Annotated in this window: 57 protein-coding genes, 2 tRNA genes and 3 pseudogenes (2 of these 62 running past the window's edge); 36 read left to right on the top strand and 26 right to left on the bottom strand. The window is 59.9% G+C overall.

The annotated features are described in order from the left end of the window. Position 1, top strand: partial view of a tRNA (uridine(34)/cytosine(34)/5-carboxymethylaminomethyluridine(34)-2'-O)-methyltransferase TrmL gene (gene trmL, locus AD662_RS01830; RefSeq protein ID WP_003196848.1) — a 1-nt sliver only. 455 nt of this gene lie to the left of the window's left edge; a 1-nt sliver of its 456-nt coding sequence is all that appears in the window; the start codon falls outside the window, past its left edge; the stop codon is cut by the window's left edge — 1 of its three bases falls inside, at position 1. Positions 2 to 172: 171 nt separating this feature from the next. Here trmL and secB read toward each other — a convergent pair whose 3' ends face one another. From secB to AD662_RS01815, 3 genes are read right to left on the bottom strand one after another with little or no spacing between them, the layout of a single operon-like run. Continuing rightward, complete coding sequence (secB, locus tag AD662_RS01825) at positions 173 to 655, bottom strand: protein-export chaperone SecB (protein WP_018606305.1); 483 nt, start codon at positions 653 to 655, stop codon at positions 173 to 175. 40 nt (positions 656 to 695) lie between these two features. Then, the gene (grxC, locus tag AD662_RS01820; protein ID WP_014336106.1) at positions 696 to 950 is read right to left on the bottom strand and encodes a glutaredoxin 3; all 255 of its coding nucleotides are present in this window, start codon (positions 948 to 950) and stop codon (positions 696 to 698) included. A gap of 1 nt (position 951) precedes the next feature. Continuing rightward, a complete protein-coding gene (locus tag AD662_RS01815) occupies positions 952 to 1,365 on the bottom strand; it encodes a rhodanese-like domain-containing protein (RefSeq protein WP_003196840.1) in 414 nt (137 codons plus the stop codon). 152 nt (positions 1,366 to 1,517) lie between these two features. On the opposite strand from AD662_RS01815, the gene gpmI reads away from it, so the two are divergent. The 4 genes from gpmI (at position 1,518) to AD662_RS01795 (ending at position 6,711) form a co-directional block, all read left to right on the top strand. After that, entirely contained in the window at positions 1,518 to 3,047 is a 1,530-nt protein-coding gene (gene gpmI, locus AD662_RS01810; RefSeq protein WP_053177678.1) for a 2,3-bisphosphoglycerate-independent phosphoglycerate mutase, read from the top strand. 241 nt (positions 3,048 to 3,288) lie between these two features. Beyond that, positions 3,289 to 4,581: a murein hydrolase activator EnvC family protein gene (locus AD662_RS01805; protein WP_018606310.1), complete on the top strand. Its 1,293-nt coding sequence runs from the start codon at positions 3,289 to 3,291 to the stop codon at positions 4,579 to 4,581. A gap of 32 nt (positions 4,582 to 4,613) precedes the next feature. Further along, positions 4,614 to 5,930, top strand: a complete 1,317-nt coding sequence (locus tag AD662_RS01800; RefSeq protein WP_018606312.1) for a S41 family peptidase — start codon at positions 4,614 to 4,616, stop codon at positions 5,928 to 5,930. Between the two features lies 1 nt (position 5,931). Next, on the top strand, positions 5,932 to 6,711 hold the full coding sequence (locus AD662_RS01795; RefSeq protein WP_053185160.1) for a divergent polysaccharide deacetylase family protein: 780 nt from the start codon (positions 5,932 to 5,934) through the stop codon (positions 6,709 to 6,711). A 300-nt stretch (positions 6,712 to 7,011) separates the two neighbouring features. On the opposite strand, the gene AD662_RS01790 is transcribed toward AD662_RS01795, so the two are convergent. The 7 genes from AD662_RS01790 to AD662_RS01760 form a co-directional block, all read right to left on the bottom strand. Continuing rightward, positions 7,012 to 7,758, bottom strand: a complete 747-nt coding sequence (locus AD662_RS01790; RefSeq protein ID WP_018606316.1) for a substrate-binding periplasmic protein — start codon at positions 7,756 to 7,758, stop codon at positions 7,012 to 7,014. Between the two features lie 63 nt (positions 7,759 to 7,821). Beyond that, entirely contained in the window at positions 7,822 to 8,592 is a 771-nt protein-coding gene (hisF, locus tag AD662_RS01785) for an imidazole glycerol phosphate synthase subunit HisF (RefSeq protein ID WP_003196830.1), read from the bottom strand. Between the two features lie 9 nt (positions 8,593 to 8,601). Continuing rightward, a complete protein-coding gene (hisA, locus tag AD662_RS01780; RefSeq protein WP_003196828.1) occupies positions 8,602 to 9,339 on the bottom strand; it encodes a 1-(5-phosphoribosyl)-5-[(5-phosphoribosylamino)methylideneamino]imidazole-4-carboxamide isomerase in 738 nt (245 codons plus the stop codon). 42 nt (positions 9,340 to 9,381) lie between these two features. Continuing rightward, entirely contained in the window at positions 9,382 to 9,636 is a 255-nt protein-coding gene (locus AD662_RS01775) for a DUF2164 domain-containing protein (RefSeq protein WP_018606317.1), read from the bottom strand. Then, entirely contained in the window at positions 9,636 to 10,274 is a 639-nt protein-coding gene (hisH, locus tag AD662_RS01770; protein WP_018606318.1) for an imidazole glycerol phosphate synthase subunit HisH, read from the bottom strand. Before hisH ends, AD662_RS01775 begins: the two co-directional genes overlap by 1 nt. Beyond that, a complete protein-coding gene (gene hisB, locus AD662_RS01765; RefSeq protein ID WP_003186751.1) occupies positions 10,274 to 10,867 on the bottom strand; it encodes an imidazoleglycerol-phosphate dehydratase HisB in 594 nt (197 codons plus the stop codon). Before hisB ends, hisH begins: the two co-directional genes overlap by 1 nt. Positions 10,868 to 11,151: 284 nt before the next feature. After that, entirely contained in the window at positions 11,152 to 12,813 is a 1,662-nt protein-coding gene (locus tag AD662_RS01760) for an OFA family MFS transporter (RefSeq protein WP_018606324.1), read from the bottom strand. Between the two features lie 261 nt (positions 12,814 to 13,074). Here AD662_RS01760 and panM point away from each other — a divergent pair, with 261 nt between their 5' ends. The 9 genes from panM (at position 13,075) to AD662_RS01715 (ending at position 20,150) form a co-directional block, all read left to right on the top strand. Beyond that, positions 13,075 to 13,473 carry an aspartate 1-decarboxylase autocleavage activator PanM gene (gene panM / locus AD662_RS01755; RefSeq protein ID WP_053185157.1) on the top strand — a complete coding sequence of 133 codons (399 nt, stop codon included), beginning with the start codon at positions 13,075 to 13,077 and terminating at the stop codon, positions 13,471 to 13,473. A 182-nt stretch (positions 13,474 to 13,655) separates the two neighbouring features. Beyond that, on the top strand, positions 13,656 to 15,881 hold the full coding sequence (locus AD662_RS01750; protein WP_053185154.1) for an AsmA family protein: 2,226 nt from the start codon (positions 13,656 to 13,658) through the stop codon (positions 15,879 to 15,881). Next, positions 15,878 to 16,945, top strand: coding sequence for an A/G-specific adenine glycosylase (gene mutY, locus AD662_RS01745; protein ID WP_003196816.1), 1,068 nt, complete (start codon positions 15,878 to 15,880; stop codon positions 16,943 to 16,945). Before AD662_RS01750 ends, mutY begins: the two co-directional genes overlap by 4 nt. Next, a complete protein-coding gene (locus tag AD662_RS01740) occupies positions 16,942 to 17,214 on the top strand; it encodes an oxidative damage protection protein (protein WP_003196814.1) in 273 nt (90 codons plus the stop codon). Before mutY ends, AD662_RS01740 begins: the two co-directional genes overlap by 4 nt. A gap of 102 nt (positions 17,215 to 17,316) precedes the next feature. Further along, a tRNA-Phe gene (locus AD662_RS01735) sits at positions 17,317 to 17,392 on the top strand. Positions 17,393 to 17,508: 116 nt separating this feature from the next. Beyond that, a complete protein-coding gene (locus tag AD662_RS01730) occupies positions 17,509 to 17,838 on the top strand; it encodes a DHCW motif cupin fold protein (protein ID WP_014336091.1) in 330 nt (109 codons plus the stop codon). Positions 17,839 to 17,899: 61 nt separating this feature from the next. After that, positions 17,900 to 18,307, top strand: a complete 408-nt coding sequence (locus AD662_RS01725) for a hypothetical protein (RefSeq protein ID WP_014336090.1) — start codon at positions 17,900 to 17,902, stop codon at positions 18,305 to 18,307. 220 nt (positions 18,308 to 18,527) lie between these two features. Then, positions 18,528 to 19,574 (top strand): PDDEXK nuclease domain-containing protein, encoded by a 1,047-nt coding sequence (locus AD662_RS01720; RefSeq protein ID WP_053185151.1) that lies wholly within the window; start codon positions 18,528 to 18,530, stop codon positions 19,572 to 19,574. Positions 19,575 to 19,703: 129 nt separating this feature from the next. Continuing rightward, positions 19,704 to 20,150 (top strand): hypothetical protein, encoded by a 447-nt coding sequence (locus tag AD662_RS01715; RefSeq protein WP_018606342.1) that lies wholly within the window; start codon positions 19,704 to 19,706, stop codon positions 20,148 to 20,150. A gap of 9 nt (positions 20,151 to 20,159) precedes the next feature. Here the strand turns inward: AD662_RS01715 and AD662_RS01710 are convergent, their stop codons facing one another. After that, positions 20,160 to 20,609, bottom strand: coding sequence for a carboxypeptidase-like regulatory domain-containing protein (locus AD662_RS01710; RefSeq protein WP_018606344.1), 450 nt, complete (start codon positions 20,607 to 20,609; stop codon positions 20,160 to 20,162). 436 nt (positions 20,610 to 21,045) lie between these two features. On the opposite strand from AD662_RS01710, the gene AD662_RS01705 reads away from it, so the two are divergent. The 10 genes and pseudogenes from AD662_RS01705 (at position 21,046) to AD662_RS01660 (ending at position 29,412) form a co-directional block, all read left to right on the top strand. Beyond that, complete coding sequence (locus AD662_RS01705) at positions 21,046 to 21,819, top strand: ABC transporter ATP-binding protein (RefSeq protein ID WP_018606345.1); 774 nt, start codon at positions 21,046 to 21,048, stop codon at positions 21,817 to 21,819. Positions 21,820 to 21,832: 13 nt separating this feature from the next. Beyond that, positions 21,833 to 22,582, top strand: coding sequence for an ABC transporter substrate-binding protein (locus AD662_RS01700; RefSeq protein WP_018606347.1), 750 nt, complete (start codon positions 21,833 to 21,835; stop codon positions 22,580 to 22,582). Positions 22,583 to 22,661: 79 nt separating this feature from the next. After that, entirely contained in the window at positions 22,662 to 23,357 is a 696-nt protein-coding gene (locus AD662_RS01695; protein ID WP_053185148.1) for an ABC transporter permease, read from the top strand. Continuing rightward, entirely contained in the window at positions 23,354 to 24,043 is a 690-nt protein-coding gene (locus tag AD662_RS01690; RefSeq protein ID WP_018606351.1) for an ABC transporter permease, read from the top strand. The genes AD662_RS01695 and AD662_RS01690 overlap by 4 nt, the downstream gene beginning before the upstream one ends. Next, complete coding sequence (locus tag AD662_RS01685; RefSeq protein ID WP_053185145.1) at positions 24,024 to 25,256, top strand: methyltransferase; 1,233 nt, start codon at positions 24,024 to 24,026, stop codon at positions 25,254 to 25,256. Before AD662_RS01690 ends, AD662_RS01685 begins: the two co-directional genes overlap by 20 nt. Positions 25,257 to 25,638: 382 nt before the next feature. Continuing rightward, a pseudogene (locus AD662_RS29690) lies at positions 25,639 to 25,850 on the top strand (FkbM family methyltransferase); the annotation flags it as partial. A gap of 117 nt (positions 25,851 to 25,967) precedes the next feature. Continuing rightward, a tRNA-Thr gene (locus tag AD662_RS01675) sits at positions 25,968 to 26,043 on the top strand. 172 nt (positions 26,044 to 26,215) lie between these two features. Then, positions 26,216 to 27,100, top strand: coding sequence for a hypothetical protein (locus AD662_RS29150; RefSeq protein WP_139212979.1), 885 nt, complete (start codon positions 26,216 to 26,218; stop codon positions 27,098 to 27,100). A 787-nt stretch (positions 27,101 to 27,887) separates the two neighbouring features. Then, positions 27,888 to 28,790: pseudogene (locus AD662_RS01665) on the top strand (DUF4747 family protein). After that, positions 28,783 to 29,412 (top strand): hypothetical protein, encoded by a 630-nt coding sequence (locus tag AD662_RS01660; protein WP_053185133.1) that lies wholly within the window; start codon positions 28,783 to 28,785, stop codon positions 29,410 to 29,412. Before AD662_RS01665 ends, AD662_RS01660 begins: the two are co-directional and overlap by 8 nt. Here AD662_RS01660 and AD662_RS01655 read toward each other — a convergent pair. Then, a complete protein-coding gene (locus AD662_RS01655) occupies positions 29,409 to 29,678 on the bottom strand; it encodes a hypothetical protein (protein ID WP_082308726.1) in 270 nt (89 codons plus the stop codon). The genes AD662_RS01660 and AD662_RS01655 overlap by 4 nt on opposite strands. A gap of 274 nt (positions 29,679 to 29,952) precedes the next feature. Between AD662_RS01655 and AD662_RS01650 the strand changes: the two genes are divergently transcribed. Then, positions 29,953 to 30,864 carry an Abi family protein gene (locus AD662_RS01650; protein ID WP_053185130.1) on the top strand — a complete coding sequence of 304 codons (912 nt, stop codon included), beginning with the start codon at positions 29,953 to 29,955 and terminating at the stop codon, positions 30,862 to 30,864. Between the two features lie 127 nt (positions 30,865 to 30,991). Here the strand turns inward: AD662_RS01650 and AD662_RS30010 are convergent. Further along, positions 30,992 to 31,117, bottom strand: a pseudogene (locus AD662_RS30010) (type II toxin-antitoxin system RelB/DinJ family antitoxin); the annotation flags it as partial. Positions 31,118 to 31,577: 460 nt separating this feature from the next. Here AD662_RS30010 and AD662_RS01640 point away from each other — a divergent pair. Next, on the top strand, positions 31,578 to 31,856 hold the full coding sequence (locus AD662_RS01640) for a DUF3077 domain-containing protein (RefSeq protein ID WP_024619250.1): 279 nt from the start codon (positions 31,578 to 31,580) through the stop codon (positions 31,854 to 31,856). 268 nt (positions 31,857 to 32,124) lie between these two features. Then, positions 32,125 to 33,732, top strand: a complete 1,608-nt coding sequence (locus AD662_RS01635; RefSeq protein ID WP_053185124.1) for a methyl-accepting chemotaxis protein — start codon at positions 32,125 to 32,127, stop codon at positions 33,730 to 33,732. Between the two features lie 139 nt (positions 33,733 to 33,871). On the opposite strand, the gene AD662_RS01630 is transcribed toward AD662_RS01635, so the two are convergent. Both AD662_RS01630 and AD662_RS01625 read right to left on the bottom strand, forming a co-directional pair. Then, positions 33,872 to 34,549, bottom strand: a complete 678-nt coding sequence (locus AD662_RS01630) for an RES family NAD+ phosphorylase (RefSeq protein ID WP_053185121.1) — start codon at positions 34,547 to 34,549, stop codon at positions 33,872 to 33,874. Next, positions 34,549 to 34,959, bottom strand: a complete 411-nt coding sequence (locus tag AD662_RS01625) for an MbcA/ParS/Xre antitoxin family protein (protein ID WP_003196771.1) — start codon at positions 34,957 to 34,959, stop codon at positions 34,549 to 34,551. Before AD662_RS01625 ends, AD662_RS01630 begins: the two co-directional genes overlap by 1 nt. Before the next feature lie 395 nt (positions 34,960 to 35,354). Between AD662_RS01625 and AD662_RS01620 the strand changes: the two genes are divergently transcribed. After that, positions 35,355 to 36,281, top strand: a complete 927-nt coding sequence (locus tag AD662_RS01620) for a LysR family transcriptional regulator (RefSeq protein ID WP_033062614.1) — start codon at positions 35,355 to 35,357, stop codon at positions 36,279 to 36,281. Here AD662_RS01620 and AD662_RS01615 read toward each other — a convergent pair. From AD662_RS01615 to AD662_RS01575, 9 genes are all read right to left on the bottom strand, one after another. Continuing rightward, complete coding sequence (locus AD662_RS01615; protein WP_018606370.1) at positions 36,198 to 36,515, bottom strand: AzlD domain-containing protein; 318 nt, start codon at positions 36,513 to 36,515, stop codon at positions 36,198 to 36,200. The genes AD662_RS01620 and AD662_RS01615 overlap by 84 nt on opposite strands. Then, positions 36,494 to 37,207, bottom strand: a complete 714-nt coding sequence (locus AD662_RS01610; RefSeq protein WP_024619247.1) for an AzlC family ABC transporter permease — start codon at positions 37,205 to 37,207, stop codon at positions 36,494 to 36,496. The genes AD662_RS01615 and AD662_RS01610 overlap by 22 nt, the downstream gene beginning before the upstream one ends. Further along, a complete protein-coding gene (locus AD662_RS01605) occupies positions 37,204 to 37,641 on the bottom strand; it encodes a GNAT family N-acetyltransferase (RefSeq protein WP_174553527.1) in 438 nt (145 codons plus the stop codon). Before AD662_RS01605 ends, AD662_RS01610 begins: the two co-directional genes overlap by 4 nt. A 13-nt stretch (positions 37,642 to 37,654) precedes the next feature. Beyond that, the gene (locus AD662_RS01600; protein WP_018606376.1) at positions 37,655 to 38,401 is read right to left on the bottom strand and encodes a 2OG-Fe dioxygenase family protein; all 747 of its coding nucleotides are present in this window, start codon (positions 38,399 to 38,401) and stop codon (positions 37,655 to 37,657) included. A gap of 426 nt (positions 38,402 to 38,827) precedes the next feature. Further along, entirely contained in the window at positions 38,828 to 40,114 is a 1,287-nt protein-coding gene (locus AD662_RS01595; protein ID WP_018606378.1) for an OprD family porin, read from the bottom strand. 249 nt (positions 40,115 to 40,363) lie between these two features. After that, positions 40,364 to 41,035 (bottom strand): DsbA family protein, encoded by a 672-nt coding sequence (locus AD662_RS01590; RefSeq protein ID WP_053185117.1) that lies wholly within the window; start codon positions 41,033 to 41,035, stop codon positions 40,364 to 40,366. A gap of 298 nt (positions 41,036 to 41,333) precedes the next feature. Then, the gene (locus tag AD662_RS01585; protein ID WP_018606381.1) at positions 41,334 to 41,534 is read right to left on the bottom strand and encodes a hypothetical protein; all 201 of its coding nucleotides are present in this window, start codon (positions 41,532 to 41,534) and stop codon (positions 41,334 to 41,336) included. Between the two features lie 242 nt (positions 41,535 to 41,776). Beyond that, positions 41,777 to 42,883 (bottom strand): agmatine deiminase, encoded by a 1,107-nt coding sequence (gene aguA, locus AD662_RS01580; protein WP_053185114.1) that lies wholly within the window; start codon positions 42,881 to 42,883, stop codon positions 41,777 to 41,779. A gap of 260 nt (positions 42,884 to 43,143) precedes the next feature. Continuing rightward, the gene (locus AD662_RS01575; RefSeq protein ID WP_053185111.1) at positions 43,144 to 46,056 is read right to left on the bottom strand and encodes an aminotransferase; all 2,913 of its coding nucleotides are present in this window, start codon (positions 46,054 to 46,056) and stop codon (positions 43,144 to 43,146) included. Between the two features lie 209 nt (positions 46,057 to 46,265). Between AD662_RS01575 and rfbB the strand changes: the two genes are divergently transcribed. From rfbB to AD662_RS01540, 7 genes are all read left to right on the top strand, one after another. After that, a complete protein-coding gene (gene rfbB / locus AD662_RS01570) occupies positions 46,266 to 47,348 on the top strand; it encodes a dTDP-glucose 4,6-dehydratase (protein WP_053185108.1) in 1,083 nt (360 codons plus the stop codon). Beyond that, positions 47,345 to 48,220, top strand: coding sequence for a glucose-1-phosphate thymidylyltransferase RfbA (gene rfbA / locus AD662_RS01565; protein WP_018606390.1), 876 nt, complete (start codon positions 47,345 to 47,347; stop codon positions 48,218 to 48,220). Before rfbB ends, rfbA begins: the two co-directional genes overlap by 4 nt. After that, a complete protein-coding gene (rfbC, locus tag AD662_RS01560; protein WP_053185105.1) occupies positions 48,217 to 48,762 on the top strand; it encodes a dTDP-4-dehydrorhamnose 3,5-epimerase in 546 nt (181 codons plus the stop codon). Before rfbA ends, rfbC begins: the two co-directional genes overlap by 4 nt. Next, complete coding sequence (rfbD, locus tag AD662_RS01555) at positions 48,759 to 49,640, top strand: dTDP-4-dehydrorhamnose reductase (protein ID WP_053185102.1); 882 nt, start codon at positions 48,759 to 48,761, stop codon at positions 49,638 to 49,640. Before rfbC ends, rfbD begins: the two co-directional genes overlap by 4 nt. 71 nt (positions 49,641 to 49,711) lie before the next feature. Next, entirely contained in the window at positions 49,712 to 51,520 is a 1,809-nt protein-coding gene (locus tag AD662_RS01550) for a sensor histidine kinase (RefSeq protein ID WP_018606396.1), read from the top strand. Further along, on the top strand, positions 51,517 to 52,908 hold the full coding sequence (locus tag AD662_RS01545; RefSeq protein ID WP_053185099.1) for a sigma-54-dependent transcriptional regulator: 1,392 nt from the start codon (positions 51,517 to 51,519) through the stop codon (positions 52,906 to 52,908). The genes AD662_RS01550 and AD662_RS01545 overlap by 4 nt, the downstream gene beginning before the upstream one ends. A 37-nt stretch (positions 52,909 to 52,945) precedes the next feature. Continuing rightward, positions 52,946 to 53,401 (top strand): YiiD C-terminal domain-containing protein, encoded by a 456-nt coding sequence (locus tag AD662_RS01540; protein ID WP_053177644.1) that lies wholly within the window; start codon positions 52,946 to 52,948, stop codon positions 53,399 to 53,401. Between the two features lie 150 nt (positions 53,402 to 53,551). Here AD662_RS01540 and cysQ read toward each other — a convergent pair whose 3' ends face one another. Next, positions 53,552 to 54,379 carry a 3'(2'),5'-bisphosphate nucleotidase CysQ gene (gene cysQ / locus AD662_RS01535; RefSeq protein WP_053185096.1) on the bottom strand — a complete coding sequence of 276 codons (828 nt, stop codon included), beginning with the start codon at positions 54,377 to 54,379 and terminating at the stop codon, positions 53,552 to 53,554. Beyond that, positions 54,376 to 54,942, bottom strand: a complete 567-nt coding sequence (nudE, locus tag AD662_RS01530; protein ID WP_053185093.1) for an ADP compounds hydrolase NudE — start codon at positions 54,940 to 54,942, stop codon at positions 54,376 to 54,378. The genes cysQ and nudE overlap by 4 nt, the downstream gene beginning before the upstream one ends. Before the next feature lie 88 nt (positions 54,943 to 55,030). Here nudE and yrfG point away from each other — a divergent pair, with 88 nt between their 5' ends. Then, on the top strand, positions 55,031 to 55,036 hold the 5' end (the start) of the coding sequence (gene yrfG, locus AD662_RS01525) for a GMP/IMP nucleotidase (protein ID WP_014336052.1). It continues 657 nt past the right edge of the window; 6 of the gene's 663 nt are visible here — the first part of the coding sequence; the start codon lies at positions 55,031 to 55,033; its stop codon lies off the right edge, out of view.

Below are 55,036 nucleotides of genomic sequence, written 5' to 3'. Positions count from 1 at the left end.
AGCCCTTCCTGTCAGCCAGAAACACCTGTGGGAGCAAGCCTGTGGGAGCAAAGCTTGCTCGCGATGAGGTCGACACGGTTCAACTGCAAAACCGCGTCATCGTTCATCGCGAGCAAGCTTTGCTCCCACAGAGCTCGCTCCCACAGGGTTTGTGCCGGGCTGGCAGCGCCGTTTACTGAACGGTCACGCCGCCTTCTTGCTGCATGCGCTGCAGTTCTTGCGCATACAGGGCATCGAAGTTCACCGGGGCCAGCATCAGGGCCGGGAACGAGCCGCGGGTCACCAGGCTGTCCAGGGTTTCGCGGGCGTACGGGAACAGGATGTTCGGGCAGAACGCACCGAGGGTGTGGCTCATCGAGGCCGCATCCAGGTTCTTGATCAGGAAGATCCCGGCCTGCTGCACTTCGGCGATGAACGCCACTTCGTCACCGTTTTTCACGGTGACCGACAGGGTCAGCACCACTTCGTGGAAGTCATCTTCCAGGGCTTTCTGGCGAGTGTTCAGGTCCAGGCCTACACTCGGCTCCCACTGCTGGCGAAAGATCGCCGGGCTTTTCGGGGCTTCGAAGGACAGGTCACGTACATAAATGCGCTGCAAGGAGAATTGCGGTGCGGCTTCTTCTTCGCTGGCAGCTGTGTTCTGTTGGTCAGTCATCGCAGATCCTTCTTACTTTCAGGTTCTTTCAGTGGGAAATTCAGGCCTTGAGCAGTGCGTCGAGCTTACCGGCACGCTCCAGGGCGAACAGATCATCGCAACCGCCCACGTGGGTGCTGCCGATCCAGATCTGCGGCACGGACGTGCGCCCGGCCTTCTGGGTCATTTCGGCGCGCAGTTGCGGCTTGCCGTCGACCTTGATCTCTTCGAAGGCCACGCCTTTGTTCTGGAGCAGGAACTTGGCTCTGGAGCAATAGGGGCAGTAATCGCTGGAATAGACAACAACGTGGGGCATTTCACTTCACCAGGGGCAGATTGTCGGCTTTCCAGCTCGCCACACCACCGGACAGCTTGGCGGCGGTGAAACCAGATTTCATCAGCTCGCGGGCGTGGGTGCCGGCGTGCTGGCCTTGGGCATCTACCAGGATCAGCGTCTTGGCCTTGTGTTTTTCCAGCTCGCCGATACGGGCGATCAGTTTGTCCTGGGGAATATTCACCGCACCGACAATGTGGCCGGCGGCGTAGTCCTTGCTCGGGCGGATGTCCACCACCACGCCGGCATCCTTGTTGACCAGCGCCGTCAGCTCGGCGGTACTGAGGCTGCGGCCGCCGCCCTGCATCGTATGGGCTACCAGCAACGCCAGCAGTACGACGAAGATACCGACGAGAATGTAGTGGTTAGTGGCAAATTCAATCAGGTGAGCAACCATCGAAGGAGGTTCCAGGGCGTTAAAATGTCGGCCAGTATACACAGCACACAAGGCCGGCCAAACCCCGCCCGGCGGTGACGCCGTCGGAACTTACCTTTAAACTGCCCGTCCCTTTTCCATCGTCTTCTTTTAACCCGCCACGAGTGGATTCCATGACTACCACGCCTAAACCTTTGGTCCTGATGATTCTCGACGGCTTCGGTCACAGTGACAGCCACGAATCCAACGCCGTGTATTCGGCCAACAAGCCTGTGCTGGACCGTTTGTGGGCCACCGTGCCCAACGGCCTGATCTCCGGCAGCGGCATGGACGTCGGCCTGCCGGACGGGCAGATGGGCAACTCCGAAGTCGGCCACATGAACCTCGGCGCAGGCCGCGTGGTGTATCAGGACTTCACCCGCGTGACCAAATCGATCCGCGACGGTGAATTCTTCGAAAACCCGACCATCTGCGCCGCCGTGGATAAAGCCGTGGCCGCCGGCAAGGCCGTGCACTTCATGGGCCTGCTGTCCGACGGTGGCGTGCACAGCCACCAGGACCACCTGATTGCCATGGCCGAACTGGCCTTCAAGCGCGGCGCCGAGCAGATCTACCTGCACGCGTTCCTCGATGGCCGCGACACCCCGCCGAAAAGCGCCACGTCGTCGATCGAACTGCTGGACGCAGCGTTCCAGGCACTCGGCAAGGGTCGCATCGCCAGCCTCATTGGCCGCTACTACGCCATGGACCGTGACAACCGTTGGGACCGCGTGTCCCAGGCCTACAACCTGATCGTCGACGGCAGCGCCGATTTCAACGCCGCCACCGCCCAGGAAGGCTTGCAAGCCGCCTACGAGCGCGGCGAAAGCGACGAATTCGTCAAGGCCACCACCATCGGTGAGCCGGTCAAGGTTGAAGACGGCGACGCCGTGGTGTTCATGAACTTCCGCGCCGACCGCGCTCGCGAACTGACCCGCGTGTTTGTCGAGGACGACTTCAAGGCGTTCGAACGCGCTCGCCAGCCGAAACTGGCCGGTTTCGTGATGCTGACCCAATACGCCGCCAGCATCCCCGCGCCATCGGCCTTCGCCGCCGGCAGCCTGGAAAACGTGCTGGGCGACTACCTGGCGAAGAACGGCAAGACCCAACTGCGCATCGCCGAGACCGAAAAATACGCCCACGTGACGTTCTTTTTCTCCGGCGGCCGTGAAGAACCCTTCCCGGGCGAAGAACGCATCCTGATCCCCTCGCCAAAAGTCGCCACCTACGACCTGCAACCGGAGATGAGCGCGCCGGAAGTGACCGACCGCATCGTCGAGGCCATTGAAAACCAGCGTTACGACGTGATCGTGGTCAACTACGCCAACGGCGACATGGTGGGCCACAGCGGCGTGTTCGACGCGGCGGTCAAGGCCGTGGAATGCCTGGACACCTGCGTTGGCCGCATCGTCGAAGCCCTGGAAAAGGTCGGCGGCGAAGCACTGATCACGGCCGACCACGGCAACGTCGAGCAGATGTCCGATGAATCCACCGGCCAGGCCCACACCGCCCACACCACCGAGCCGGTGCCGTTTATCTATGTCGGCAAGCGTGATTTCAAGGTCCGCGACGGCGGCGTGCTGGCCGACGTGGCACCGACCATGCTGATGCTGCTGGGCATGGAGCAGCCGGCGGAGATGACCGGGACGTCGATCCTGGTCTGATTGATCCATCAATCACCGTAAACCCTGTGGGAGCAAAGCTTGCTCGCGATAGCAATCTGACAATCTACATTTTCGTTGGATGTGCCGACGTCATCGCGAGCAAGCTTTGCTCCCACAGGGGTTTGGCGGGAAATAAGTGCCCTGCACCACTCCAGTTATCACACAGCCCCAAATGGGCGTTTTTTTTGCAGCGTGGGGCGGGCATACTAGGCCGTCCCTTTCCCTGGTGTCGCCCGCCTCTATGCTTCGCGTCCTGATAGCCCTCGCTCTGACCTGCCTGCTCCAACCGGCCTTTGCCGACGAGCGCGCGCAAACCCAACAACAGTTGGAAGCCACGCGCCAGGACATTGCCGAGCTGAAAAAGCTGCTGGGCAAGTTGCAGGAAGAGAAATCCGGCGTGCAGAAAGACCTGCGCGGCACCGAGACCGAGATGGGCAATCTGGAGAAGCAGGTCGAAGCCCTGCAAAAAGAGCTGAAGAAAAGCGAATCCGAGCTGCAACGACTCGATGGAGAGAAAAAAAAACTCCAGAGCGCGCGCACTGAACAGCAAAAGCTGATCGCCATCCAGGCCCGGGCCGCCTACCAGAACGGTCGCCAGGAATACCTCAAGCTGCTGCTCAACCAGCAGAACCCCGAGAAATTCGCCCGCACCCTCACTTATTACGATTACCTGAGCCAGGCACGCCTGGAACAGCTCAAGAGCTTCAACGAAACCCTGCGCCAACTGGCCAATGTCGAAAAAGACATCGAGCTGCAGCAAGCCCAATTGCTGGTGCAGAAAAGCAGCCTCGACACCCAGCGCGAAGAGCTCGAGAAGGTCCGCAAGGAACGCCAGGTGGCCCTGGCCAAGCTCAATGACGATGTGAAGGCTCGCGACAGCAAGCTCAAGGCCCGCGAGCAGGACCAGGCCGAACTGGCCAATGTGTTGAAAACCATCGAAGAAACCCTGGCCCGCCAGGCCCGAGAGGCGGAAGAAGCGCGCCAGAAAGCGCTGATCGCCCAGCAGGAAGCCGAAAAAAAGCGTTTGCGTGAAGCCCAGGCCGACGCAGACGCCGGCGACGCACCGCGCAAACCGGCAAAATCCAGCCCCGGCGCACTGGTTTCCAGTGACGGAGAAACCTTCGGCGGCGCTTTTGGTTCGGCACGAGGCAAACTTCCATGGCCGGTCAATGGTCGACTGCTTGCGCGCTTTGGTGAAACCCGCGGCGACGACACCCGCACCAAGTGGGACGGCGTGATGATCAGCGCCTCCGCCGGTAGCCAGGTGCATGCCGTGCATGGCGGGCGCGTGGTCTTCGCCGACTGGCTGCGCGGCGCCGGCCTGCTGGTGATCCTGGATCACGGCAACGGTTATTTGAGCCTGTACGGCCACAACCAGACGCTGCTCAAGTCCGCGGGGGATGTGGTCAAGGCCGGTGAGTCCATCTCCACGGTCGGTAACAGTGGCGGGCAGGATACGCCAGCACTGTATTTCGCTATTCGTCAGCAGGGTCGCCCCAGTGACCCGACCCAATGGTGTCGTGCGCAAGGATAAGCGCGCCCATCCTATTAAGGAGTTCGTTCGACATGCTGCATTTGTCCCGCCTTACCTCGCTGGCCCTGACGATCGCCCTCGTGATCGCTGCGCCCCTGGCTTTCGCCGCCGAACCGGCCCCGTCGGCACCCGCCGCCACAGCCGCGACCACCAAGGCCCCGCTGCCGCTGGACGAACTGCGCACCTTTGCCGAGGTCATGGACCGGATCAAGGCCGCCTATGTCGAACCGGTGGACGACAAAGTACTGCTGGAGAACGCCATCAAAGGCATGCTCAGCAACCTTGACCCGCATTCGGCCTACCTGGGGCCGGAGGATTTTGCCGAGCTGCAGGAAAGCACCAGCGGCGAATTCGGCGGCCTGGGCATCGAGGTCGGCAGCGAAGACGGTTTTGTCAAAGTGGTTTCGCCGATCGACGACACACCCGCTTCCAAGGCCGGCATCCAGGCCGGTGACTTCATCGTCAAGATCAACGGCCAGCCGACCCGCGGCCAAAGCATGACCGAAGCCGTGGACAAGATGCGCGGCAAGATCGGCCAGAAGATCACCCTGACCCTGGTGCGCGACGGCGGCACGCCGTTCGACGTGACCCTCACGCGAGCGGTCATCCAGGTCAAGAGCGTGAAGAGCCAGTTGCTGGAATCGGGCTACGGCTACATCCGCATCACTCAGTTCCAGGTCAAGACCGGCGAAGAAGTCGCCAAGGCCCTGGCCAAGATGCGCAAGGACAACGGCAAGAAGCTCAACGGCCTGGTCCTGGACCTGCGCAACAACCCCGGCGGCGTGCTGCAATCGGCAGTGGAAGTGGTGGATCACTTCATCACCAAGGGCCTGATCGTCTACACCAAGGGGCGCATCGCCAATTCCGAGCTGCGCTTCTCGGCCACCGGCAACGACCTGAGCGAAGCCGTGCCATTGGTAGTGCTGATCAACGGCGGCAGCGCCTCGGCATCGGAAATCGTCGCCGGCGCCCTGCAAGACCAGAAGCGTGGCGTGGTCATGGGCACCACCAGTTTCGGCAAGGGCTCGGTACAGACCGTCTTGCCACTGAACAACGACCGCGCCCTGAAGATCACCACCGCGCTGTACTTCACGCCCAACGGCCGCTCCATCCAGGCCCAGGGCATCGTCCCGGACATCGAGGTGCGCAAGGCCAAGATCACCAACGAGCAGGACAGCGAATACTTCAAGGAAGCCGACCTGCAAGGTCACCTGGGCAATGGCAACGGCGGTGCCGACAAGCCGACCGGCTCAGGCGCCAAGGCCAAGCCAATGCCGCAGGATGACGACTATCAGTTGGCCCAGGCCCTGAGCCTGCTCAAAGGGTTGAACATCACGTCCGGCCGCTGAGATGGGCCTGCGTTTTACCTTCGTCCTGCTGTGCCTGCTGGCGGGGGCCGTTAACGCGGCGCCCGCCACACCCTCTTCGCCGCACAAGGCGTACCTGAGCCTGATCATCGATGACCTGGGGCAAAACCTGCCTAGGGATCGCCGGGTACTGGCCCTCCCCGGCCCGGTCACCGCCGCGATCATGCCGGACACACCCCACGCCGCCGAATTCGCCCGCGAGGCCCATCGCGCCGGCAAACTGGTCATGCTGCACATGCCCATGGACCCGGCCTCCGGGCCGTTCGCCTGGCATCCTGAGCTGCCCGTCGAAGAACTGGGCAAGCGCCTCGACGCCGCCTTCGCGGCAGTGCCCTACACCAGCGGGATCAACAACCACATGGGCAGCCGCATGACCGCCCAGCCCCAGGCCATGGCGTGGCTGATGGCGAATTTGCAGCAGCGCCACAAGTTTTTCGTCGACAGCCGCACCAGCGCCCAGACAGTCGCCGCCGCCGAGGCGCAGAAGATCGGCCTCGCCAGCGTGTCGCGGGACGTGTTCCTGGACGACGAGCGCACCGAAGCCGCCATCGCCCAGCAACTCCAGAGCGCCATCGACCTGGCCCGCCGGCAGGGCTCGGCCGTGATGATCGGCCACCCCTACCCGCAGACCCTGGCCGTGCTCGAACGCGAGCTACCCAAGCTCAAGGCCCAGGGCATCGAATGGATCGACATCAAGTCGATGATCAGCCTGCGCAGCAATCGGGCAATGGTCGGGCATGGGAAGGATGGGGTTTATCGGTAGCGGCGACCGCGTTGCCTTCATCGTCGGATCGCCGCCCGGAGCAAGCTCGCTCCCACAGTGGTTCTGCATCGGGCACAAGATTTGTATTCACAGCAGATCCCTTGTGGGAGCGAGCCTGCTCGCGATGAAGGCTGCACATTCAACATCTCTGCAAGCTGATCCACCGCATTCGCGAGCAGGCTCGCTCCCACATTTTGATCTGTGGTGAAGGCAGTATTTATGAACACCCGGATACCTGTGGGAGCGAGCTTGCTCCGGGCGGCGATCCGACGATGGCGGCGGCACAGTCCTGCACAGCGCTCAGAGATACCGCGCCATGATCGCGTCCACTTCACCTTCCTTGCGCAATTCATCCAGGGCCTTTTGAAGCCGGGCAACCACGTCGTCAGGCACGTCTTTGTTCAAGGCCAGGTACAGCTCGGCACTGTTGAATCGCAGCACGGTCTTGAGATCGTTCACCCCTTCCTGACGCGCCAGGTACCGCCCGGCAGGGTCGCCGGTGGCCCACAGGTCGATCTGGCCGTTGACCAGTTTCCGGGCGTTGTCCTGATCGCGCAACACGACAATCGGGTTCAGCCCTTGCTTGGCCAATGTCTCGGCAATCGCGTCGCCCTTGTAGGCACCGACCTTGTATTGGCGCGCCTGCTCCAGCGAGCCTAGGGCGATCTTGCTGTCGGCCTTGGCGAGCATGATCCAATCATCCGGGCCGATCGGGCCAACCCATTTGAACAGCTTTTCACGCTCCGGCAACCGCGCCATGACAAACACACCGTAGCCAGGGTTTTCCAAGGCGAGTTTGTAGATGCGCTCCCAGGGGAAACGCAGCGTCAGGCTGTAGGAGATATCGGCACGCTTGAATATTTCGCGGACGATGTCCGCGGCAATGCCATGGATGTTTTCGTCCTGGGCGAAGTTCTTGCCGTTCTTGGCCATGTTGTACGGCGGGAAGTTTTCCGTCAGTAACACCAGCGATGTTTCAGCGGCGCGGACGGTACCGGCGAGCAGCAGCGTGGCACCGGCAAAGGCAAGAACGAGGCGTTTGAGCATGTCGGGCTACCGCAATCCATGGTGTGCCCAAGAGTGCCTTGGGCCCGCCATGGTGTCCAGCAGTCAGCGAATGCAGATACCGCGATGCGCCATGTAGGCCTTGGCTTCCGGCACGGTGTATTCGCCAAAGTGGAAAATGCTCGCCGCCAGCACCGCGCTGGCATGGCCTTCGAGGATGCCGTCGGCCAGGTGTTGCAGGTTGCCGACGCCGCCGGAAGCGATCACCGGAATGCCCAGGGCATCGCTGATGGCGCGAGTGACGCCCAGGTCGAAGCCGTTTTTCATGCCGTCCTGGTCCATGCTGGTCAGCAGGATTTCACCGGCGCCCAGGCCTTCCATCTTCTTCGCCCACTCGACGGCGTCGAGGCCCGTGGGTTTGCGCCCGCCGTGGGTGAAGATTTCCCAGCGCGGGGTTTCGCCCGGGCCGGAGACCTTCTTCGCATCGATGGCCACGACGATGCACTGCGAGCCAAAGTGCTGGGCCGCTTCGCCGACGAATTCCGGGTTGAACACCGCCGCGGTGTTGATCGACACCTTGTCGGCCCCGGCATTGAGCAGGTTGCGGATGTCTTGCACGGTGCGTACGCCACCGCCCACGGTCAGCGGGATGAACACCTGGCTGGCCATGCGCTCGACGGTATGCAATGTGGTATCGCGGCCATCGACGCTGGCCGTGATGTCGAGGAAGGTAATCTCGTCCGCACCCTGTTCGTCGTAGCGACGGGCGATTTCCACCGGGTCGCCGGCATCACGGATGTTCTCGAACTTGACGCCCTTGACCACCCGGCCGTTGTCCACGTCCAGGCAAGGGATGATGCGTTTGGCCAGCGCCATGGTGAGTCCTCAGCCTTTATAGGTATCGCAGAAGGCCTGGGCCTCGGCGACGTCCAGGGTGCCTTCGTAGATCGCGCGACCGGTGATCGCACCGATGATGCCCGGCGCCTTGGCGTCGAGCAGCGCCTTGATGTCACCCAGGTTGTGGATGCCACCGGAAGCGATGACCGGGATCTTCGTCGCGGCAGCCAGGGCGGCGGTGAACGGGACATTGCAGCCCTGCATCATGCCGTCTTTGGCGATGTCGGTGTAGACGATGGCAGACACGCCGTCGGCTTCGAAACGCTTGGCCAGGTCGATCACCTGCACGGTGCTGACTTCAGCCCAGCCGTCGGTGGCGACAAAACCGTCTTTTGCGTCCAGGCCAACGATGACCTTGCCCGGGAAGGCGCGGCACGCTTCAGCAACGAACTCGGGCTCTTTCACGGCCTTGGTGCCGATGATCACGTAGCTCACGCCAGCCTTGACGTAATGTTCGATGGTTTCCAGCGAGCGAATGCCGCCGCCGATCTGGATCGGCAGGTTCGGGTAGCGCTTGGCAATGGCCGTGACCACTTCGCCATTGACCGGTTGCCCTTCGAAGGCACCGTTCAGATCGACCAGATGCAGGCGACGGCAGCCGCCCTCCACCCACTTGGCGGCCATGCTCACCGGGTCATCGGAAAACACCGTGGAGTCTTCCATGCGGCCCTGACGCAGACGTACGCAAGCGCCGTCCTTGAGATCGATAGCGGGGATAATCAGCATCTGGCAAACCTTCAAATACGAATATTCAGCTTGGCTCGAAAATCAGTTTTTCTCGAGCGCCCACAAGTCGCTTTCAATGCTTTCGAACCTTTCTTTAAGGTGCGTCTGCACATCGAAAATCGCCCTGTTGTAATAGTGCGGAGCAATTTCGCGGGTAAACAGGTCAAGAATTTCCGCCGCTTCGAACGAGCCCAGGTCCAGCTCGAAACGGTCCTCCATGAACCGCTGGATCTTGCGGTTCGCTTCACTCTCCTGCTCGGGCGTGAGGGTGAGGATCGGCGGTTTCTTGCGGGCCATTACCAGCGCCCGTCCCACGCGGCGAAGTTCTGCAACAGCTGCAGGCCATGGGTATGGCTCTTCTCGGGGTGGAACTGCACGGCGAAGCGCGAACCATCGGCCAGGGCCGCGGCGAAATCGACGCCATAGTGACCGCTGCCCACCACCTGCCGCGCATTGCCGGCGGCGATGTAGTAGCTGTGCACGAAGTAGAAGCGCGCCAGGTCCGGGATGTTGTGCCACAGCGGGTGATCCACCGTCTGCTTCACTTCGTTCCAGCCCATGTGCGGGACTTTCAGGTGCTCGCCGTCTTCATGCAGGCCCTTGCCGAAAAACTTCACCTGGCCTGGAAACATGGAGATGCAATCGACGCCGTCGTTCTCTTCGCTGCGCTCGAGCAAGGCTTGCATGCCCACGCAGATGCCAAGGAACGGACGGTCCTGGCTGACTTCGTGCACCAGCTTGTCGAAGCCCAGGCGACGGATCTCGGCCATGCAATCGCGAATCGCACCGACGCCGGGGAACACCACCCGGTCGGCTTCGCGAATCACGTCGGCATCGCTGGTGATCAGCACCTTGCCAGCGCCCACGTGCTCGAGAGCCTTGGCCACCGAGTGCAGGTTGCCCATGCCGTAGTCGATTACCGCGACCGTCTGCATTACAGGACGCCCTTGGTGGAAGGCATCTGGCCGGCCATGCGGTCATCGAGCTCGACGGCCATGCGCAGGGCGCGGCCGAAAGCCTTGAACACGGTTTCGATCTGGTGGTGGGTGTTGTGCCCGCGCAGGTTGTCGATGTGCAGGGTCACGTTGGCGTGGTTGACGAAGCCCTGGAAGAATTCCTGGAACAGGTCAACGTCGAAGCCGCCGACGGTGGCACGGGTGTACGGCACGTGCATCTGCAGGCCCGGACGACCGGAGAAGTCGATGACCACGCGCGACAGCGCTTCATCGAGCGGCACGTAGGCATGGCCGTAGCGACGGATGCCCTTCTTGTCGCCGATGGCTTTGGTAAAGGCCTGGCCCAAGGTGATACCGACGTCTTCCACCGTGTGGTGGTCGTCGATATGCAGGTCGCCCTTGCTGACGATGTCCAGGTCGATCAGCCCGTGACGGGCGATCTGGTCCAGCATGTGCTCAAGAAAAGGTACACCGATATCAAACCGGGCCTTTCCGGTGCCATCCAGGTTGATCGAGGCTTTGATCTGGGTTTCCAGAGTGTCGCGCTCGACAGACGCCTTACGTTCGGCCATCACCAGCTCCGCAAAATCATTGGGCGAAAAAGGCAGCCATTATAGGGGCGCGAGCGGCAAACAGAAACACAAGAGGTGACATCACTGACGGGCTGAATCCCGGGCTGTCGGTGATAGACATGTCCATACAAGCTTTCAAGGTCGCCCAAAAGCAAATGTGGGAGCGGGCTTGCTCGCGAAGGCGGCGTATCAGTCGACATCATCGTTAACTGACACACCGCATTCGCGAGCAAGCCCGCTCCCACATTTAGGGTTGCCCTGGCCTGACGGTCAGGGCAACGGTCTTAGCGGAACAACACCGCCGTCTTCTGCAGGGTCACCCACACACCCCACGCCAACGGAATGCCCACCACCAGCCAGGCGGCGATCGCCAGGGACTTGGTGCCCGGTGCGGCTTTCCACTCCAGCGAAGTGCTGCTGTCGGCGCCCTTGTCATGGCCCAGCGCCTGTTCGGCGGCCAGTTCGGCATCGGTCATGAAGTACTTGTCGGCGACCGGACGGACCATCAGGTTGCAGAGGAAGCCCAGCACCAGCAGGCCGGCGAGGATGTACAAGGTGATGTCATAGGCCGCGGCACGTTCAACACCGATGCTCAGTTGATATTCACGCAGGTAGTTCACCAGTACCGGACCCAGCACGCCTGCCGCCGCCCAGGCAGTCAGCAGACGACCGTGGATTGCACCGACCATTTGCGTACCGAACAGGTCCGCCAGGTAGGCTGGCACCGTGGCGAAACCGCCGCCGTACATCGACAGGATGATGCAGAACGCCGCCACGAACAGCGCGACGCTGCCCAGGTGACCCAGGTTCGGGATCAGCGCGTACAGGGCAAAGCCCAGGGCGAAGAACACGAAATAGGTGTTTTTACGACCCAGGTAATCCGAGAAGGAGGCCCAGAAGAACCGGCCGCCTATGTTGAACAGGCTCAACAGACCGGTGAAACCCGCCGCGATGGCCGCGATCTGGCCCAGTTGCACGGCGTCCAGCTGACCGAAAGGCAGGTCATTGCCGAGCAACTTGCCGCCGAACACCTCCTGCAACAGTGGCGAAGCCATGCCGAGGATGCCGATACCAGCGGATACGTTCAGGCACAGCACCAGCCATACCAGACGGAACTGCGGGGTTTTCCAGGCAACGTTCACGTGAACGTGGCGATGGGTGATCATCGCGTTCGCGGCTTTCTTCGGTGCCGGGGTCCAGCCTTCAGGCTTCCAGCCGGTCGGCGGAACGCGGTACGACAAGGCGCCACCGATCATGAACACGAAGTAGATCGCGGCCATGACCAGGAAACTCTGCCATACGCCCACGCCGGTTGGCGAAGCGAAATGGTTCATCAGCGCCGCGGCCAGCGGAGCACCGACCATCGCACCACCGCCGAAGCCCATGATCGCCATGCCGGTCGCCATGCCGCGCTTGTCCGGGAACCACTTGATCAGGGTCGACACCGGGGAGATGTAGCCCAGGCCCAGGCCGATACCACCGATCACCCCGGAACCGACCCACATCAGCCAGATCTGGTGGGTATAGATACCCAACGCGGAAATCAGCAGGCCACCGCACCAGCACAATGCCGATACAACGCCGGCCTTGCGTGGCCCGGCGTGTTCCAGCCAGCCGCCCCAGATGGCTGCCGAGCAACCCAGGAAGATGAAGAACAGGGTGTAGATCCAGCCGAGCATCGAGATCGGCCAGTCGCATTGGGACGAAAAGACTTGCGAGATGAAACTCATATCCGGTGCACAGGCCACAGGCTTGGTGACACCCAAGGCTTTGGACAGTGGCAACCAGAACACCGAGAAGCCATAGGCCATGCCGATGCAGAGGTGAATGGCCAGTGCGGCCGGTGGAACCAGCCACCGGTTGAAACCGGGCTTGGCGATGATACGTTCCTTGGAGAGGAACGCTGGCTGGTCGGCGATGCCGTCTGCCGTGATGCTCGTGCTCATTGTGTATCCCCCAATTATTGGAATGATCCGTCAGCCACGCCTCACCCTCAGCCTTCATTGCACGCAGGCATGGCTGTATTTTCTGGTGAAGCTCCATAGTGTGCGACATCAAGTCGCAGAAGGACGGACGAACGGGCAAAGGTTACCATTTGCTCGCGGCAGAAAAACCAAAGTGATATCACCTTTTTCGTGCCATCTGTCTTATCGCACGCTTGCTCGCTTTCTGTAGGGGGCTAACGATTTATTTTTTCAGGAATTTTCATGCCCATCGTTGTCGAGCTCATTACTGACGCCAATTGTCAGGACCAACAGGACCTGCAGAAAATCTACCGGGATGCCCCGGCCTGGCTGTTTGAACCCTTTGGCGATGCCACGCAACTGATCGCGCAATGCCTTGAGGAAGGCTCGTTGGTAGCAGCACGGTTCAATGACCGCCTGCTCGGTGCCGCACGCCTGCAACGGCACCAGAACGCCTGGCGCTTGTCCCACCTGTGCGTACGAAACGTTACCCGTCGCCGTGGCGTGGCTGAACGGCTGGTGAGCGAAGCCCGGCGAATGGCCGCGTTAAACGGTGCCGAGCTGCATTTGTTGGCGCCGACCGGGCATCTGCAAGCCCAGGCGCTGGCGGCCAAGCTGGGTCTAATGTTGGTCCAGGATTAGAAACCACTGTGTGCGGGCTTGCTCGCGATGGCGGTCGCACACGCAACACCTTCATTGGCTGTCACACCGTTATCGCGAGCAAGCTCGCCCCCACAGTGGATTTGCGGTCCCAACGCACCACCACCAATCCACAGCGTTATACTCCCGGCTAAATTTTGAACTCAACCTACAAGGATTCGCCCATGAAAGCGTTCGGCAAAATCCTGGGTCTGGTACTTCTCGGGCTGTTGCTGATCATTGTGGCCCTGGGCTTTGCCCTGAGCCACCTGTTCGATCCCAACGACTACAAAGAAGAGATCCGCCAGATAGCCCGCGACAAGGCCCACATCGAGCTGACCCTCAATGGCGACATCGGCTGGAGCCTGTTTCCATGGCTGGGCCTTGAGTTGCACGACGCCAGCGTCGCAACCCTGGCCAGCCCAACGCAGCCTTTCGCCGACCTGCAGATGCTCGGTCTTTCGGTACGGGTGATACCGCTGCTGCGCCGGGAAGTACAAATGAGCGATGTGCGGGTCGAAGGCCTGAACCTGCGACTCAACCGTGACAAGAACGGGCACGGCAACTGGGAAGACATCGGCAAGGCGCCAGCCTCCGCGACGACGGCGAACACCCCGGCACCGGCCGAGCAACCGGCCCCGCCCACCGGCACCCCGGCAGAAAAACCTGCCCAACCGACCCGCCTGGACATCGACAGCCTGACCGTGAACAACGCCCGGGTCGAATACACCGACGAGCAGACCGGCAAGCTGTACACCGCCGAGAGCATCCAACTGAGCACCGGCCCGGTCCACGACTCCACCAACATCCCGGTGACCCTGACCGCCTTCCTGTCCAGCAACCAGCCGGCCGTGCGCGTACGCACCGAAGTGACAGGTGAACTGCGCTTCGAGCGTGCCCTGCAGCGCTACAAGTTCGAAGACCTGAAACTGTCCGGCGAAGCCACCGGCGACCCCTTGCAGGGCAAGACCCTGAATTTCGCCGCCCAAGGCCAACTGTTCCTGGACAAGGCGGCCAACGTCGCCGAGTGGACCGGCATCAAACTGTCGCTCAATCAACTGCGCGCCCTGGGTGAACTGAAGGTCAACGACCTCGACAAGACCCCGCAATTGAATGGCGGAATATCGATCGCCCAGTTCGACTTGGCGAAGTTCGTCGACAGCGTCGGGCAGAAACTCCCCGCCATGGCCGAAGGCAGCCTGAGCAAGGTCGAGCTGTCCAGCCGCATTGCCGGTACGCCAACCAGTGTCGAGCTCAACGACATCAACCTGAAAGTGGACGACAGCAACTTCAGCGGTCGCATCGCCGTGGAGGACTTCGCCAAGCAGTCCCTGCGCGCGCAACTCAAGGCCGACACGTTCAACGTCGACCGCTACCTGGCGCCAAAGTCCGCCGAAGCCGACAGCTCCAAGGCCGCCCGCGAAGCCGAAGTCAGCAACACCGAAGCCAGCGCCATGGCCGGTGCCGGCAGTACACCGCTGCCAAGCGCCCCGACCCAGGGTGCCTGGAGTAACGATCGATTGTTTCCGGTGGAACGCCTGAGCAAGCTGGACCTCGATGCCGACCTGACCTTCGGGCAACTGACCCTCGATAAACTGCCGATCCAGAACGCTGCGCTCAAGGCCTCCGGCCGGGGCGGCCTGCTGACCCTGGAGAACCTGCGAGGCGACCTGTACAGCGGCAACTTCGAAACCAAGGGCACCCTGGACGTGCGCCAGCCTACACCACAGTTGAGCCTGCAAACGCGCATCAACCGGGTCCCTGCCGAGAAGATCATCGAAAGCCAAGGCAAGAATCCACCGGTCAAAGGCCTGGTCACCGTCAACAGCGCGATCACCGCCAGCGGTAATAGCCAGAAAGCCCTGATCGACAGCCTCAACGGCACCGCCGGGTTCGTCATCAACGATGGCGTGCTGCTCAATGCCAACCTCGAACAGCAATTGTGCAAAGGCATCGCCACCCTCAATCGCCAGACCCTCAGCGGTGAACCCCGGGGCAAGGACACGCCGTTCCAGCAACTCAACGGCAATCTCACCTTCAACAATGGCGTTGCCCACAACCCGGACCTGAAAGTCCGCATCCCCGGTATGACCGTCAACGGCAACGGCGACATCGACCTGCGGGTATTGGGCATGGATTATCGCATCGGCGTCATCGTCGAAGGCGACAAGAGCGATATGCCCGACCCGGCCTGTCAGGTCAACGAACGCTACGTCGACGTCGAATGGCCGTTGCGCTGCCGCGGCCCGCTGGAACTGGGCGCCAAGGCCTGCCGCCTGGACAACGACGGGCTGGGCAAGGTCGCGGCGAAACTGGCCGGCGACCGTCTCGGCGACAAGATCGATGAGAAGCTCGGCGACAAGGTCAGCCCCGAACTCAAAGATGCGCTCAAGGGGCTGTTCAAGCGATGAGAGCCGAGCAGTTTTCCACCGCCGTACTGGACTGGTTCGACCGCCACGGGCGCCACGATTTGCCCTGGCAACAAGCCATCTCGCCCTATCGGGTGTGGGTCTCGGAAATCATGCTGCAGCAGACCCAGGTCAGTACCGTACTCAACTACTTCGACCGGTTCATGGCCTCGCTGCCCACCGTCCAAGCCCTGGCCGCTGCGCCAGAGGACGAAGTGCTGCACCTGTGGACCGGGCTGGGTTATTACACCCGTGCGCGCAACTTGCAGAAAACCGCGAAAATCGTCGTCGAACAGTACGGCGGCGAATTTCCCCGGGACGTGGAGAAACTCACTGAGTTGCCGGGGATCGGTCTCTCCACCGCTGGCGCCATTGCCAGCATCAGCATGGGCCTGCGGGCGCCGATCCTCGATGGCAACGTCAAGCGCGTGCTGGCGCGCTTCACCGCCCAGGAAGGCTACCCAGGCGAACCCAAGGTTGCGAAGCAGCTGTGGGCCACCGCCGAGCGCTTCACGCCACAGGACCGCGTCAACGCCTACACCCAGGCGATGATGGACCTGGGCGCCACGCTCTGTACCCGCAGCAAGCCCAGTTGCCTGCTCTGCCCGCTGAAGCAAGGCTGCGAGGCCCACATGCTGGGCCTGGAAACCCGCTACCCGATTCCCAAGCCTCGCAAGGAAGTGCCCAAGAAGCGTACTTTGATGCCGATGCTGGCGAACCACGAAGGCGCGATCCTGCTTTACCGTCGCCCTTCCACGGGGCTGTGGGGCGGTCTGTGGAGCCTGCCGGAGCTCGACGACCTCGACGACCTGCAGCACCTGGCCCTGCAACACTCGCTGGAATTGGGCAGCCAACAGGAAATGCCAAGCCTGGTGCACACCTTCAGCCACTTCCAGTTGGCGATCGAACCCTGGCTGGTCCGGGTCCGGGAAACCGGCCATCACGTGGCCGAGGCCGACTGGCTCTGGTATAACCTCGCCACCCCGCCGCGCCTGGGCCTTGCCGCCCCGGTCAAAACCTTGCTCGAACGCGCGGCCGCCGTAATGAACGCAGGAGAGTTGCAATGACCCGCACCATCATGTGCCGCAAGTACAAAGAAGAACTCGAAGGCCTGGAACGTGCGCCGTTCCCGGGTGCCAAGGGCCAGGACATCTACGACCACGTCTCGGCCAAGGCCTGGGCCGACTGGCAGAAGCACCAGACCCTGCTGATCAACGAAAAACGCCTGAACATGATGAACGCCGAAGATCGCAAATACCTTCAGGGCGAGATGGACAAGTACTTTTCCGGCGAAGATTACGCCAAGGCCGAAGGCTACGTACCGCCATCCGAATAAGCTGTTCAACACGGGGGCGGATCGTAAGCGACGGTAATAGTTAAATATTTTTTGAAAACTTGCTTGACGCCCCCCTGAAAAACCCGTTTAATGCGCCCCGTTGCCCAGATAGCTCAGTCGGTAGAGCAGGGGATTGAAAATCCCCGTGTCGGCGGTTCGATTCCGTCTCTGGGCACCAAATACCGAAAACCCCGATCAAGCAATTGATCGGGGTTTTTTATTGCCCGGGATTTTCTTCCTCCACCTTACCGACTCGGCTACATTCGTCCGCTCCCCTCCAGCAAGCGAGTCGACATGGACATCACCGGCATCCCCTTTGGCACCACCGACTGGTCAACCATCGAGCCCACCGAACACAAAGGTGTCACTGGAACCGCGTATTGGCGCACCCAGCAGTTCGGGAACATTCGCGTGCGGATGGTGGAATATACGCCGGGGTACCTGGCCGACCATTGGTGCACCAAGGGCCACATCCTGTTTTGCCTCAAGGGCGAGCTCAATACTGAACTCGAAGACGGTCGGCAATTTTTGCTCAAGCCCGGCATGAGCTACCAGGTCGCCGACCAGGCCGAACCCCATCGTTCCTCCACTTCATCGGGGGCTACGCTCTTCATCGTGGATTGAGATTCGAAGCGTGCGCGTTGAAGCTGTAGGATAGATGGCCTTATCCATCAGGAATCCGACCATGTCATCGGCGAACAAACAGCAGAAGCGCAGCCAGCGCGCCAAGGCGAAAGCCAAGCAGAACCGTACTAAGCGTGCTGCTGCGCCGAACGATTTCCTCGACCCGAACGACGAGCGCATCGACCTGGAAACCGTGGACCTATCGGACATGTTCCGACTCATGGGCGCTGCCGAAAAGATCAGCCAGCAGGCCATGTGCATCGCCTTCCTGGGGCATCCACTGCTGGAGTTGGTGCTGGAGCAGGAAGGAGAGGAAGAAGCGACCGACTTCATCTTTACCGCATTGATCGAATACCGCCGCTTGACCACCGGTGTGGATGAGCAGACCGCGCTGGATTGGGTGGAAAGCAAGCAATTCCAGGCCGATTATGTGGCTGCATCCCAGGCACTGGCGCAAGGTAAGGTCTGACTGTCACCCGCCAAGCGCTTTGTGGCGAAGGGGTTCGCAGTGGCTGACAGGCTGCGGGAATAGTTCCTACAAGCCAAGGTCAACCAACATGGGACGGCGTCATACCCGTCCTGCGTCAATCAGCTATTTTTCCTCCCAAGCAATCAGCCCCGTCCGGCATCATCGAAACGTCGCCAGGAGCATCCTTGCGGTCCGCCCCTCTCAATGGCTGGACACTGCGATGACGCCACTGCTGCCTCAAGATGACCCACAGCTCGCCCCCTTGATCAACGAACTCGGCGAGCTGATTCGCCAGGCACGCCAGAAGGTCCTGCGTGCCGTCGATACGCTCCAGGTACAAACCTGCTGGCAGATCGGCCGGCATATCATCGAATTCGAACAGGGCGGCGCCGAACGGGCGGCTTACGGCGCAAGGTTGCTACCGTCGTTGGCGAAAGTGCTGACGGCGCGGTTTGGGAAAGGGTTTGATGCTTCAAATTTGCGCTACATGCGTCTCTTTTATCAGGCGTTTCCAATCTGTGACGCACTGCGTCACGAATTGAGCTGGACTCACTATCGAACGCTGCTACGCGTCGAAAATGCGAATGCACGCCGTTGGTACATGAACGAAGCCGTCACTCAAAACTGGTCCACCCGCGCCTTGGAACGACAGATCGGCACGTTCTATTACGAACGTCTCCTGGCAAGCCGCGACCGGCCTGCGGTAGAGCAGGAAGCGGCCGCCAATCTTGAGAAACTGGATTTCGGTCCCAGGGACATCGTCAGGGATCCGGTGGTCCTTGAGTTCCTAGGACTGCCCAATACCGGCACGCTGCTGGAAACCAACCTTGAACAGGCCTTGATCGACCAGCTACAAGGCTTCCTTCTGGAACTGGGGAAAGGCTTCGCCTTTGTCGCCCGCCAACAACGCATCAGCACCGAAAGCAAAGACTTCTACATCGACCTGGTCTTCTACAACTACCTGCTCAAGTGCTTTGTGATCGTCGATCTCAAACGTGGCGAGCTCAGCCACCAGGACATCGGCCAGATGGATATGTATGTACGTCTCTACGATGATCTCAAGCGCGGCCCTGACGACAAACCTACCGTGGGCGTCATTCTCTGTGCGCGCAAAGACGACTCGGTGGTGCGTTATTCCGTGTTGCAAGGCCATGAACAGTTGTTCGCCAGCCAATACCAATTGGTGCTGCCCACGGAAGAAGAGCTGCGCAACGAGCTGGATCGCGAACGGGCGCGCCTTGAAGACGTGACAGCCGACACCCGATAACCGCCTTTAGTGTGTTTTTTCAGCAGCGCCTACCCCAAGAACGCTATCCTGCACGTCACCGGCCGCAGCCCATTCCTCCCCAATCCAGGTGTTGCGGACCTCCCCTAACGAATTGGAAACCGAAGCCCAATGGCCTCACTGAACAAACAGCAAAAACGCGCCAAGCGCGCCAAAGACAAAGCCAAACAGATCCGCATGACCGGGCGCAAATCGATCCCGATGTATGGCGACCCGGCCCACGCCACCGCCCAGCCGCCGGTCTACGTGCTGGAACTGTTCGCCAAACTGCGCGAAGCCGAGGCCATCAGCCGCAGTGAAATGCTCGATACGCTGCTCGCATCCCTGAGCGTGATGATCAATGAGCGCCCAGGCCTGCTCGACCTGAAAAACGCCGAAAATGAAAGCATGGCGGCGACCAACCTGGCCGCCGACATGCTGGTGGACTACCGCATGTGGGTCGATGAAATGGACCGCGAGACCGCCCAGCGCTGGCTCAGCACACCGGAGTTCATCAAGGATTTCAGCGAGGCGCTGGACCGTTACCGCCAGACCCTGGAAGAACCCGCCAGCGAATAAGCCGGCCGGCTATTCGTCACTGTTCCAATGGAACACCAGGTTGCGCGCGGCCCCACTGCCTACCTCAGCAGTGTCGCGCCGCGCCTCACCGTTGCGCGTCGCCACCACGTTGTACTTGCCCGGCGGCAGTTGCACATAAACCAGCGGCCCGGCCTCATCCAGCGTCAGCAGCGTTTGCCCCGACGCGTTCTGGACGGTGACCTCCACATCCGGGATGTATTTGTTTTCCGGGCCAACCGCGAATGTCATGTGCAAGTTGTAGCCCTGGGCCTGCCCGATGGCCCGGGCTTCATCCTCACCGATACCGCCCGACAGGTAAGTAATGCCGTTCTGCTGCATGGGTTGGACCTGCACGCCGGTGTTGTCGATGGGCGCGAGGTTGGTGGCGTTGAGGGCGATGGGGAACAGCAGGATGCTGATGGCAACGAAAGGCAACAACAAATGGTGGAGGGATTTCATGATGGAAACTCCCGCTCTCTGGAAAAAACCAATTGAGGCTTCTTGTGTGATTATTAATCGTCCACATGGGTTTAGACCGATTGGAACTTGCCCACACTGCGGATTGGAATAGAGGAATTCAGATAATCCCCTCCCAGGACAATAAACAGGCACAACACGAACGCTCATCCGGTTAACCCTTCCAACCCCCGCCCAAAGCTGGCACCATCGCGCCTTTTTTTACGCGACTCCCCGGACTTTTTATCGGTAACCAGGTTCAAACGGCCGTTCGGTTGTTGATGGCGCGACAGTCTGCTGCGCCGATGCGACAACCTGCCGCACATCACCGGTTTACCGCCCGTAGCGCTGTTGGCTGCCATTCGGACGCATGCTAGCTTGGCCGCCTCGCCAAGGAAGGCAGCCAACAGCAAGGGAGCACATACCATGAGGACCGCACATGGCCCAGGCCACGCCCGCGCTTGAAATCCGCAACCTGCACAAACGCTACGGACAGCTGGAGGTGCTCAAAGGCGTCTCGCTGACCGCCCGCGACGGCGATGTGATCTCGATCCTCGGATCCTCCGGGTCCGGCAAGTCCACGTTCCTGCGCTGCATCAACCTGCTGGAAAACCCTAACCAGGGCCAGATCCTGGTGGCCGGCGAAGCGCTCAAGCTCAAGGCCGCAAAGAACGGTGAACTGGTGGCCGCCGACGGCAAACAGATCAACCGCCTGCGCAGCGAGATCGGTTTTGTCTTCCAGAACTTCAACCTTTGGCCGCACATGAGCGTGCTCGATAACATCATCGAAGCGCCGCGCCGGGTGCTGGGCCAGAGCAAGGCCGAAGCCGTCGAAGTGGCCGAAGCGCTGCTGGCCAAGGTCGGTATCGCCGACAAACGCCACGCCTACCCGGCCGAACTGTCTGGCGGCCAGCAACAACGCGCCGCCATCGCCCGCACACTGGCGATGCAGCCCAAGGTGATTCTGTTCGACGAACCCACCTCCGCCCTTGACCCGGAAATGGTTCAGGAAGTACTTAGTGTGATCCGCGCCCTGGCCGAAGAAGGACGCACCATGCTGCTGGTCACCCATGAAATGGGCTTCGCCCGTCAGGTTTCCAGCGAAGTCGTGTTTCTTCATCAAGGCCTGGTCGAGGAGCAAGGATCGCCACAGCAGGTCTTCGAGAACCCGCTTTCGGCGCGCTGCAAACAATTCATGTCCAGCAACCGCTAACGGAGCAGTACTGATGCAGACCTACAAGAAATTCCTCCTGGCCGCAGTTGCCGGCCTGGTCTTTTCGGCCAATGCCATGGCGGCGGAAAAGCTGAAGATGGGCATCGAAGCGGCCTATCCGCCGTTCAACAACAAGGACGCCAGCGGCCAGGTCGTAGGATTCGATAAAGACATCGGCGACGCCCTGTGCGCCAAGATGAAAGTCGAGTGCGAAGTGGTCACTTCCGACTGGGACGGCATCATTCCCGCCCTGATGGCCAAGAAGTTCGACTTCCTGATTTCTTCGCTGTCGATCAACGAAGAACGCAAGCAAGCCGTAGACTTCACCGACCCGTACTACTCCAACAAACTGCAATTCATCGCACCGAAAAACGTCGATTTCAAAATCGATAAAGCGTCTCTCCAGGGCAAGGTCATCGGTGCACAACGCTCCACGCTCGCCGGCACCTGGATGGAAGACAACATGGAAGGCGTCGAACTGAAACTCTACGACACTCAGGAAAACGCCTACCTGGACCTCATCTCCGGCCGCGTTGACGCAATCCTGGCGGACAAATACGTGAATTACGACTGGCTGAAAACCGACGCTGGCCGTGCTTACGAATTCAAAGGTGACCCGGTGGTAGAGGGCGACAAGATCGCCATCGCCGTGCGCAAGGCCGATCCACTGCGTGACCGACTGAACGCAGCGCTGAAAGAAATTGTTGCCGACGGCACCTATAAAAAAATCAACGACAAGTACTTCCCGTTCAGCATCTATTGATCCTGACGTGCCTGGCTGGCGCCCGCTATTGCGCAGCGCCCGCCCTTAGCAAAGCCTGCCGCGATATGAACACACACCCATGATGATCGATCTCTACGGATTCGGCCCAGCGCTCGCCGCCGGCGCGCTGATGACCGTCAAGTTGGCCCTTTCTGCCTTAGGCCTGGGGCTGGTACTCGGCCTGCTCGGTGCCCTGGCCAAGACCTCGCCATACAAGTCGCTGCAATGGCTGGGCGGCACTTATTCAACACTGGTTCGCGGCATCCCGGAATTGCTCTGGGTGCTATTGATCTATTTCGGCACCGTCAACCTGATGCGCGCCTTGGGTGAATACTTCGGCAACCCCGAGCTTGCCCTCAACGCCTTCGCCGCCGGGGTCATTGCCTTGGGCCTGTGCTTTGGCGCCTACGCCACGGAAGTGTTTCGCGGCGCGATCCTGGCGATTCCCAAGGGCCATCGCGAAGCCGGCGTGGCCCTGGGCCTGTCGAAATGGCGGATCTTCACCCGATTGATCATGCCGCAGATGTGGCGCATCGCCCTGCCCGGCCTGGGCAACCTGTTCATGATCCTGATGAAGGACACCGCACTGGTCTCGGTGATCGGCCTGGAAGAAATCATGCGCCATGCGCAAATCGGCGTGACCGTGTCCAAGCAACCGTTCACCTTCTATATGGTCGCAGCCTTCATGTACCTGGGGCTGACGGTGCTCGCCATGATCGGCATGCACTTGCTGGAACGACGCGCCGCCCGTGGATTCACCAGGAGCACCCAATGAACTGGGACGTCATCATCAAGTGGCTGCCGAAGCTGGCCCAAGGCGCCACACTGACCCTGGAGCTGGTGGCCATCGCCGTGATCGCCGGGCTGCTGCTGGCGATTCCGCTGGGTATCGCCCGCTCTTCGCGCCTGTGGCAGGTGCGGGCATTGCCCTACGCCTACATCTTCTTTTTCCGTGGCACGCCGCTGCTGGTCCAGCTGTTCTTGGTCTACTACGGCCTGGCGCAATTCGATGCCGTGCGCAGCAGCGCGCTGTGGCCGTACCTGCGGGATCCGTTCTGGTGCGCCACGGCCACCATGACCCTGCACACCGCCGCCTACATCGCCGAGATCTTGCGCGGCGCGATCCAGGCCATCCCAAAGGGCGAGATCGAAGCCGCGCGGGCCCTGGGCATGTCGCGGCCCAAGGCGCTGTTCTACATCATGCTGCCCCGCGCCGCGCGCATCGGCCTGCCGGCCTACAGCAACGAAGTGATCCTGATGCTCAAGGCCAGCGCCCTGGCGAGTACCGTGACCTTGCTGGAACTCACCGGCATGGCCCGCACCATCATTGCCCGGACCTATATGCCGGTGGAGATTTTCTTCGCGGCCGGCATGTTCTACCTGCTGATGTCCTTCGTCCTGGTACAAGGTTTCAAGCAACTGGAACGCTGGTTGCGCGTCGATGCCTGCCAAGGACGCTGACAGCGACGTCCTGACGGGCGAGGCACTGCTCGCCCGCTTCACGGCGTTGGACGTTTTTCTTACAGCGCAACAGGCACTGTGGAAACCGCGTCCGTTCACCCATCTGCAGTTGCCTTGGGAAACGTCTCACCCGGAATTGGCCCAATGGCTACGCCAGCGTTCGCTGGAAGCGGCGGAAAACGATCATCACCAGCCGTGGTTGATGGAAAACGCGGCAGCGCCATTCCCGGAATTGGCCGCTGTCTCCCGCGCACTGAGCGCTGTTGCTGAATTGCCGGCCAGCACGCTCGAAGCGCCACGCCATCGCCTCAACGTCGATGTGCCCGGCCGCAAATGGCAGCAGATCGAAGCCTTCGCCAGTCGCCTGCACTTCACCACCCAGCCGACTCACTGGCTCGATTGGTGCGCCGGCAAAGGCCACCTCGGTCGACGCCTGCTGCACGGTGAGCAACAACTGACCTGCCTGGAGTACGACCCCGCACTGGTCGCCAGCGGCCAACAACTGAGCCAGCGCCATCACCTGCCCGCCACGCACCTGCAACAAGACGTACTAGCGGCAGACGCGGCCCTGGCGCTGCATCCAGGACACACCCCCGTGGCCCTGCACGCCTGCGGCGACCTGCACGTGCACCTGATGCACCTGGCCAGCGCAGCTGGCTGTGCACAACTGGCTATCGCGCCATGCTGTTACAACCGCATCAGCAGCGAGCATTATCAAGCGCTGTCCGACGCGGCCAAAGGCTCAGCCCTACGGCTATCACTCGACGATCTCGGCCTGCCGCAGACCGAAACCATCACCGCTGGCGCGCGCGTCAGAAGACAACGGGACCAATCCATGGCCTGGCGCCTGGGTTTCGACCTGCTGCAACGGCAAATCAGAGGGCGCGACGATTACCTGCCCACGCCCTCATTGCCCAGCGCCTGGCTGGATAAATCCTTCGCCCAATACTGCACCGACCTGGCGGCCCTGAAAGACTTATCCACAGTCGGCACGCCGGATTGGCTCGCCCTGGAAGCAGCGGGCCATCAGCGCCTGGCCGAGGTGCGTAACCTGGAGTTGCTGCGAGGCCTTTTCCGACGGCCACTGGAGCTTTGGCTGGTGCTGGACCGAGCACTTTTCCTCACGCAAAAGGGCTATGACGTTCGCCTTGGCACCTTCTGCGAAACCCCGCTGACGCCGCGCAATCTGTTGTTGTTGGCAGAGCGTTACTGAGACGAAACAGCCTGTGGATAACTCTGTTGATGAAATAAACCTGGATCCAAGAAATCCGTGATTTCCTGACCGAATCAGCATTGGTCATTTTTTGTTCATATGGATAAAAAACCATGAAAACAGTCATTTGCGACGAAACGCGAAAGCGGTCACAAAATCGCAAGATGCCCAGCGCCTCATCCTGCCCGTTGTGCATAAGCGTCTAAGCAAAACGACATAACCGCCGAATTCAGTGCTGCTCCGCGCCATTAATTGCGTCAACCGTGCCCGTGCCATACAACAGCCCAACGTATCGCGATTGAGGCAATGCCGACACACTCGAGGACTGGCGGTGACGTTCATTTCCTACGCGCAAAACTTCGAAGACATACGCCCGTGGCGCGGCATCAACACCTACTACCTCGCCGAAGAACACCTGGCCTTCAAACCCGCCTTCGACATCCCCCCCCGTGCAACCTCGACGGCTTCCAACTCTGCAAAGGCCACAAATTCAGCCGCCCCATCAACGACGCAGACCAACAGATCAGCGCCGCCCTGCAACGCGCCGAACAGGCCGAAGCCCAACTCCACGCCATGCAAAACAGCCGCACCTGACGAGCCCCGAACAAACGGCGCAACCTGCTGCACCGCGCTTGAGTATAGGTAGTGCAAAAATAGTCAGAATTCAGGGGTTTACAGAACGCACCCAATCGCTATAATCGTCGCCCACACGCCGGTATAGCTCAGTTGGTAGAGCAACTGACTTGTAATCAGTAGGTCCCGGGTTCGACTCCTGGTGCCGGCACCATACAAAACAAGGGCTTGCAGCGATGCAGGCCCTTTGTTTATGCGTTAGGCATAACAACTGACGTAACAACACCCTAGCAGGTGCTCGTCGAACAGCCTCCCGCAGCACTCCATCTCCTTGCTGCCTGCTACAGACGTCCACTCTCTATCGGCCTCGCAGCAAGGAGCGCAGCTTGAAGTCCAAAATCCTCGGCGCCCTCGCCTCCTTCATACTGCCGATAGCGTTATTTATCTTTAGCCCCTACTGGAGCGCTTATTTCTCCGATAAAAAGGAGCTTAGCTACGAAGTATTGTCAACGCGAGAGCTTACCAACCTAGACTCTCTAGATCGCACTTGGCCAGACATCAAAATTTCTTATGGAGGAATAGATGTCAGCACCGGCTCATTTTTGACCTTGGCAATAGCAAACACTGGCAAGCTTCCAATAAAGCGAGAGGATTTCGACAGCCCAATATCCATTCATATTTCTAACTCTGAGTCCGTCTTATCTTACAAAACTGTTTTTTCAACCCCAGCGAATCTAGACGTTAAATTGTCGAAGACTCAGAATGGTTTAGCTGTTTCTTCATTACTGCTTAATCCAGGCGACCGGTTCTTCATTGAAATATTTTCTAGATCTCCGGTAATGATTTCAGGCGTCAGCAGCCGCATCGTGGGTCTACCAGCTATCACGAAGGCTAAACCTGAACCTCGCTCTGGATTCTATGTGGCTATTTCGCCGATTGAAAGGTCGACAAAGGCATCAAGACTTCCTATTTCGCATATCCCGTTTTGGCTCACTTGGGCTGTGACCCATATATTACTTGTAGGAACTATGCTGGCCATTTGGGCTTGCATAAGGCACTCAGGAGTTATTGCAAAAGTCCTACTTTTTTTGTTCGCCGCCGTCACCTACCTCCTTACAATGGGCGGGGTATCTATGTGTATTGCTTACTTCATCGATATTTTAGATATTAACAAGTGGGTTAGCATGGCAAGCATGATGCTAAGTACCTTTATGTCTGTGTATATATCTAATTTTTTAAGGAGAAAAATCTTTTCAGTGGCGGTGTTATAACTTCGATCTTCTCCCGGCAGCTTCTTTCACTCCAGCCGCTTCACTACTTCAGGGTTCCGAAGTGTCAGTGTGCGCTGAGAGCGTTTCGTGTCAGTTTCGGCTGATGCAGAGCGCAGGAGAACTGATGGAGAAGCAAGAGCCTGCTGCCACCCTCCATTTAAAGCCGAGCCCGTTTTCTGTTGACCCACGGGGAAAATGGTATTTTGGTAAGTTTTTCCTCTATCCTCCTGAAAGGCAGGTAAGACAAGGCTTGTAGAGGATCTGGCTAGGTAAGTTTTTAGTAATATACATAGTAATGATATTACCTTTTAGCTAGGACAGAAATCAAAAATATAATTTTTTATAATTCAGATAGTTAGCAAAAAAATTACTCCCCCTCCTTACTCAAAAAAGCTGCTGCCAAGTAAGTGCTCAAACCCGCATCGCACGCCGGCTCCGGCTCCGGCTCCGGCTCCGGCTGATTCCTAACCTGTCTACACCTAAATTACCTGTTTCCCATGGGTCACCTGAAAAATGACCTCAGGATTGCACTCTTCTCCGCTCGAAAAAAGCAGTGGGACGTGCGGGGTTTTGTAGGGCTTTCTCTAATCCTATTTGCTCAGGAGAAGCCCAGCCGGGTGCTGCTAGCGAACGGGTGCAGGTGTGCAGAAATTGAGACCTATCTAGCCCACAGGCGTGGCGGGGCTTTTTGGCTAAAGCGGGCTTGCACATGAACTGATCTGGTACGATACGAATTGGCCACCACCCCCCCCCCCCGGCAGCAAGCTGCTAATCAAGGAAGAAGCAAATGGCGTCATTCATCGTATTTAACGTTCAGTTGTTGCCAGCGGACACCACTAAAATCAGAGAAGTTGGCATAGTCGGCTATAAACGACTTCTAGACGGGCTACATAACTTAACTGTGGACGCCTTCAAGAAAAAGCAGATTGATACAATCTCTTATTCTCTTTTAAACGATGCATACATGGCACCTCGAAGCACAATCACAACCGATGACCATGCGTACGGAGAGTGGTTGAAATATAACCTCGGCGAGGATATCGAGGACCTGTACTCCAACACGAAATTATTCACAGCAACCAAAGGCACCTTCCCGATAGCAAATAGACATTCGTTTGACTATGTCTTCGACTTCCAAACTCATAGACTGGCAATTCAGGAAGTTTCCGGAAAACTCCCTTCACCCGACGTCTGCATAAATATCTTTGAAAGCATTTTCGGAAAAATCGCAGACACGCTTTTTCCCAATCACATCCTCAAAATCAACTTAATCTCAGACCCCACGAAGCTGGAACAGATATTTAATACTGCCGCCGGCTATAAATCTGTTAAGACCACTCTCACATTTCCAAATGGTCATAGACTAGGCAGTCAACTACAAGAGCTAAAGGACAATAACGTCCACCATCTAAAAGTTTAAGCCTCAACCGGTTCTAAAGATACCGCGATGCCGACGCTACCTGCTTTTTTAAAGCAACTTGTAGAAGCCTCCGTAGAATATGGCCAAACGTCACTAGCCTACTTAACTGAAGCTGGCGGCAAATTAATGCGCTATGCCTCTTCAAACTATCCGCTAAAAATAAAGCTAAGACAAAAGAAAGATGAACAGCCTGCAGAGATGCGACGCAGAGTGATCGTGGAGATTCGTCGAATAGGTGGAGTCGACACAGGAGATAACAGCAATGTTTAGATTACTTACTAAAATCCCAATTATCGGAGTAATACTGAAGGTTTTCAACTCCTACGCTTACGATGGAGACGTTAAAGCTGACGATCAGTTTGCTGGGATCTTGGCATGGATAAAAATTTATTTTTTCCCATTCTTTATCTGCCTTAGCGTCGCCATCTTGCTAATGCCCGACTTTATCAACTCACTCCTCCCTTGCTCATACCTTTCTTACAAGGTAGAGGTCACCCCAGGCGAACTAGCCACTAGCATATTACCTAACCTCCTAGGCTTTGGAATCGGGGTGTATGCACTAATATTCGCTCTGGATAGAAAATTTGTTCAAGACCTTCAGAACGGTTTCGAGGGTTATAACAAGGAGAACAACAAATCTGGCTCCGTACTATTGCTAAACACAGAAATGGCACTTCCTTTAATTATAATAACCGCAACGATCGCGATTGGAATATTTCAGAAAATATTTATCGACCACCTCTATTTGAGACTCGCTAGCTGGTTTTCTTTTTGGCTCTCCATGTACTTCACACTAGACCTTATAAACAACTTATTTCTAATGGGAAGCGCTCATCTTTCAGATAATATAAAAAAACACCTGACTCAAACTGATACCCCCCCTTCGTCTTAGGGTTGATCCGCATCAACGATCTCCGCAGGTAAGCGCTGGCGTTCTGCGGTCATGATTTGCTGAAGGAGATGGAGGGCGGTCAGGTTGCCACCTAAGTGATAGCGCCACGCTTGGTGCGTGGTTTTGTACAAAACGTCAATTTCTGCGATCACACGACTGTAACACTCAATTTCGAGCACCAATCGTCGGTTCTCGGGATGATTGGTCCAGATGTAGCGCAGTTCGGCCTTCGTCACAGGCCGGAATGGGGGTAAATCACGGGCCATAACGGATCACAACTGTATATGAAAACAGTGGTCTTGCACGAGAACAGCATTGCGCATAGCGCCGCTGGGCGCCTTGCGGGCAGAGTACCCGTCACAGGTTCCGAACGTCGCTTTGCCCTAAAGCGATTGTCAGATCCCACCAAAGTGATTGACCCCTCTGTCAAAGACGAATAACCTTGACTCAACACACTCGCCACACGTCCTATCCAACGGGTAGGGTCCTGCCCCAAAGCAGGCGTGCAAAAGGCGAGTTTTTTTTGCCTGGAGTTTGACCATGGCCAAGCAGGCTACCGCAGCAAAGCTCCCATTTGCGAAAACCGCTTTCACACCCCAGGCACTGCTCGCCAAGCTGAAGACGCAAGGATTGATCGTTGACGACGACGACCTTGCCCTGAAATACATCTCGTACGTGGGGCATTTCCGACTGAAGGGCTATTGGTATCAGCTCCAAGACCCCGCCACCAAAAACTTCCTGCCTAATACAACGTTTGAGCTTATCTGTCAGCGTTACGAGTGCGATCGAGAAATTCGCGCCATTATCATGGAGTCCGTGGAAAGGCTGGAGGTCGCCGTTCGCACCGTGATCTGTAACCTGCTGAGCCTCAAGTACTCCCCGCACTGGTACCTGAAAACGGACATATTTGCCCCAAAAGGACGCGCTGGCATCGGGCAAATGTTGTCGAAAATCGAGGGAGAGGTGGAACGGGCCTCATCCCGGCTTTATATAAAAGCCTACTACGAGAGCTACGACGACCCGTACCTGCCGCCCAGCTGGGCGATGAGCGAATGCGTGACATTGGGTACCTGGTCGAAAATTTTCGCAATGCTCAGAGACCCGGTTGACCGCAGAGTCATCTCGTCAAAATTCGGTATCACACAGGTGGAAGTGTTCGAAAGCTGGCTACATGCACTAACCGTGCTTCGGAATATGGCTGCTCATCACGACCGGTTCATCGACGTTAAACTTGGGGTTTCTCCCACCAACCTAAAGCTCAAAGACATCAAGTTCACCGATAACAAGACGGTCTACGCCTCGCTTACAGTGATTCATGTCTTGCTGAGCTCGATAGGATTTAACGGCACCTTCAAAGCGAGGCTGGCGTCAATGGAGGAAAGGTATGGCGTCGCGCACTTCCAGCGCATGGGCTTTCCTGAGCTATGGAAGACTGACGCCAAAGGCTGGTGATTACGAAGAGGGTCACCAGTTGAAATCAACTACCGGGACAGCTACCCTCAAAATTTCATTGGAAGGTACCCTTCCGACTGTGTCCGGTCCGTACAGACTGTGTCATTCCTGCCCACCGAATTCAGGGCTATAGATCATTCATAGAAACTTTAACTCGTTGTGGGGCCGCAAGCCGCTCTCGCACCTTATGGATCAAGGCTACATCATCTCTCATTAGGACCGACTCTGAGGGCAACTGGCCCCGGTTTGACAAGGCTTCTGGCTCTGTCATTTGATGTTCAGGGCCGAACACGTCCTGCTGAAATTGCTCGCATCCATCATCCATTGGAATTTCCTCCAGTCGCTTGTCTCGCGCGTCGGCAGCCGACTATTTCGACAGCGACGCAAATTATTGCCTATCCATAAAAATACCAAAACCTCACCCGCCAGCATCGCGCCACGATTGCACCCTACCCAATCGCCCGCTACTCTCTGAACGTCGCTGCCAATTCAGCGACCGGGCGTGAGAACCCGAAGCAATCAAGGCGCAAAAGCGCCCATAATCCCATCGCGGCGTTTTTTTTTCGTCTGCGATGTCGTTTTATGGCGGCTGTGCGTGGGAGACCTTCGGGTCTACCGGTTGCCTTGATTGCCGGATTCTCACCCCGCGCATGGCTGCCACCCCAACCTGTGAGAAGGTCGGTGGCAGCTCTTTCAAGTCAAGGAGCCAGACAATGCCAAATCCGCAAGACCTCAAAACCCCAGGCCTAACCCCCTTCTGCTACCACTCCGACCGCCCGCTATTCCGCGTCAACAGCGGCATTCCCATCGGCGAAGCCCTGTCCCACGCCTCCGACCTGCTCCACGTCGCCAAGGTCCTGGCCGAGGACGCGGCGATGATTCGCAGCACGGATCGATATGCCTGGGCGTCGTGTTATCTACAGGATATGAGCAAGGCCGTCATCGATGATGTGGTGAAGGTGCTGGAGGCGCCGGGGAGTAATCCTGCTTAAGAACCGCAGGCGCAATGCTGCTCACTGAGCGGGGCAGCATTGGGTTTAGTCTGCCGGGGCAGTTAAAGAAGGGCTGCTTCGCAGCCCAGCGGGAGCAAGCGCCCTCGCCACAGGTTCACCCTGTCCCTGGCCCAAACAATTTGCGGCGTATTCATCTAATCAACTCCCCCGCCGATAGCCTCAGATAAGAGCTTGGCCTGTCCCAAGGCTCGGCTGGCGCTCGACTACACTTTCCCAGAATTCCCCCCGCTCCAAGGAGCAGTAAGCAATGAAGATCCGCACCAAGGTCATAGGCTCGGGGTTGGTCAGTCTTTCTTTTGCGCTGTTGCTCGGCGGTATCGGGTTGTGGGGTTATCACTCCATGACCGAGGCCCTGGTGCAGAACGAGACCAGTATTTCGGCCATGCGCAAGCACATGGAGGCGGACATGATGCACGACGCCATTCGTGCCGATGTGCTCGCCGCTCTGCTGGTGAAGCCGGGGGATGCCCAGGGGGCGAAGGAGGTGCTGGAGGCATTCGATGAACATACGCAGCGGATGCGCAAGGTCATCGCCGAAAATGCCGAGGCCAAGTTGCCTGGGGATGTCGCCACGGCGATTGGCGAGCTCAAGCCGCAGGTCGAAACCTACATCGATAAAGCCAAGCAAGTCATCGGCAAGGCCCTGAACGGTGCCCAGGATGGCCAGGCGTTGCGGGCGGAGTTCGATGGGGCGTTCTCGGCGTTGGAGGAGCGCAACGAGGCGGTGAGCGAACTGATCGAGAACCAGGCGCAGTCATCGCGCGAGCATCAGGACCGAAGCATTCACACCTCGGAGCGCTGGCTGATCGTGACGTTACTGGCCACCTGCGTGGCGCTGGCGCTGTTATCGTGGAGCCTGCTCAAGGCGGTGCTTACGCCGCTGAACAAGATCATCCTCAATACCCAGGCGATTTCCCAAGGGGATCTGCAGCGCTCGATGGGGGCTCAGAGCAAGGATGAGCTGGGTCAGTTGCAAGGTGTGATCGAGCAGATGCAGACCAATCTGCGGCAGATGATCGCTACGATCCGCGGCCAGAGCGATGAGTTGCACGGCACGTCCCGGGATTTGGGCGATACGGCGCGGCAGATTGTGTCCAGCGCCGACCAGCAGGCCCAGAGCGCGACCAGCATGGCGGCGAGCATGGAGCAGATGATGGCGAATATCAGCCAGATCCATCAGCACGCCGACAGCGCCCGGACGATTTCAGCACAGTCCGAGCATTTGGCGAGCAGCGGCGGCCAGGTGATTCTCGGCGTGGTGGAAGGCATGAACCGGATCGCCGAGGTGGTCAACCAGTCGTCCAGCAAGATCACGGCGCTGGACGCGTCGTCCGAGGACATTCATTCCATCATCCAGGTGATCAAGAGCATCGCCGAACAAACCAACTTGCTGGCGCTCAACGCCGCTATCGAAGCCGCCCGTGCCGGTGAGGCGGGGCGTGGTTTTGCGGTGGTGGCCGACGAGGTGCGCAACCTGGCGGCGCGCACCACCCAGTCCACTCAGGAAATCACCGCAATGATCGAGCGCATCCAGTCCAGCGCACGGGACGCGGTGGCGAACATGCAGGCTTGCGTCAGCCGCGTGGACGAAGGCGTCGACCTGGCCCAGCAGGCCGGGGTGTCCATCAGCGAAATCCGCACCGGTGCCCGGCATGCGGCCGAAGTGGTGGAGGAAATTTCCCAGACCATTGCCGAGCAATCCAAGGCCAGTGATGAGATGGCCCAGCGGGTGGAGTCGATTGCCGAGCAGTCCCGTGAGAACACCCGCTCGATTCACACCCTGACGCAAACGGCGGATCAATTGAACAATGCGGCGGGGTCGATGCAGGCTTCGGTGCAGCAGTTCAAGATTTGATCAATCGGCGCTTTTGTGGCGAGGGAGCTTGCTCCCGCTGGGCTGCACAGCAGCCTCTACTTTCAATACTCACGAATTATTGAAAATTATGGCTGGGCAATAATTATTGCCCAGCCATAAAACACCCTAAAAGCCTGACTCACACCTGACTCACCTCAAACACAAACGAAATCTCCCGCTTCTGGGCACTCCAGACGTACCGAATGTGCTTGCCCTGCGTCGGAATCGAAACCGCCGGCGGGCGAAACGCGGCCACGCATTCGTGGCCGGGCAGGCGGACGCTGTTGTACAGCAGCCCCCACGACAGGGTTTCACGCAGCTGCCGGGCAAACACTTGGGACGGGCCGTAGGCGGTAGGGTCCGGGTTGTGGAGGTGGGGGTAGTCGTGGCGGATGTCGTGCAGAGGTTTGACGACCTTGTTGACGTAGGTGCGCATGGTCAACTCCAGGTCTGGCTCGTTGGTCGCGCCAAGAAATCGCGCCTGGTGGTAGCAGGTCTCGGCGATGGCGGCTTCCTGGCTGCTGGCGGCGTAGTAGACGCCGAAGGTGCCATCGCTGAAGCGGCTGCTTTTGCCGATGTGGGTAAACGCCGCCATCACCGGAGAGGAGCCGGGCCCGGAAATGCGATCCTCGGGGCGGACCCGGGACAGCACGCCGGCTTGTTCCATCAGCCGATCGTTGGTCAGCGCTTCCAGGGCGTAGGCCGTGGGCAGGTCTTCGGGGTCGAGTACGTCTTCAAACAGCGAAATCGGCGGGAAGCTGCTGTTGACGATCCGATAGGCCCGTTTCCATTGCGGGTCCGCCAGTGGTGGCACCATTAACCGCGCACTCCGTCGAGGTATCGCCGCACATCGGCGATGTCCACCACTCGTCCGGTCAGCATGTAGGACAGCGCCGACTGGCCGTTGAACGGTGCCGCGGTGTTCGGACTGCTGACCCATTGATAAGCACGGTCCCGGCTATTGCTGAAGATAATGCTCAGCGCCTTGTGGATACCCATGAGGTAGGAAATGCGCTCCAGCGTATCGCGAGGCAACTTCACGTTTTCCGGCAGCTGTTTGTATTTGTAGAAGGTCGTGTTTCCCACCTTGCCCAGCAATGTGCGCTGCTGTTCGACGCTGCAGCCCCAGAGCGCCATGAGGTTGAAGAAAAACTTCAACGCGACTCGACCCGCGTCCGGGGAGTCCAATTGTTGCTGTGCGTTGAGCGTGATGGAGGAAGTCGCCATGGGTTTGGGCTCCTTTGTCGCGGGGTGGTGCTTAGAGGATAGTACAGATATGGATTATTTTTAAGTTTTTATTCGCAAGTGGACTCCACAGATCCCCTATTTGAACAATTCGGCATGACTTCCCAAGTCAACAAACGTAACCAGGGGCGGGCGTAAGACTCACGCAGGATTTGTCGCAAGACAGTCCACCTATGACCCTGCTAACTGATCCCGACCAGCACCGACTGGGCAAAATCCCCAAATTCCGCATAAGCTCCAACCATCGCCTCCGAGCGTTTTTCGGCACAAAATCGCGACAATCGTGGCAAGGTGCATGATGATAGCCAGCATGCACTGCCTGGCCCGGACCAGGTGCACAACAATAGCGAGCCCACTTAAGCAGAGGGCATTACCTCATGGATAGCAGAACCCTACGCAACCTCATGCGTATCGTGCAGACCGGCTCGTTGTCGGCAGCGGCCGAGCATTCGTGCCTCACGGTGCAGGCGTTGGCGGCGCAGTTGAACAAGGTTGAGGAACAGTTCGGTTTCCGGTTGTTCCGACGCTCGAACAAGGGCCTGACGTTGACGAGCCAAGGCTCGGAACTGACCCCCTTCATGGATCAGGTGTTGGTTGCCACCCGGCAGTTGGAGGAGAAAGTCGCGGCGCTCAAGACGCCGCGACAGCGCACCCTCAGAGTGGCACTCAATACCACCCTGCCGGCGGAGTTCAACCGGCGGATGATCGACCGTTTGATCGCCGTGTTCCCCCAGTATCAGCTGGAGTTCAGCTACGCCGAATCGATGGAGAACCTGAGCAAGCTCAGGAACGAAGATTTTGACCTGGCGATCCTGATCGGGCAGCCGCAGGGCGGTTTTACCAGCATCACCATGCCGGATGTACAGGTGCGGGTGGTCGGCGCCCATTGTGGCGACGCAGACGATTCCCTTGGCTTGCTCGGTGACAAGTTTCAGGTGCGTCCGGCAGAAGAATGTCCGTATTCCCAGAGTTTCCTGCGTTTTCTCGATGCAGGCCTGGGCGAATATGGGTCGAGCCAGCGAATGGTGTATTCCTGCAGTGAAACGCTGACGTTGTCGTTGATCACGCAACTCGATGGCCTGGGGCTGGTATCCCGGGAGGCGGCGTTGCGCAACGGCCTGGCGATTTTCCCGGACTTCGAAGACTTCCTTGAGGTCCGCCTGGCGGTGAACAATTCGGAGCTGTCCGGCCAGGCGCTGCACGATGTAGTGGACCTGACGCTACAGGAACGAACCGAGCGCGATGTACGCCGCCGTGCCCACCGCCACACTGAGAAACAGGTTGCGGCTGAAATACGCACATAACAGCGTCGGTATCGCGGCATAGAATTCAGGGCGATCAAGTTGTATCTGCTGGTCCTTGATCAGCAAGGGGGTCAGGCTGATGGCAGCGACGATCGCCACTGGCAGGTATTCCAAGGCACGGGCGACGAAGGGCGGCCAGTGTTCGGTATTGATCTGCAACGGCAGGGCGCGCGGCAGGAAGGTCACGGCCATCATCAGGGCCACGACCAGGATCAGGAACGTTTGGTCAGGCATACGCCCACCCCGCAGCCAACGAACGTGGCAATGAAGACATTGAATGGCGAGCTGCCCAGCAGGCTCAGCCCGCCCATGCAGACGACAGCCGCCAGGGCCGCGATCAGTTTGTTGCGGGTGTTGCACAACGAAACCAGCACATAGAGCATCATCGCGGTCAGGGCATAGTCGAGTTGGTATTTGATGAGGTGCGCCGCGTATTGCGCGCACACGGCGCCGAGCAAGCCACCGAGCACCCAGGATGTGTGGCAGAACAGGTTGAAGCCGACCAGGTAGCGCACGCTCACCGGTGCCCCGCTGCCGAGCTTGACGCTGTGGAACGCGAACGACTCGTCCGTCAGCCCCGCCGCGTAGCACCAGCGCTCGAAACGGCTGAGCCCCAGCGCACGCAGGGCCTTGGCCATGTAGACCGACATCAGCATGTGCCGGGCATTGATCAGGAACGTGGTGAGCACGATGGTGGTCAGCGACGCACCGCTGGAAATCAACGCCAGCGCGGCGAATTGCGCAGCGCCCGCATAAACGAACAGGCACATCGCCACCGGCAGCCACAGGGGCAGCCCGGCGTTGACCGCCATCAGACCGAACACAAACGAAACCGTGAAATAACCCGCTACCACCGGACTGGCTTCAGCAAAGGTACGCGAGGCTTGTGGTTCGACCGCCAGCGGTTGGCTGGAAGTCTTGTTCATAAATCCCTCTCGAAGGTGATTTCACCCCGGGGCTCACAGAACCCCTGGGCGGCCCAGAAACGCTTGCCGGCCAGATTAGCATCATCGACGAAAAGGAACATGCGCAGCACGCCGACCCGCTTCATGTCAGCCGATGCGGCTTCCACCAGGCGCTGGCCCAGGCCTTTGGTGCGATGCTGCGGGCTGACCGCCAAGTGATTGATCGTGCCACGGGTACCGAGCATGCCGCCGATCACCGCGCCCACGACTTCACCGCTCGCATCGATGGCCAGGTACGCGGTGGTGGTTTCCTGCAACAACACACCGCGCAAGAATCGGGCGTCCTGCCATTCGCAGAACGACACTTCGTCGAAACCGCGAAAGAACCGCTCCAGTCGCTCGGCGTCCCGGATCATGGTCCGGCGCAACAGGACCTGCTGCGTCGGGTCGTCCATGGGTTCGAGCCGTTCAGCGAACAATGTCGAAAGCGGTCCCGGGCCGCGAGAAGGAAATGGCCAGGATCTGCCGGTACGCCATGTCATGGCTATGGGTGTTGCGCGCCGGGGTCACGTAATGGCGCATGTCGCGATCCAGGAAAAACGTCGTGTCGAGGATGTCCTCGTAGGTTGTCGCCGCCAGCTGCTCTTCCTGGGCGGTGTACAAGCGACTTTCCGCACCTGCCACATTCTGACGGCCCCAGAAGTGCACGCCGCTGAACGGATAGCCGTCGCAGTGAATCCCTTCGGGGGTGATTTCCAGTTGTTTGCCCGGCTTGATCTCGATGCGGATCTGATGGATCTGGCACTGCCAGATTTCATCGTGCAATTCCTGCGGCAGGACGTTCTTGTAAACCTCGAAGTCCGTGTCGATCAGGCTGCGCATCACCGGCGAATTGATCACTTCGTTGGAAAAGTCCTCGAAGTGCCGCTCCAGTCCGCCGACATAGCTGTTGTTGGCCTTGGACTGAACGTAGGCCCGGTGTTCGAGCTGCGCAAGCTCACGGGTCGTAGGGTTGTATTCGAAGTCGCTGTAGCGGCGAAAACGCATGCCTGACTCGGCCTGGCCGTAGTAGCTGTCGGGCTCCATGTTTTCCCAGCTTTTGGTCAGCCGGACAAAATCGCCGAAATGACCGTAGAGGTTGAAGTCCCCACCGCGAACGTTGACGTATTTGTCACGTCTTAGCGCTTCGCCCACTTCCCTGTTCAGAACGATCATTTTTCATAGGTCTCCGCTGCGTTGAGCGGCCTAATCTAGTAGGTGCAGGATTTACGTCCATGAGAAAGTATTTGAGGCATTTCAAGCGGAGCTTGAAACGGCGGGCAAAGATGCATTAGTACGACTTTTTCTCGGGGAAACAGGCGGTTACAGCGGTATTTATTGCACTAAAAGCCAAAAAGACCCGAGTTTGAGGTCGCAACGCTATTCACTTCAGGCAGGCACGAATCAGTTGTGGCAAGGGAGCTTGCCCTCGCTGGGCTCGTAGGAGCTGTCGAGTGCAACGAGGCTGCGATCTTTCCCCAGACGCTTGAGTCTCAAGCGAAAGATCAAAAGATCAAAAGATCGCAGCCTTCGGCAGCTCCTACGGCCAGCGGGAGCAAGCTCCCTCGCCACGGTTTTATACGTTTGTAACCTGTTCAGGCATCAGAAGACGTTGATCGGGTAATCCACGAACACCCGCAGCTCATTGCCGCTGACGTTGTACTCGCTGGACTTCTGCGACACCCGCAGCACGGAACTGCGCAACCTTACGCTCAAGTCCTTGGCCGGGCCGCTCTGGACCACGTACTTGAACTGGTTGAAGATCTCGCGCTCGGTACCGCCTTCGCTGGTGGACGTGGTGATGTTATCGCCACGCACATAAGCGACGTTATAGGTCAGGCCCGGTACGCCGAACGTGGTGAAGTCCAGGCCATAGCCCAACTGCCAGCTGCGTTCGTCTTCAGCGTTGAAGTCGGACCAGTAGGAGTTGGCCAGGTAGATCGTGTTACCGCCATCACCCACACGATTCTGCTCGCGCTGATAGCCACCGTAGGCATAACCCAGGTTGCTGTCACCAGTGCTGCGCTGGTGGGCAAGCGTGAAACTGTGCGGTCCTGTGGCGAAGGTGGCAGCCAGGCTCCAGATCTTGTTGTCGTCGCCGGTGACGTTGTTTTCACGAACGTAGCTGTTGTCCAGCTTGGTGCGATAACCGTTGAAGTCCAGGGTCAGGGACTGATCCTTGGCCAGCGGGAACACGTAGTTGGCGTTCACGTATTGCTTCTTCAATACGTCCTCGACATCCGAGGCGTAGAGCGAAGCCTTGAACTGCTCGGTGAACTGATAGCTGCCGCCCAAGACGTTGATCGACTTCAGGCCACCGCTGTCGCGGCCTTCAGCACTCTTGCGCGATTCGGCGGTGAAACGGCCGGCATTGAGTTCCAGGCCCTTGATCTCCTTGGAGGTGATCAGCGTGCCGGTGTAGCTTTCCGGCAGCAGGCGCGAGTTGTCATAGCTGAGCACCGGCAGGGCCGGCATCTGGTCACCGTAGGCCAGCACGGTGTTGGAGACGCGGAACTTGACCGCTGCCCCGAACTTGGACAGGTCATCGGCGGCGTTGCCGCTGTCGCCTTGCTTGAAGAAGTCGATGCCGCCCGCCCCGCTGCGGCCTTTACCGCCGTCCAGACGCAGCGCGTACAGGCCGAACGCATCCACACCGACACCCACGGTGCCCTGGGTGAAGCCGGACGAGAAGGTACCGATGGCCGCCTGGCCCCATTCGGCCTTGTCTTCGTTGCCATCTTTGTAGTCGCGGTTGATATAAGCGTTGCGCAACAGCACTTTCAAGCTGCTGTCTTCAACGAACCCTTTGGACTGCGCCTGGTCGTTGGCCATGGCGTGTGTCGTGCTCAAGATCCCCAGTGCGATCAAACTAATGCGCTTGTTCAACATGATTATTTTCCTTGTACGGGTTGATACGCACTGTGGCGGGCAACCGAAATGGCGCTTTTGCGCTCTTTTTCGGACTCTTGCTCCTGGAAATAATGAAAAGGCCCGCCCACGAGTGATCGTGTCGGGCCTTTTTATTATTTAAGAGTCATGGTTGTTAGCCACAGGCGTAGGCGAATCCTAGTCGCGCCCTCAACGGTGTGTCAATTTCGTGAAACGTCTGTAATTAGGCAAAAAATGTCTAAGAACTGCTCACCGCGAACAACCGTCAAGACCGCAGGCCGCTGATGACGTGGAGGCCTGAACCGGCAAGGCTTGCGTCAGCCATTGGGCGAATGCCTCGGGCTTGCCGAACCAAGGGCCGATGTCGATCAGCGTGAACTGGCCATCCTGCTCCAAGGCCAAGGTTGGGAAACCCTGGCCGCCGACCTGGGCCAGCAAGGTGCGACTGGCCTTGATATGCCCTTGCACATCAACCGTGCTGAATGCCGTCAGGAACGCCTGGGCCGGCAGGCCGATTGTTTGGGCGAGCTCCAGCAGGACGGTTTCGTCAGCGATGCGCCGGCCTTCGACGTAGTGTGCGGTTTGCAGGCGCCCGAGCAACTCCAGGCCGTGGCCGCCGAGCTGTTCGGCAGCGAGGATGGCGGCGGTCGGCGGCGCCGAATCGAACACGGCGCTGTGGTCGCGCAGCAGACCTTCGAAATAGGCCTCGCCAAATGGTTGCCCGGAATGCTCGGCAATGCGCCGGTCGTGGGGCATCACGTAATTGCGCAACTGCGGCGAGACCTGCTGGCGATTGGCACCGGTCATCATGCCGCCGCCATGGGCAATCACCGGCAAAACGGTCCGGGCGGCCTGCACCAACGGCTTGGCGCCGTAACACCAGCCGCACAGCGGGTCGTAGATATAATGAAGAGTGGTCATGGGGACTCCGCTAGCCATGAGGATTCGATGGCAGCAGGGTAGTCTCTGGAGCACTGCGGAAAAACGCTGGAATGGCTTTCAATCTGTTTCGCGGATCGGTCGAATACCCATGGTGAACACTGATCCTGTGGGAGCGGGCTTGCTCGCGAAGGCGTCGGGTCAGCTACATATGCGGTGCCTGACACACCGCTTTCGCGAGCAAGCCCGCTCCCACACGAGTTGCATCAGCCCGCAAGTCCGGCGGACACAAAAAAAGCGCTGCCATCCCGGCCAGCGCTTTTTATCAATCCGTCGATTTCTATCCTTGCATCACATCCCACAACGCTTCCAGCTCCGCCTCGCTGAACAGGCCAACGGGGTAACGCTCAACGATCATCCGGCGCGGATCAGGTTCTCTGATCTGACGCGTTCCGTTGGACTTCAACCACTGCGCCAAGGCTTGAAGCGACTCACCATTAACGGCCAAGGGATGGCATGTGCGCTCGCTTATCATATTCATTCCAGCGCCCTCTCCTGGTTGATGAGCGGCCAATTTATCCAAGGTTTATGACAAAACAACTCAGTTCTCTCCCCAGAACTGCCGAAGTACAGATACAAGAGCTATGCCAATGTATCCGTCACGCCAATAAACAGGCACAAAAAAACCCGCGCACCAATCAGGCCGCGGGCTTGCCGGGATGGATCCAAAACCGCCGGCCTAGAGCCGGCGCGGTCGTTATCACCCAGCTGTTACATCGCCACTCATTTTGCCCGCGGCGCAGGTTGCTGTTGTGTAAGGCAATGGATATTCCCACCCCCCAGTAACAGTTCGCGCCCCGGTACCATGACCACTTCGTGCTGCGGGAACAGGTTCTGCAGGATGTCCCTGGCCGGCGTGTCCAGCGGATCGTCAAAGCTTGGCGCGATGATGCCGCCGTTGACGATCAGGAAATTCACGTAGGAACCGGCCAGCCGTACCGACGGGTTACGCTCCTGGGAACCCTCCACCGTATCCACGCCGGCACACTCTTGCTCGGTGGCATACAACGGCCCCGGAATCGGCATTTTATGCACTGTGAATGGGCGTCCCTTGGCGTCAGTGCTGTTTTGCAGCACGTTCATCGCTGCGTGGCAGCGGGTGTAGTTAGGGTCTTGCGGGTCGTCGGTCCAGGCAAGCAGGACTTCACCCGGCCGCACGTAGCAGCAAAAGTTATCCACATGGCCGTCGGTCTCGTCATTGAACAGACCATCAGGCAGCCAGATGATCTTGTCCACCGCCAACTGCGCGCTGAGCACTGCCTCGATCTCTTCGCGGCTCAAGTGCGGGTTGCGATTGCGGTTGAGCAGGCACTCTTCGGTGGTGATCAGGGTGCCTTCGCCGTCCACGTGGATCGAACCGCCCTCGAGCACAAAACCTTCGGTGCAATAACGCGGGCTGCGCTCGATCTCGAGGATCTTGCCGGCCACTTGCGCATCACGGTTCCACGGCGTGTACAGGCCACCGTCGAAACCGCCCCAGGCGTTGAAATCCCAATCGACACCGCGCACTTCACCGTTGTCATTGATGACAAACGTCGGCCCTGTGTCGCGGACCCAAGCGTCGTCACTGGACATTTCCACCAGGCGGATATTCGGCACGTCGAGACGCGCCCGGGCATTTTCGTATTGGGCCGCAGACACCGCCACAGTCACCGGCTCAAAACGGGCGATGGCCTTGGCGACCGCTACGTGGGCAGCCTGCGCGGGCTTGCCACCCAGGCGCCAGTTGTCCGGGCGCTCGGGCCAGATCATCCAGACCTGGGTCTGGGTCGCCCACTCGGCAGGCATGTGGAAACCATCCGCGCGGGGAGTGCTGTGCAACGTTGTCATGGGGTCATCTCCTGGGCGATGGGGCAGTGGCAACTTTATAAACGATAAATATCGACTAATAAAGTCAGAAAGACTAAACGCAATCAAAAAACAGCTGAAAACACCGACAAAAATCGATTTTATAACGAGATATCTGTGGGAGCGGGCTTGCTCGCGAAGGCGTCGGGTCAGCGACCTATGCGGTGACTGACACACCGCTTTCGCGAGCAAGCCCGCTCCCACAGGGGAACACAGCTTTACAGCCTGGCGTTCCCGATCGATTACAGCCCCTCGTCCAAGACCTTCACCAGCATATCGACGAAGAAATCCACGCTCTGGCGCGTGGTGACCATCGGCGGTTTGATCTTGAGGATGTTCAGGTAATCGCCGGTCGGTTGCATGAAGATCCCCAACGCTCGCAGGCGGTTGCACAACGCCGTGGTTTCTTCAGTGGCCGGCTCCAGGGTGTTGCGGTCGCGGATCAGTTCCACGCCCAGGTAGAACCCGGAGCCATGCACCGCGCCGACCAATGGATAGCGGTCGATCAAGGCCTCCAGCCGCGCCTTGAAATGCCCGCCCACTACCCGGGCGTTTTCCCAGAGATTGTCTTCTTCCATGACATCCAGCACCGCCATGCCGATCTGGCAACTGACCGGGCTGCCACCGGCCGACGAGAAGAAATACCCCTCGGCTTCCAGCGCCTCGGCGATTTCCCGGCGGGTGATGACCGCGCCCAGCGGCTGGCCGTTGCCCATGCCCTTGGCCATGGTGATGATGTCCGGCACCACGCCTTGCTCTTCGAAGCCCCAGAAAAACTCGCCCATGCGCCCATAACCGACCTGTACTTCGTCGGCGATGCAGACCCCACCGCGCTCACGCACCATCGCGTAGACCTGTTTGAGATAACCAGGCGGCAGCGCGATCCCACCGGCGTTGCCGTACACCGGTTCGCAGATGAAACCGGCGAGCTGGCGTTTACTCTCGGCGATTTTCGCCAGGTTGTGTTCGACGCTGCGCACGTAATCCGGCGCAGTGTCGGGGCCACGGAATTCGCCGCGATAGGTGTTCGGTGCGGTCACCGGATGCACCCAGTCCGGGCGGCTGCTCAGGGCCTGGGGATTGTCAGCGATGGAGGTCGAGACCGCATCGGCCGCCACCGACCAGCCGTGATAGGCCTCCAATACGCTGAGCATGTCCCGCCCGCCGCTGTAGGCCCAGGCCAGGCGGATCGCCAGGTCGTTGGCCTCGGTGCCGCTGTTGACCAGGAACACCCGATCCATGTTGGAGGGCGACAGCGCCAGCAGGCGCTCGGAAAATTCGGCAATCGCCGCGTAGTGAAAACGCGAGTTGGTATTGAGCAGCGACCATTGCCGGGCAGCCACCGCCGCCATGCGTGGATGGCCGTGGCCCAGTACCGCGACATTATTGAGCATGTCCAGGTACGAGCGGCCCTGCATGTCGATCAGGTGGTTGCGCCAGCCGCGCTCGATACGCGGCGGGTCGACGTAGTAGTGCTTTTGCGAACGGGCAAAGCTCGCATCGCGACGGGCCAGCAGCGCGTCGGGATCGATCTCCGGCTCGGCATCACAAGCCAGCCCCAGCAGCACCGCCGGCGAAGGGCAAAGCGCCTGCCAGGCCAATGCCCTGGAAGGTACGCAGAACAACGGTGGATTCACCTGGGAGCCCCGACACAACTGGACCCGCAACGGCCCCGTCACTTCGCCCAGCACCTGCCCCTTGACCAGTGCCGCGCCGGAATGCAGCGGCGACGTCACGCCCCACAGCCGCACGCTCAACTGCGCGCTGTCCAGCTGCAACAGGCCGTCGGCCGTCTTGTGCACGACCCCAGCGAACGGGGATTCGAGCGGCGTCCCCTGAGGAACGCTCAACTCCACGTGCAGTGGATAAGTATCGGGCTCGACGGCGCTGTCCGGTCGGGTGCGGGATAACCGGTACTGCCCGTAGCGGTTGGCGGCCAGGCCGTGAACGCCAGCGGCCTCGCTCAACAGGCGCTGGTCGATCCCCGGTTGCTCCCAATTGCCGGCCTCGAAATGCGGGCTCAGTACACCCAGGTCAATCAAGGCAAATTCACGCCCCACCAGGGTCGGCAACAGCGGCGCAAAGCCTTCGCTGGCAATGGCCGGCAGGCTGTGGCCGACGGCGGTGAGAATCGCCGCTTCCATCAGTTCGAGGGGCACCGAGTGCGCGACCCGGAAAATCTCCCACTCATGGGCCAGGTTGTCGCGGCTGTATTGGTTGTCCGGGTCGATGGAAACCTGCTGCTCACCGCTGAGCACCAGTACCGCGGCGCGTGCCACGACCAGTGGCCATAGCGCCAGCAGTTCTTCACGTTGCAAGGGATTGACCGCGTGATAGGCCTTGATCGCCGGCAAGATAAAGAACGGATCGCCGTCGGCGTGGTGCAGCAGGGCGGCGCAGGTCACCGACAAGTCGGTGATGCGCCAAGTGCGGATCAGGTCGCCGAAATCGATGACGCCCTGCAATTGCCATTGGCGCTGGGCATCGCGCTGCCAGACCACGTTGTCATCGGTGATGTCCATGTGGATCGCCTGCACCGGCAGGCTGGCCTTGAGCGGCTGCAAGCGCCGCTCGGCCTGTTGCGCGACCTCGGTGATCAGTTGCCGCCGCTGATCGTCGTCGATGACAGGCAACAAGTGATCGATCAGGGCGGGGGCGTGGCGCGCGTCCCATTGCAGGGTGCGCTCCAGGCCTGGGTGGTCGAATGTCGCCAGGGCCAGGTCCATTTCCGCGCACAGGCGGCCCAGGCCGGTCACCAACTCAGGCGGCAGGTGTTTGAGCTGCGTGAGGGACTGGCCGTCGATGTACTCCAGCAGTCGCATATGGACCGCTTGCCCGTCGACGTCCAATGTCAGCAGGTCCTGGCCGTTGCTGGCGGTAATCACCCGCGGCACCTTCACCGCGCCGTGCCCGGCCAACTGCTTGAGAGCAGCGTGTTGGGCCTGGAGCTCCTGGACGGCGTAGTCGCCGTGGCAAATTTTCAACACAAAGCGCCCGCGCTCGCTGTCGACGCGGTAGTTCAGGTCCTGGTTGCTGCCAAGGGGTCGCAGGTCGCCGCTGAGTCCGTAATTCAAGCGCAACAGCACCAACGCCTGCTCGGCGCTGATCTGTGGGCTTGGCAAACTGGCACGGTGAACCAACGTAGTGAGCGGCATACAACGACCCCTGAGGTGGTTTTGATCGGATGCCTATCACGCCACTGAGTCGGGGGATAAGCAACCCCCCTGTTCAAAAATATGCACAGCTCTCCTGAGAGGCTATATGGGGAGGGGGTGTCCATAGGATATTCGCTTGCACCGCCCCCGCCATGCCTACAAGCTATGCTCCTAAGGCTCTGTCGTCTCACGGAAAAAGGCTTACCCGGATGCGCATTCTCATCACTGGCGGTGCCGGTTTCATCGGCTCGGCGCTCATACGGCACTTGATTCTTGATACCGGACACCAGGTCCTGAACCTCGATAAGCTGACCTATGCTGGCAATCTCGAATCACTGAGCAGCATCGATCACGACAGCCGCTACGAATTCGTCCAGGCCGATATCGTCGATCAACCAACCGTCAGTGCGGTGCTAGCGCGATTCAAGCCTGACGCCATCATGCATCTGGCGGCCGAGTCCCATGTAGACCGCTCCATTGATGGCCCGGCGGACTTCATCCAGACCAATATCGTGGGCACCTACAGCCTGCTGGAAGCCACTCGAGCCTATTGGCAGGCCCTGCCCGAGCCGCAGAAACGCGCGTTTCGCTTCCACCACATTTCCACCGACGAAGTGTATGGCGACCTGCACGGTGTGGATGACCTGTTCACCGAGACCACCGCCTATGCCCCAAGCTCACCGTATTCGGCGAGCAAGGCGGCGTCCGACCACCTGGTCCGCGCCTGGCAACGCACCTATGGCTTGCCCGTGCTGTTGACCAACTGCTCGAATAACTACGGGCCGTTTCACTTCCCCGAGAAGCTGATTCCACTGGTGATTCTCAACGCGCTGGCCGGCAAGCCGTTGCCGGTCTATGGCGACGGCCAGCAAGTGCGCGACTGGCTGTTTGTCGAAGACCATGCCCGTGCACTGCTCAAGGTCGTCACCGAAGGCGCGGTCGGCGAGACTTACAACATTGGCGGGCACAACGAGCAGAAAAACATCGACGTGGTGCGCAGCATCTGCGCGCTGCTCGAAGAACTGGCGCCACGCAAGCCCGAAGGCGTCGAGCACTATGCCGACCTGATCAGCTTCGTCCAGGATCGCCCCGGCCACGACCTGCGCTACGCCATCGACGCCAGCAAGATCGAACGGGAACTGGGCTGGACACCACGGGAAACCTTCGAGACCGGACTGCGTAAGACCGTGCAGTGGTACCTCGAAAACCTGCTGTGGTGCCAACGTGTCCAGGACGGCAGCTATCAAGGCGAGCGCCTGGGCTCGCTCGACAACAAGGATGCAATTGCATGATGAAGGGCATTGTTCTGGCCGGCGGTTCCGGCACACGCTTGCACCCGATCACCCTTGGGGTTTCCAAGCAACTCTTGCCGGTTTATGACAAACCGATGATTTATTACCCGATCTCGGTGCTGATGCTCGCCGGCATCAAAGACATCCTGGTGATTTCCACCCCCCAGGATCTGCCGCAATACCGCGCCCTCTTGGGCGACGGTCATCAGTTTGGTGTGCAGTTCAGCTACGCCGAGCAGCCGACGCCCGATGGCCTGGCCCAGGCGTTCCTGATCGGCGAGCAGTTCATTGGCAGCGACTCGGTGTGCCTGATCCTGGGCGACAACATTTTCCACGGCCAGCATTTTGGCGAACAATTGCAGACCGCCGTCAACCGGCAGAGTGGCGCGACAGTGTTCGGCTACTGGGTCAAGGACCCTGAACGTTTTGGCGTGATCGATTTCGATCCAGAAGGACGGGCGATGTCCATCGAAGAAAAACCCACCGCGCCCAAATCCAGCTACGCGGTAACCGGCCTGTATTTCTACGATAACGACGTGATCGAGATCGCCAAGGCCATCAAGCCGTCCAAGCGCGGCGAACTGGAAATCACCGACGTCAACAATGCCTACCTGCAACGCGGCGACCTGCACGTCGAGCGCTTCGGCCGTGGTTTCGCCTGGCTGGACACCGGCACCCACGATAGCCTGCTGGAAGCCTCGCAATACGTGCAGACCATCGAACATCGCCAAGGCCTGAAAGTGGCGTGCCTGGAAGAAATTGCCTACCAGCAAGGTTGGGTCAGCCGCGAGCACGTCCTTGAGCGCGCCCAGTATTTTGGCAAGACCGGCTACGGCCAGTACTTGTTCAAGATCGCCGGAGAAACACGATGAATGTCATCGCCACTCGCTTGCCAGACGTCCTGGTCATCGAACCGAAAGTCTTTGGCGACGACCGAGGTTTTTTCTACGAAAGCTTCAATGCCCGGGCGTTTGCCGAAGCGACTGGCTGCACCCTGCCGTTCGTCCAGGACAACCATTCACGCTCCACCAGGGGCGTGCTGCGGGGCCTGCACTATCAGATCGAACAGGCCCAGGGAAAGCTCGTGCGCGTCACTGCCGGGGAGGTGCTGGATGTCGCGGTGGACATCCGCCACAGCTCGCCGACCTTCGGCCAATGGGCCAGCGTACGCCTGTCGGCGCAGAACCACCGGCAGATGTGGGTCCCGCCAGGGTTTGCCCACGGTTTCGTCGTGCTGAGCGAATCAGCGGACTTCCTCTACAAGACCACCGACTACTACGCGCCATCGGCCGAACGCTGCATTCGCTGGGACGACCCGCAGCTGGCCATCGACTGGGAGCTCGAAGGCGCGCCGATCCTCTCGGCCAAGGACCAGAACGGCAAGGCCCTGCACGAGGCCGACCTGTTCCCATGAGTGCCCCCTTGCGTATCCTGATCATTGGCCAGAATGGCCAGGTTTCCCGGGCGCTCCAGTCGCGCCTGAGCGGCCTGGGCGAGTTGATCGTGCGCGGCAGCGACCAGCTCGACCTGGCGCAACCGGACGCCCTGCGCGCGCCCATCGAGGCGCTGAGGCCCGGCCTGATCATCAACGCTGCCGCCCACACGGCCGTCGACCAGGCCGAAAGCGAACCGGAGCGGGCGTTCGCCATCAATGCCACGGCACCGGGCATCCTGGCCCAGGCAGCGGTTGCGCTGGGCATCCCGCTGATTCATTACTCCACCGACTACGTCTTCGATGGCCTCAAACCCGCCCCCTACACCGAGGACGACACGCCCAACCCGCTGAGTGTCTACGGACGCAGCAAGCTGGCCGGCGAGAATGCCATCCGCCAGGCTGGTGGCCAGCACCTGATCCTGCGCACCAGTTGGGTGTACTCCACCGCGGGCCGCAACTTCCTGTTGACCATGCAGCGCCTGTTGCAGGAAAAACCGCAGTTGCGGGTGGTCGCCGACCAGGTCGGCGCACCGACCTGGGCCGGCACCATTGCCGACAGTACGGCGCAACTGATCGAGCGCTGGCAGGCCGGCCACCCCGGCGCCTGGGGCACCTATCACCTGACGGCCCAAGGTGAGACGTCCTGGTTCGGTTTCGCCCAGGCCATCGGCGAAAACCTGCTCGATCGGCACAAAGCGTGTGCGCTGCTGGAGCCCATTGAATCCAGCGCCTATCCGACTCCAGCCCCGCGGCCACTTAATTCGCGCCTGGATTGCACGCGCCTGCTCAAGGAGTGGGGGGTGAGCCAACCGGACTGGCGAAGCGCGCTGCAGCAGTGCCTCGCCGGACAAACCTAGTACTGCCTTACAAATAGTATTTGCAAGGCAACTAGGCATAATACGCCTGTCACCACAGGCGTCCGAGGCTCATGAATTCCACCCTTCCCCGCAGACCCCGTTGGCGCAGCCTGGCCTTGCTCGCGCTGTGCCTGGCGCCCTTGCTGTGGCCGTTGGAACACCTGGCCGAACGTTATTACCGCAGCGAGCTGGCCGGGCAGAACCGCCAGACCCTGGACCTCTACGTCGCCAACCTGTTGGGCACGCTGCACCGCTATGAGGTGCTGCCACAGATTCTCGGCGAGCTGCCCGCCTTGCGCGCCGCCTTATCGGCGCCGGACGATGGCGTGACCCAAGGAAATGCCAACCGGCTGTTGAAAAACATCAGCGCCCAGACCGGCGCCGAAGTCATGTACCTGATGGACCCTTCCGGCAAGACCCTGGCCGCGTCAAACTGGGACAAACACGACAGTTTCGTCGGACGCAATTTCGCCTTCCGGCCCTACTTCATCGAAGCCATGGCCGGACGCCTGGGCCGCTTCTTCGGCTTGGGCACGACGTCGGCCAAGCGCGGTTACTTCTTTGCCGCCGCCGTGCACGACCGCGAAAAAGTCATCGGCGTGCTGGTGGTCAAGGTCGACCTCGACCACACCGAAAGCCTGTGGGGCAAGACCCCCGAACAATTGCTGGTGACCGACCACAACGGCGTGGTCATCCTTACGTCGCGACAGGAATGGCGATTTCGCGCGACCCGGCCCTTGAATGACGATGAGCGCAAAGCCATCAGCGCGGTACAACCGTATCCGACCCGTGATCCCAAACCGCTGAACCTGGACGCCAACGCCTGGCTGACCCAGACCCAGTCCATCGAGGAAACCGGCTGGAGCGTAAGCATTCTCGCCCCGCGCACGCTGATTGATCGTCCGGTGCGCACCGTGGTCGCCATCGGTGGCGCGGCGTTGCTGGTGTTGATGCTGTTGCTCGGGTTGATGATGCAACGCCGGCGCCATTACCTGGATCGGATCGCCTTCGAAGCCAAGGCCCGCCAACAGCTGGAGGGCCGGGTGGCCGAGCGCACCAGTGACCTGGAAGGGCTGAACCGACGGTTGAAACAGGAAGTGCTGGAGCGCGAACAGGCCCAGCAGGAGTTGGTCCGCGCCCAGGATGACCTGGTGCAGGCCGGCAAGCTGTCGGCCCTGGGCACCATGTCGGCGAGCATCAGCCACGAACTCAACCAGCCGCTGGCCGCGATTCGCAGCTACGCGGAAAACGCCGAGATTCTGCTCGATCACCAACGCACCGACGACGCCCGGGGCAACCTCAAGCTGATCAGCGAACTGACGGGGCGCATGGCGTCGATCATCGCCCACCTGCGCGCCTTCGCCCGCCGCGACCGCCATGCCCCGGAAAGCGTCGCCCTGCAGCCGGCGCTGGACGATGCCCTGGCCCTGCTCGCCAAACGCCGGCGCAGCATGGAAGTGGAACTGATCCGCGACTTGCCGGCCGCCACCCTGTGGGTCGAGGCCGGCGAAACCCGCTTGCGCCAGGTACTCGGCAACCTGCTGGCCAACGCCCTCGATGCGCTCACCGAGAAAGGCCCGCCGCGCAAACTCTGGCTCAGTGCCCAGGCCACCGAAACCGGCGTCAACCTGTACATCCGCGATAACGGCCCGGGGTTTTGCATGGAAGCCCTGGGCCGCGCCGGCGAGCCCTTCTACACCACCAAGACGCGCACCCAAGGCCTAGGCCTGGGGCTGGCGATCTGCGACACCCTGATGCGCGCCTTTGGCGGCGAACTGTCGTTCGCCAACCACAAGGAAGGCGGCGCCCTGATTACCCTGAAACTGCGCGCTGGCGCCCCCGGGGTGAGCCTGCAACCGTCCGAGGACCGAAGTGTATGACCATCGACAACCGGATTGAGGTGGTGCTGATCGACGACGATCCCCATTTGCGTCAGGCCCTGAGCCAGACCCTCGACCTGGCGGGCCTGAAAATCCTGCCCCTGGCCGAAGCCAAGGGCGTGGCCGCGCAACTGCCCCGTGACTGGCCGGGCGTGGTAGTCAGCGATATTCGCATGCCGGGCATGGATGGCCTCGAACTGCTGGGCGAACTCCACGCCCAGGACCCGGAACTGCCGGTGCTGTTGATCACCGGCCACGGTGACGTGCCGCTGGCGGTGCAGGCGATGCGCGCCGGGGCCTATGACTTTTTGGAAAAGCCTTTCGCCAGTGATCACCTGCTCGACAGCGTACGCCGGGCCCTGGCCTTGCGTCGATTGGTGCTGGACAACCGCAGCCTGCGCCTGGCCCTGAGCGATCGCCATGAACTCAGCGCCCGTCTGGTCGGCCAATCGACACCGATGTTGCGCCTGCGCGAGCAGATCGGCGCCCTGGCCGCCACCCGCGCCGATGTGTTGATCCTTGGTGAAACCGGCGCCGGCAAGGAAGTGGTCGCCCGTGCATTGCACGATCTTTCGGGCCGACGCAACGGCCCCTTCGTGGCGATCAACGCCGGGGCCCTGGCCGAGTCGGTGGTGGAAAGCGAGCTGTTCGGCCACGAACCCGGCGCGTTTACCGGCGCGCAGAAACGCCGCATCGGCAAGTTCGAGTTCGCCAATGGCGGCACACTGTTTCTGGATGAAATCGAAAGCATGAGCCTGGATGTCCAGGTCAAACTGCTGCGTCTGCTGCAAGAGCGCATGGTGGAGCGACTGGGGGGCAATCAACAGATCCCGCTGGATATCCGCGTAATCGCCGCAACCAAGGAAGACCTGCGCCAGGCCGCCGACCAGGGGCGTTTTCGCGCCGACCTGTATTACCGCCTGAACGTCGCCCCGCTGCGCATACCGCCATTGCGCGAACGGGGAGAGGATGCGCTGATGCTGTTCCAGCACTTCGCCGACGAAGCCAGCGCTCGCCACGGCCTGCCGCCCCATCAATTGCAACCGGCGCAACGGGCGTTGCTGCTGCGCCACAGTTGGCCGGGCAATGTGCGAGAGTTGCAGAACGCCGCCGAACGTTTTGCCCTGGGCCTGGAACTGGCCCTGGACAACGCCGCGCCAGACGGCAGCCCCGGCGCACCGGTGGAAGTGGTCAGTGGCGGCTTGAGCGAGCAGGTGGAAAACTTCGAGAAAACCCTGATCGCCGCTGAACTGGCCCGCCCCCACAGCTCGGTGCGCAGCCTGGCCGAAGCCTTGGGCATTCCACGCAAGACCTTGCACGACAAGTTACGCAAACATGGGCTGAACTTCGGCGACAGCAACCACGGTTCGGCCGATGAGTCCGATTGAGTTATCGTCATTTCCCGTTCAAGCAAAAGGCCCCGCAATGAACCGCGACAGTCGTTACCTGGAATCGATCCTGCACCACGACATCCCCTTGACCCGGGACATGGGCCTCAAGGTGCTCGATTGGCAGGCCCGGCAACTGCGTCTGTCTTTGCCGCTTGCGGCCAACGTCAATCACAAGAGCACCATGTTCGGTGGCAGCCTGTATTGCGGCGCGGTGCTCGGTGGCTGGGGCTGGTTGCACCTGGCCCTGCGCGAGGAAGGCATCGAAGACGGGCATATCGTGATTCAGGAAGGACAGATCAGCTATCCACTGCCAGTGACCCGCGACGCGACTGTGGTTTGCCAAGCACCCGAGGAAAAGCTCTGGAAGCGCTTCCTGGCCACCTACCGGCGTTACGGACGGGCCCGGCTGGCGTTGCAGACGCGGGTGATGAATACCGGCAGCGAGGACGTGGCGGTGCAGTTCGAGGGGCAGTACGTGTTGCATCGCTGAAACACCGCCGGCCCCTGTGGCGAGGTATCGCTGTGTGGGAGCAAGGCTTGCCCGCGATGGATGCGCTGGGGTCTTTCAGAGATCGAGGCGCCTGTATCGCGAGCAAGCTTTGCTCCCACAATCCCCTCGCCACAAAGGATCGAGCCAGGCTTAAGAGCGAGCAAGCTCCAACAACTTTGCACGCCAAGCCGCTTTCGCCGGCAACGCCAGAAACGACGTATTCAACAGCGACTCACGCGGTGGATAGCAGAACGGTTCGCCGCTCAAGTCCAACACCTCGCCTCCCGCGCCTTCCAATACCCCCTGGGCGGCAGCGGTGTCCCATTGGGAGGTCGGCGCCAGTCGTGGATAGCAATCCGCCGCGCCTTCGGCCACCAGGCAAAACTTCAACGAACTGCCAATACTGGTCAGTTGCAGCTCACCCAGGCTCCCGCTCAGGCCATTCAGCAGGCGCTCCTGCTCCGGGCTGGTGTGCCGACGGCTGGCGACCACGGTAAAAGCTTCACCCGGGGCCAGGACGTCACGAACCGCGATAGGCAAAGGCACGCCGCCCTTGTCGCCACGCCAGGCACCCAGCCCTGCGCCGCCGACGTAAAAGCGCCCATTGGTGGGCATCGATACCACGCCGAACACCACACGGCCCTGCTCCACCAACGCGATGTTGACGGTGAACTCCTCGCTGCCGGAAATGAATTCCTTGGTGCCATCCAACGGGTCCACCAACCACCAGCGATGCCAGCCGGCGCGCACGCTTTGGGCAATATCGGCGTCTTCTTCGGAGAGGATCGGAATATCCGGGGCCAGTGCCGTCAGCCCGGCCACGATCACATCATGAGCGGCCATGTCTGCGGCCGTCACCGGCGACTCGTCGGCCTTGTGGTTGACCTGCACGTTGGCGCGCCAGAACGGCAGGATTGCCTCGCCGGCCTGGAGCGCCAGCTCGACCACCGGGGCCATCAGCGAATGAGGAAATGTCATGACAGAAATGCTCCACGCTGGGCCAGCAGGTCACGGGCCAGGTACAGCGCCGCCAAGGCCCGGCCCTCGGTGAACTGCGGGTTCTGTGCCAGGGCCGACAGCTCACGCAGGTTGACCTTGTCCACACGCATCGGCTCGGGCTCGTCACCCTCCAGCCGTTCTTCATACAGATCGGTCGCCAGCACCACCTGGATCTTCTGGCTCATGTAGCCGGGGGACAACGACAGTTCGGTCAGGTGTTCCAACTGGCGCGCACCGAAACCGGCCTCTTCCTTGAGCTCCCGTTCGGCCGCCGCCAGCACGTCTTCGCCTGGCTCGATCAAGCCCTTGGGCAGGGACAGTTCGTAGGCGTCGGTGCCACCGCAATACTCTTCCACCAACACCGCGTGATCGGCATCGAGCATCGCCACGATCATCACCGCGCCGTAGCCCACCCCCTTGCTCGCCAGACGTTCATAGGTGCGCTCAACACCGTTGGAAAACCGCAATTTCAGTTCTTCCACGCAAAACAGGCGGCTGGTAGCGACGATCCGGCGATCGAGTATGGTGGGTTTCTGGCGCATAAACGGCTCCCTGGGCGATAGCGGGCTACTATACCCGGCCTATTCTGATTGTTTGTGTCGGATATCCGATTACCGATGGAGAAGTTTTATGGCT

Origin of the sequence: Pseudomonas kilonensis (genome assembly GCF_001269885.1) — a bacterium.
GTDB lineage: Bacteria > Pseudomonadota > Gammaproteobacteria > Pseudomonadales > Pseudomonadaceae > Aquipseudomonas > Aquipseudomonas kilonensis.
The sequence above is the reverse complement of the archived record's forward strand: the minus strand, read 5'-3'. Positions and strand labels throughout refer to the sequence as shown.

What these genes read in the sequence shown, in the direction of transcription:
- cysQ (WP_053185096.1), bottom strand. Translation starts at nt 54,379, where the DNA reads ATGACATTTCCTCATTCGCTGATGGCCCCGGTGGTCGAGCTGGCGCTC.
- AD662_RS01750 (WP_053185154.1), top strand. Translation starts at nt 13,656, where the DNA reads ATGAAAGCGTTCGGCAAAATCCTGGGTCTGGTACTTCTCGGGCTGTTG.
- AD662_RS01700 (WP_018606347.1), top strand. Translation starts at nt 21,833, where the DNA reads ATGCAGACCTACAAGAAATTCCTCCTGGCCGCAGTTGCCGGCCTGGTC.
- aguA (WP_053185114.1), bottom strand. Translation starts at nt 42,883, where the DNA reads ATGACAACGTTGCACAGCACTCCCCGCGCGGATGGTTTCCACATGCCT.
- AD662_RS01630 (WP_053185121.1), bottom strand. Translation starts at nt 34,549, where the DNA reads ATGGTGCCACCACTGGCGGACCCGCAATGGAAACGGGCCTATCGGATC.
- AD662_RS01715 (WP_018606342.1), top strand. Translation starts at nt 19,704, where the DNA reads ATGGCCTCACTGAACAAACAGCAAAAACGCGCCAAGCGCGCCAAAGAC.
- AD662_RS01720 (WP_053185151.1), top strand. Translation starts at nt 18,528, where the DNA reads ATGACGCCACTGCTGCCTCAAGATGACCCACAGCTCGCCCCCTTGATC.
- hisH (WP_018606318.1), bottom strand. Translation starts at nt 10,274, where the DNA reads ATGCAGACGGTCGCGGTAATCGACTACGGCATGGGCAACCTGCACTCG.
- AD662_RS01585 (WP_018606381.1), bottom strand. Translation starts at nt 41,534, where the DNA reads ATGAATATGATAAGCGAGCGCACATGCCATCCCTTGGCCGTTAATGGT.
- rfbD (WP_053185102.1), top strand. Translation starts at nt 48,759, where the DNA reads ATGAGTGCCCCCTTGCGTATCCTGATCATTGGCCAGAATGGCCAGGTT.
- AD662_RS01795 (WP_053185160.1), top strand. Translation starts at nt 5,932, where the DNA reads ATGGGCCTGCGTTTTACCTTCGTCCTGCTGTGCCTGCTGGCGGGGGCC.
- AD662_RS01615 (WP_018606370.1), bottom strand. Translation starts at nt 36,515, where the DNA reads ATGCCTGACCAAACGTTCCTGATCCTGGTCGTGGCCCTGATGATGGCC.
- AD662_RS01805 (WP_018606310.1), top strand. Translation starts at nt 3,289, where the DNA reads ATGCTTCGCGTCCTGATAGCCCTCGCTCTGACCTGCCTGCTCCAACCG.
- AD662_RS01740 (WP_003196814.1), top strand. Translation starts at nt 16,942, where the DNA reads ATGACCCGCACCATCATGTGCCGCAAGTACAAAGAAGAACTCGAAGGC.
- AD662_RS01760 (WP_018606324.1), bottom strand. Translation starts at nt 12,813, where the DNA reads ATGAGCACGAGCATCACGGCAGACGGCATCGCCGACCAGCCAGCGTTC.
- AD662_RS01575 (WP_053185111.1), bottom strand. Translation starts at nt 46,056, where the DNA reads ATGCCGCTCACTACGTTGGTTCACCGTGCCAGTTTGCCAAGCCCACAG.
- AD662_RS01655 (WP_082308726.1), bottom strand. Translation starts at nt 29,678, where the DNA reads ATGGCCCGTGATTTACCCCCATTCCGGCCTGTGACGAAGGCCGAACTG.
- rfbB (WP_053185108.1), top strand. Translation starts at nt 46,266, where the DNA reads ATGCGCATTCTCATCACTGGCGGTGCCGGTTTCATCGGCTCGGCGCTC.
- AD662_RS01800 (WP_018606312.1), top strand. Translation starts at nt 4,614, where the DNA reads ATGCTGCATTTGTCCCGCCTTACCTCGCTGGCCCTGACGATCGCCCTC.
- AD662_RS01550 (WP_018606396.1), top strand. Translation starts at nt 49,712, where the DNA reads ATGAATTCCACCCTTCCCCGCAGACCCCGTTGGCGCAGCCTGGCCTTG.
- AD662_RS01625 (WP_003196771.1), bottom strand. Translation starts at nt 34,959, where the DNA reads ATGGCGACTTCCTCCATCACGCTCAACGCACAGCAACAATTGGACTCC.
- AD662_RS01725 (WP_014336090.1), top strand. Translation starts at nt 17,900, where the DNA reads ATGTCATCGGCGAACAAACAGCAGAAGCGCAGCCAGCGCGCCAAGGCG.
- gpmI (WP_053177678.1), top strand. Translation starts at nt 1,518, where the DNA reads ATGACTACCACGCCTAAACCTTTGGTCCTGATGATTCTCGACGGCTTC.
- AD662_RS01620 (WP_033062614.1), top strand. Translation starts at nt 35,355, where the DNA reads ATGGATAGCAGAACCCTACGCAACCTCATGCGTATCGTGCAGACCGGC.
- hisF (WP_003196830.1), bottom strand. Translation starts at nt 8,592, where the DNA reads ATGGCGCTGGCCAAACGCATCATCCCTTGCCTGGACGTGGACAACGGC.
- hisB (WP_003186751.1), bottom strand. Translation starts at nt 10,867, where the DNA reads ATGGCCGAACGTAAGGCGTCTGTCGAGCGCGACACTCTGGAAACCCAG.
- AD662_RS01690 (WP_018606351.1), top strand. Translation starts at nt 23,354, where the DNA reads ATGAACTGGGACGTCATCATCAAGTGGCTGCCGAAGCTGGCCCAAGGC.
- AD662_RS01540 (WP_053177644.1), top strand. Translation starts at nt 52,946, where the DNA reads ATGAACCGCGACAGTCGTTACCTGGAATCGATCCTGCACCACGACATC.
- AD662_RS01610 (WP_024619247.1), bottom strand. Translation starts at nt 37,207, where the DNA reads ATGAACAAGACTTCCAGCCAACCGCTGGCGGTCGAACCACAAGCCTCG.
- AD662_RS01705 (WP_018606345.1), top strand. Translation starts at nt 21,046, where the DNA reads ATGGCCCAGGCCACGCCCGCGCTTGAAATCCGCAACCTGCACAAACGC.
- grxC (WP_014336106.1), bottom strand. Translation starts at nt 950, where the DNA reads ATGCCCCACGTTGTTGTCTATTCCAGCGATTACTGCCCCTATTGCTCC.
- panM (WP_053185157.1), top strand. Translation starts at nt 13,075, where the DNA reads ATGCCCATCGTTGTCGAGCTCATTACTGACGCCAATTGTCAGGACCAA.
- AD662_RS01775 (WP_018606317.1), bottom strand. Translation starts at nt 9,636, where the DNA reads ATGGCCCGCAAGAAACCGCCGATCCTCACCCTCACGCCCGAGCAGGAG.
- AD662_RS01590 (WP_053185117.1), bottom strand. Translation starts at nt 41,035, where the DNA reads ATGACCACTCTTCATTATATCTACGACCCGCTGTGCGGCTGGTGTTAC.
- secB (WP_018606305.1), bottom strand. Translation starts at nt 655, where the DNA reads ATGACTGACCAACAGAACACAGCTGCCAGCGAAGAAGAAGCCGCACCG.
- hisA (WP_003196828.1), bottom strand. Translation starts at nt 9,339, where the DNA reads ATGCTGATTATCCCCGCTATCGATCTCAAGGACGGCGCTTGCGTACGT.
- AD662_RS01790 (WP_018606316.1), bottom strand. Translation starts at nt 7,758, where the DNA reads ATGCTCAAACGCCTCGTTCTTGCCTTTGCCGGTGCCACGCTGCTGCTC.
- rfbA (WP_018606390.1), top strand. Translation starts at nt 47,345, where the DNA reads ATGATGAAGGGCATTGTTCTGGCCGGCGGTTCCGGCACACGCTTGCAC.
- AD662_RS01605 (WP_174553527.1), bottom strand. Translation starts at nt 37,641, where the DNA reads ATGGACGACCCGACGCAGCAGGTCCTGTTGCGCCGGACCATGATCCGG.
- AD662_RS01730 (WP_014336091.1), top strand. Translation starts at nt 17,509, where the DNA reads ATGGACATCACCGGCATCCCCTTTGGCACCACCGACTGGTCAACCATC.
- AD662_RS01710 (WP_018606344.1), bottom strand. Translation starts at nt 20,609, where the DNA reads ATGAAATCCCTCCACCATTTGTTGTTGCCTTTCGTTGCCATCAGCATC.
- AD662_RS01685 (WP_053185145.1), top strand. Translation starts at nt 24,024, where the DNA reads ATGCCTGCCAAGGACGCTGACAGCGACGTCCTGACGGGCGAGGCACTG.
- AD662_RS01815 (WP_003196840.1), bottom strand. Translation starts at nt 1,365, where the DNA reads ATGGTTGCTCACCTGATTGAATTTGCCACTAACCACTACATTCTCGTC.
- rfbC (WP_053185105.1), top strand. Translation starts at nt 48,217, where the DNA reads ATGAATGTCATCGCCACTCGCTTGCCAGACGTCCTGGTCATCGAACCG.
- mutY (WP_003196816.1), top strand. Translation starts at nt 15,878, where the DNA reads ATGAGAGCCGAGCAGTTTTCCACCGCCGTACTGGACTGGTTCGACCGC.
- AD662_RS01600 (WP_018606376.1), bottom strand. Translation starts at nt 38,401, where the DNA reads ATGATCGTTCTGAACAGGGAAGTGGGCGAAGCGCTAAGACGTGACAAA.
- AD662_RS01635 (WP_053185124.1), top strand. Translation starts at nt 32,125, where the DNA reads ATGAAGATCCGCACCAAGGTCATAGGCTCGGGGTTGGTCAGTCTTTCT.
- AD662_RS01640 (WP_024619250.1), top strand. Translation starts at nt 31,578, where the DNA reads ATGCCAAATCCGCAAGACCTCAAAACCCCAGGCCTAACCCCCTTCTGC.
- AD662_RS01695 (WP_053185148.1), top strand. Translation starts at nt 22,662, where the DNA reads ATGATGATCGATCTCTACGGATTCGGCCCAGCGCTCGCCGCCGGCGCG.
- AD662_RS01660 (WP_053185133.1), top strand. Translation starts at nt 28,783, where the DNA reads ATGTTTAGATTACTTACTAAAATCCCAATTATCGGAGTAATACTGAAG.
- AD662_RS01545 (WP_053185099.1), top strand. Translation starts at nt 51,517, where the DNA reads ATGACCATCGACAACCGGATTGAGGTGGTGCTGATCGACGACGATCCC.
- AD662_RS01650 (WP_053185130.1), top strand. Translation starts at nt 29,953, where the DNA reads ATGGCCAAGCAGGCTACCGCAGCAAAGCTCCCATTTGCGAAAACCGCT.
- AD662_RS01595 (WP_018606378.1), bottom strand. Translation starts at nt 40,114, where the DNA reads ATGTTGAACAAGCGCATTAGTTTGATCGCACTGGGGATCTTGAGCACG.
- nudE (WP_053185093.1), bottom strand. Translation starts at nt 54,942, where the DNA reads ATGCGCCAGAAACCCACCATACTCGATCGCCGGATCGTCGCTACCAGC.